Source organism: Aminobacter sp. 01T433 (genome assembly GCF_056398585.1).
Genome location: NZ_JBFTPR010000004.1, coordinates 1 through 55227, shown reverse-complemented (window position 1 = coordinate 55227; position 55227 = coordinate 1). Strand labels below are relative to the sequence as shown.

General features: G+C 62.1%; 57 protein-coding genes and 1 other RNA gene (1 of these 58 only partly in view). 21 read left to right on the top strand and 37 right to left on the bottom strand.

Going from position 1 to position 55227, the window contains the following annotated elements; all coding sequences use genetic code 11:
* Together rsmH and mraZ are read right to left on the bottom strand one after the other, a co-directional pair.
* A protein-coding gene (rsmH, locus tag AC1DLV_RS07635; protein WP_476798964.1) for a 16S rRNA (cytosine(1402)-N(4))-methyltransferase RsmH crosses the window boundary here: on the bottom strand, positions 1 to 440 show its 5' end (the start). 571 nt of this gene lie to the left of the window's left edge; only the first 440 of its 1011 coding nucleotides appear in the window; the start codon lies at positions 438 to 440; its stop codon lies beyond the left edge, outside the window.
* Complete coding sequence (gene mraZ / locus AC1DLV_RS07630) at positions 437 to 895, bottom strand: division/cell wall cluster transcriptional repressor MraZ (RefSeq protein ID WP_476798963.1); 459 nt, start codon at positions 893 to 895, stop codon at positions 437 to 439. The genes rsmH and mraZ overlap by 4 nt, the downstream gene beginning before the upstream one ends.
* Positions 896 to 1286: 391 nt before the next feature.
* Between mraZ and AC1DLV_RS07625 the strand changes: the two genes are divergently transcribed.
* Positions 1287 to 2402, top strand: coding sequence for a cystathionine gamma-lyase (locus tag AC1DLV_RS07625; RefSeq protein ID WP_476798962.1), 1116 nt, complete (start codon positions 1287 to 1289; stop codon positions 2400 to 2402).
* A gap of 4 nt (positions 2403 to 2406) precedes the next feature.
* Here AC1DLV_RS07625 and AC1DLV_RS07620 read toward each other — a convergent pair whose 3' ends face one another.
* The 7 genes from AC1DLV_RS07620 to AC1DLV_RS07590 all read right to left on the bottom strand — a co-directional run bounded on the left by AC1DLV_RS07620 (position 2407) and on the right by AC1DLV_RS07590 (position 5934).
* Positions 2407 to 2607: a type II toxin-antitoxin system RelE/ParE family toxin gene (locus AC1DLV_RS07620; protein ID WP_476798961.1), complete on the bottom strand. Its 201-nt coding sequence runs from the start codon at positions 2605 to 2607 to the stop codon at positions 2407 to 2409.
* Positions 2531 to 2701, bottom strand: coding sequence for a type II toxin-antitoxin system RelE/ParE family toxin (locus AC1DLV_RS07615; protein WP_476798960.1), 171 nt, complete (start codon positions 2699 to 2701; stop codon positions 2531 to 2533). The genes AC1DLV_RS07620 and AC1DLV_RS07615 overlap by 77 nt, the downstream gene beginning before the upstream one ends.
* Before the next feature lie 9 nt (positions 2702 to 2710).
* The gene (locus tag AC1DLV_RS07610; RefSeq protein ID WP_476798959.1) at positions 2711 to 2983 is read right to left on the bottom strand and encodes a type II toxin-antitoxin system ParD family antitoxin; all 273 of its coding nucleotides are present in this window, start codon (positions 2981 to 2983) and stop codon (positions 2711 to 2713) included.
* Positions 2984 to 3130: 147 nt separating this feature from the next.
* Positions 3131 to 3527: RNase P RNA component class A (gene rnpB / locus AC1DLV_RS07605), an RNA gene on the bottom strand.
* A gap of 79 nt (positions 3528 to 3606) precedes the next feature.
* Entirely contained in the window at positions 3607 to 4254 is a 648-nt protein-coding gene (locus AC1DLV_RS07600; protein WP_476798958.1) for a lytic transglycosylase domain-containing protein, read from the bottom strand.
* 199 nt (positions 4255 to 4453) lie between these two features.
* Positions 4454 to 5218 carry a peptidoglycan recognition protein family protein gene (locus AC1DLV_RS07595; protein WP_476798957.1) on the bottom strand — a complete coding sequence of 255 codons (765 nt, stop codon included), beginning with the start codon at positions 5216 to 5218 and terminating at the stop codon, positions 4454 to 4456.
* Entirely contained in the window at positions 5215 to 5934 is a 720-nt protein-coding gene (locus tag AC1DLV_RS07590; RefSeq protein WP_476798956.1) for a TerB family tellurite resistance protein, read from the bottom strand. Before AC1DLV_RS07590 ends, AC1DLV_RS07595 begins: the two co-directional genes overlap by 4 nt.
* 148 nt (positions 5935 to 6082) lie before the next feature.
* On the opposite strand from AC1DLV_RS07590, the gene AC1DLV_RS07585 reads away from it, so the two are divergent.
* A complete protein-coding gene (locus tag AC1DLV_RS07585; protein WP_476798955.1) occupies positions 6083 to 6985 on the top strand; it encodes a DMT family transporter in 903 nt (300 codons plus the stop codon).
* 52 nt (positions 6986 to 7037) lie between these two features.
* Here the strand turns inward: AC1DLV_RS07585 and AC1DLV_RS07580 are convergent, their stop codons facing one another.
* Complete coding sequence (locus AC1DLV_RS07580) at positions 7038 to 7328, bottom strand: hypothetical protein (protein ID WP_476798954.1); 291 nt, start codon at positions 7326 to 7328, stop codon at positions 7038 to 7040.
* Positions 7329 to 7533: 205 nt separating this feature from the next.
* Here AC1DLV_RS07580 and AC1DLV_RS07575 point away from each other — a divergent pair, with 205 nt between their 5' ends.
* Both AC1DLV_RS07575 and AC1DLV_RS07570 read left to right on the top strand, forming a co-directional pair.
* Positions 7534 to 8778 carry a BtaA family protein gene (locus tag AC1DLV_RS07575; RefSeq protein ID WP_476798953.1) on the top strand — a complete coding sequence of 415 codons (1245 nt, stop codon included), beginning with the start codon at positions 7534 to 7536 and terminating at the stop codon, positions 8776 to 8778.
* Complete coding sequence (locus AC1DLV_RS07570) at positions 8778 to 9437, top strand: class I SAM-dependent methyltransferase (protein WP_476798952.1); 660 nt, start codon at positions 8778 to 8780, stop codon at positions 9435 to 9437. Before AC1DLV_RS07575 ends, AC1DLV_RS07570 begins: the two co-directional genes overlap by 1 nt.
* Here the strand turns inward: AC1DLV_RS07570 and AC1DLV_RS07565 are convergent.
* Entirely contained in the window at positions 9430 to 10815 is a 1386-nt protein-coding gene (locus AC1DLV_RS07565) for a serine hydrolase domain-containing protein (RefSeq protein WP_476798951.1), read from the bottom strand. The genes AC1DLV_RS07570 and AC1DLV_RS07565 overlap by 8 nt on opposite strands.
* A gap of 231 nt (positions 10816 to 11046) precedes the next feature.
* Between AC1DLV_RS07565 and AC1DLV_RS07560 the strand changes: the two genes are divergently transcribed.
* Both AC1DLV_RS07560 and AC1DLV_RS07555 read left to right on the top strand, forming a co-directional pair.
* Entirely contained in the window at positions 11047 to 11850 is an 804-nt protein-coding gene (locus AC1DLV_RS07560) for a glycoside hydrolase family 25 protein (protein ID WP_476798950.1), read from the top strand.
* 169 nt (positions 11851 to 12019) lie between these two features.
* The gene (locus AC1DLV_RS07555) at positions 12020 to 13255 is read left to right on the top strand and encodes a lytic murein transglycosylase (protein ID WP_476798949.1); all 1236 of its coding nucleotides are present in this window, start codon (positions 12020 to 12022) and stop codon (positions 13253 to 13255) included.
* A 47-nt stretch (positions 13256 to 13302) separates the two neighbouring features.
* On the opposite strand, the gene AC1DLV_RS07550 is transcribed toward AC1DLV_RS07555, so the two are convergent.
* Together AC1DLV_RS07550 and AC1DLV_RS07545 are read right to left on the bottom strand one after the other, a co-directional pair.
* Positions 13303 to 14172 carry an NAD-dependent epimerase/dehydratase family protein gene (locus AC1DLV_RS07550; RefSeq protein ID WP_476798948.1) on the bottom strand — a complete coding sequence of 290 codons (870 nt, stop codon included), beginning with the start codon at positions 14170 to 14172 and terminating at the stop codon, positions 13303 to 13305.
* A 151-nt stretch (positions 14173 to 14323) separates the two neighbouring features.
* A complete protein-coding gene (locus tag AC1DLV_RS07545) occupies positions 14324 to 15544 on the bottom strand; it encodes an alanine racemase (protein WP_476798947.1) in 1221 nt (406 codons plus the stop codon).
* 160 nt (positions 15545 to 15704) lie between these two features.
* Here AC1DLV_RS07545 and AC1DLV_RS07540 point away from each other — a divergent pair, with 160 nt between their 5' ends.
* Positions 15705 to 16601, top strand: a complete 897-nt coding sequence (locus AC1DLV_RS07540) for a DMT family transporter (RefSeq protein WP_476798946.1) — start codon at positions 15705 to 15707, stop codon at positions 16599 to 16601.
* Positions 16602 to 16962: 361 nt separating this feature from the next.
* Here AC1DLV_RS07540 and metF read toward each other — a convergent pair whose 3' ends face one another.
* On the bottom strand, positions 16963 to 17874 hold the full coding sequence (gene metF / locus AC1DLV_RS07535; RefSeq protein ID WP_476798945.1) for a methylenetetrahydrofolate reductase [NAD(P)H]: 912 nt from the start codon (positions 17872 to 17874) through the stop codon (positions 16963 to 16965).
* Complete coding sequence (locus tag AC1DLV_RS07530; protein ID WP_476783489.1) at positions 17874 to 18884, bottom strand: ArsR/SmtB family transcription factor; 1011 nt, start codon at positions 18882 to 18884, stop codon at positions 17874 to 17876. The genes metF and AC1DLV_RS07530 overlap by 1 nt, the downstream gene beginning before the upstream one ends.
* A gap of 119 nt (positions 18885 to 19003) precedes the next feature.
* Between AC1DLV_RS07530 and tsaA the strand changes: the two genes are divergently transcribed.
* The 3 genes from tsaA to AC1DLV_RS07515 all read left to right on the top strand — a co-directional run bounded on the left by tsaA (position 19004) and on the right by AC1DLV_RS07515 (position 20181).
* Positions 19004 to 19510: a tRNA (N6-threonylcarbamoyladenosine(37)-N6)-methyltransferase TrmO gene (tsaA, locus tag AC1DLV_RS07525; RefSeq protein WP_476799243.1), complete on the top strand. Its 507-nt coding sequence runs from the start codon at positions 19004 to 19006 to the stop codon at positions 19508 to 19510.
* Positions 19510 to 19824 carry a DUF2293 domain-containing protein gene (locus AC1DLV_RS07520; protein WP_476783488.1) on the top strand — a complete coding sequence of 105 codons (315 nt, stop codon included), beginning with the start codon at positions 19510 to 19512 and terminating at the stop codon, positions 19822 to 19824. Before tsaA ends, AC1DLV_RS07520 begins: the two co-directional genes overlap by 1 nt.
* Before the next feature lie 87 nt (positions 19825 to 19911).
* Positions 19912 to 20181: a toxin-antitoxin system YwqK family antitoxin gene (locus AC1DLV_RS07515; protein WP_476798944.1), complete on the top strand. Its 270-nt coding sequence runs from the start codon at positions 19912 to 19914 to the stop codon at positions 20179 to 20181.
* A 4-nt stretch (positions 20182 to 20185) separates the two neighbouring features.
* Here AC1DLV_RS07515 and AC1DLV_RS07510 read toward each other — a convergent pair whose 3' ends face one another.
* From AC1DLV_RS07510 to AC1DLV_RS07490, 5 genes are all read right to left on the bottom strand, one after another.
* On the bottom strand, positions 20186 to 20803 hold the full coding sequence (locus AC1DLV_RS07510; protein ID WP_476798943.1) for an MOSC domain-containing protein: 618 nt from the start codon (positions 20801 to 20803) through the stop codon (positions 20186 to 20188).
* Positions 20804 to 20897: 94 nt separating this feature from the next.
* Positions 20898 to 22019, bottom strand: coding sequence for a beta-ketoacyl-ACP synthase III (locus AC1DLV_RS07505; RefSeq protein ID WP_476798942.1), 1122 nt, complete (start codon positions 22017 to 22019; stop codon positions 20898 to 20900).
* Positions 22020 to 22196: 177 nt separating this feature from the next.
* Positions 22197 to 22964, bottom strand: a complete 768-nt coding sequence (gene tam, locus AC1DLV_RS07500; protein WP_476798941.1) for a trans-aconitate 2-methyltransferase — start codon at positions 22962 to 22964, stop codon at positions 22197 to 22199.
* Positions 22965 to 23030: 66 nt separating this feature from the next.
* The gene (gene ettA / locus AC1DLV_RS07495; protein WP_476798940.1) at positions 23031 to 24680 is read right to left on the bottom strand and encodes an energy-dependent translational throttle protein EttA; all 1650 of its coding nucleotides are present in this window, start codon (positions 24678 to 24680) and stop codon (positions 23031 to 23033) included.
* 141 nt (positions 24681 to 24821) lie between these two features.
* Positions 24822 to 25277 (bottom strand): hypothetical protein, encoded by a 456-nt coding sequence (locus AC1DLV_RS07490; RefSeq protein ID WP_476798939.1) that lies wholly within the window; start codon positions 25275 to 25277, stop codon positions 24822 to 24824.
* Between AC1DLV_RS07490 and AC1DLV_RS07485 the strand changes: the two genes are divergently transcribed.
* Positions 25267 to 26298, top strand: a complete 1032-nt coding sequence (locus tag AC1DLV_RS07485) for a DUF2778 domain-containing protein (protein WP_476798938.1) — start codon at positions 25267 to 25269, stop codon at positions 26296 to 26298. The genes AC1DLV_RS07490 and AC1DLV_RS07485 overlap by 11 nt on opposite strands.
* Positions 26299 to 26442: 144 nt before the next feature.
* On the opposite strand, the gene AC1DLV_RS07480 is transcribed toward AC1DLV_RS07485, so the two are convergent.
* Entirely contained in the window at positions 26443 to 27879 is a 1437-nt protein-coding gene (locus AC1DLV_RS07480; RefSeq protein ID WP_476798937.1) for a DUF1254 domain-containing protein, read from the bottom strand.
* Between the two features lie 278 nt (positions 27880 to 28157).
* Between AC1DLV_RS07480 and AC1DLV_RS07475 the strand changes: the two genes are divergently transcribed.
* Positions 28158 to 29075 carry a cation diffusion facilitator family transporter gene (locus tag AC1DLV_RS07475; RefSeq protein ID WP_476798936.1) on the top strand — a complete coding sequence of 306 codons (918 nt, stop codon included), beginning with the start codon at positions 28158 to 28160 and terminating at the stop codon, positions 29073 to 29075.
* Position 29076: 1 nt separating this feature from the next.
* On the opposite strand, the gene AC1DLV_RS07470 is transcribed toward AC1DLV_RS07475, so the two are convergent.
* On the bottom strand, positions 29077 to 29964 hold the full coding sequence (locus tag AC1DLV_RS07470) for a LysR substrate-binding domain-containing protein (RefSeq protein WP_476798935.1): 888 nt from the start codon (positions 29962 to 29964) through the stop codon (positions 29077 to 29079).
* 295 nt (positions 29965 to 30259) lie between these two features.
* Between AC1DLV_RS07470 and AC1DLV_RS07465 the strand changes: the two genes are divergently transcribed.
* Together AC1DLV_RS07465 and AC1DLV_RS07460 are read left to right on the top strand one after the other, a co-directional pair.
* Positions 30260 to 31309, top strand: coding sequence for an LLM class oxidoreductase (locus AC1DLV_RS07465; RefSeq protein ID WP_476798934.1), 1050 nt, complete (start codon positions 30260 to 30262; stop codon positions 31307 to 31309).
* 17 nt (positions 31310 to 31326) lie between these two features.
* Positions 31327 to 31806, top strand: coding sequence for a flavin reductase family protein (locus AC1DLV_RS07460; RefSeq protein WP_476798933.1), 480 nt, complete (start codon positions 31327 to 31329; stop codon positions 31804 to 31806).
* 53 nt (positions 31807 to 31859) lie between these two features.
* Here AC1DLV_RS07460 and AC1DLV_RS07455 read toward each other — a convergent pair whose 3' ends face one another.
* Both AC1DLV_RS07455 and AC1DLV_RS07450 read right to left on the bottom strand, forming a co-directional pair.
* Positions 31860 to 32621, bottom strand: a complete 762-nt coding sequence (locus AC1DLV_RS07455; RefSeq protein ID WP_476798932.1) for an ABC transporter permease — start codon at positions 32619 to 32621, stop codon at positions 31860 to 31862.
* A complete protein-coding gene (locus AC1DLV_RS07450; protein ID WP_476798931.1) occupies positions 32618 to 33544 on the bottom strand; it encodes an ABC transporter ATP-binding protein in 927 nt (308 codons plus the stop codon). Before AC1DLV_RS07450 ends, AC1DLV_RS07455 begins: the two co-directional genes overlap by 4 nt.
* Before the next feature lie 208 nt (positions 33545 to 33752).
* Here AC1DLV_RS07450 and AC1DLV_RS07445 point away from each other — a divergent pair, with 208 nt between their 5' ends.
* The 6 genes from AC1DLV_RS07445 to AC1DLV_RS07420 all read left to right on the top strand — a co-directional run bounded on the left by AC1DLV_RS07445 (position 33753) and on the right by AC1DLV_RS07420 (position 40462).
* Positions 33753 to 34685, top strand: coding sequence for an alpha/beta fold hydrolase (locus AC1DLV_RS07445; protein ID WP_476798930.1), 933 nt, complete (start codon positions 33753 to 33755; stop codon positions 34683 to 34685).
* An 88-nt stretch (positions 34686 to 34773) separates the two neighbouring features.
* Complete coding sequence (locus AC1DLV_RS07440; RefSeq protein ID WP_476798929.1) at positions 34774 to 35949, top strand: CaiB/BaiF CoA transferase family protein; 1176 nt, start codon at positions 34774 to 34776, stop codon at positions 35947 to 35949.
* Entirely contained in the window at positions 35946 to 37595 is a 1650-nt protein-coding gene (locus AC1DLV_RS07435) for a thiamine pyrophosphate-binding protein (RefSeq protein WP_476798928.1), read from the top strand. Before AC1DLV_RS07440 ends, AC1DLV_RS07435 begins: the two co-directional genes overlap by 4 nt.
* Positions 37596 to 37724: 129 nt before the next feature.
* Positions 37725 to 38441 carry a glycosyltransferase family 2 protein gene (locus AC1DLV_RS07430; RefSeq protein ID WP_476798927.1) on the top strand — a complete coding sequence of 239 codons (717 nt, stop codon included), beginning with the start codon at positions 37725 to 37727 and terminating at the stop codon, positions 38439 to 38441.
* The gene (locus AC1DLV_RS07425; RefSeq protein WP_476798926.1) at positions 38438 to 38767 is read left to right on the top strand and encodes a lipid-A-disaccharide synthase N-terminal domain-containing protein; all 330 of its coding nucleotides are present in this window, start codon (positions 38438 to 38440) and stop codon (positions 38765 to 38767) included. Before AC1DLV_RS07430 ends, AC1DLV_RS07425 begins: the two co-directional genes overlap by 4 nt.
* Positions 38768 to 38773: 6 nt before the next feature.
* Positions 38774 to 40462: an ArnT family glycosyltransferase gene (locus AC1DLV_RS07420; RefSeq protein WP_476798925.1), complete on the top strand. Its 1689-nt coding sequence runs from the start codon at positions 38774 to 38776 to the stop codon at positions 40460 to 40462.
* A gap of 204 nt (positions 40463 to 40666) precedes the next feature.
* Here the strand turns inward: AC1DLV_RS07420 and AC1DLV_RS07415 are convergent, their stop codons facing one another.
* From AC1DLV_RS07415 to aptA, 7 genes are all read right to left on the bottom strand, one after another.
* Positions 40667 to 41641 (bottom strand): ABC transporter substrate-binding protein, encoded by a 975-nt coding sequence (locus AC1DLV_RS07415; protein ID WP_476798924.1) that lies wholly within the window; start codon positions 41639 to 41641, stop codon positions 40667 to 40669.
* 52 nt (positions 41642 to 41693) lie between these two features.
* Positions 41694 to 42827, bottom strand: coding sequence for an ABC transporter permease (locus AC1DLV_RS07410; RefSeq protein ID WP_476798923.1), 1134 nt, complete (start codon positions 42825 to 42827; stop codon positions 41694 to 41696).
* On the bottom strand, positions 42824 to 43702 hold the full coding sequence (locus tag AC1DLV_RS07405; RefSeq protein WP_476798922.1) for an ABC transporter permease: 879 nt from the start codon (positions 43700 to 43702) through the stop codon (positions 42824 to 42826). Before AC1DLV_RS07405 ends, AC1DLV_RS07410 begins: the two co-directional genes overlap by 4 nt.
* A 6-nt stretch (positions 43703 to 43708) precedes the next feature.
* Positions 43709 to 44530, bottom strand: coding sequence for an ABC transporter ATP-binding protein (locus AC1DLV_RS07400; RefSeq protein ID WP_476798921.1), 822 nt, complete (start codon positions 44528 to 44530; stop codon positions 43709 to 43711).
* Positions 44531 to 44747: 217 nt separating this feature from the next.
* Positions 44748 to 46199: a dihydropyrimidinase gene (gene hydA, locus AC1DLV_RS07395; RefSeq protein ID WP_476798920.1), complete on the bottom strand. Its 1452-nt coding sequence runs from the start codon at positions 46197 to 46199 to the stop codon at positions 44748 to 44750.
* 152 nt (positions 46200 to 46351) lie between these two features.
* A complete protein-coding gene (locus tag AC1DLV_RS07390; RefSeq protein WP_476798919.1) occupies positions 46352 to 47602 on the bottom strand; it encodes a Zn-dependent hydrolase in 1251 nt (416 codons plus the stop codon).
* Between the two features lie 173 nt (positions 47603 to 47775).
* Positions 47776 to 49104: an omega-aminotransferase AptA gene (gene aptA / locus AC1DLV_RS07385; protein WP_476798918.1), complete on the bottom strand. Its 1329-nt coding sequence runs from the start codon at positions 49102 to 49104 to the stop codon at positions 47776 to 47778.
* A 239-nt stretch (positions 49105 to 49343) separates the two neighbouring features.
* On the opposite strand from aptA, the gene AC1DLV_RS07380 reads away from it, so the two are divergent.
* Positions 49344 to 49976, top strand: a complete 633-nt coding sequence (locus AC1DLV_RS07380; RefSeq protein WP_476799242.1) for a TetR family transcriptional regulator C-terminal domain-containing protein — start codon at positions 49344 to 49346, stop codon at positions 49974 to 49976.
* Positions 49977 to 49994: 18 nt separating this feature from the next.
* Here AC1DLV_RS07380 and AC1DLV_RS07375 read toward each other — a convergent pair whose 3' ends face one another.
* From AC1DLV_RS07375 to AC1DLV_RS07350, 6 genes are all read right to left on the bottom strand, one after another.
* A complete protein-coding gene (locus tag AC1DLV_RS07375) occupies positions 49995 to 50366 on the bottom strand; it encodes a DoxX family protein (RefSeq protein WP_476798917.1) in 372 nt (123 codons plus the stop codon).
* A gap of 65 nt (positions 50367 to 50431) precedes the next feature.
* Positions 50432 to 50890 (bottom strand): carboxymuconolactone decarboxylase family protein, encoded by a 459-nt coding sequence (locus tag AC1DLV_RS07370; RefSeq protein WP_476798916.1) that lies wholly within the window; start codon positions 50888 to 50890, stop codon positions 50432 to 50434.
* Complete coding sequence (locus tag AC1DLV_RS07365) at positions 50887 to 51420, bottom strand: RrF2 family transcriptional regulator (RefSeq protein WP_476798915.1); 534 nt, start codon at positions 51418 to 51420, stop codon at positions 50887 to 50889. The genes AC1DLV_RS07370 and AC1DLV_RS07365 overlap by 4 nt, the downstream gene beginning before the upstream one ends.
* 153 nt (positions 51421 to 51573) lie before the next feature.
* Complete coding sequence (locus tag AC1DLV_RS07360) at positions 51574 to 51963, bottom strand: nuclear transport factor 2 family protein (protein ID WP_476798914.1); 390 nt, start codon at positions 51961 to 51963, stop codon at positions 51574 to 51576.
* Positions 51964 to 51975: 12 nt separating this feature from the next.
* Entirely contained in the window at positions 51976 to 53289 is a 1314-nt protein-coding gene (gene preA / locus AC1DLV_RS07355; protein ID WP_476798913.1) for an NAD-dependent dihydropyrimidine dehydrogenase subunit PreA, read from the bottom strand.
* 11 nt (positions 53290 to 53300) lie between these two features.
* Positions 53301 to 54653 (bottom strand): NAD(P)-dependent oxidoreductase, encoded by a 1353-nt coding sequence (locus tag AC1DLV_RS07350; protein WP_476798912.1) that lies wholly within the window; start codon positions 54651 to 54653, stop codon positions 53301 to 53303.
* Between the last annotated feature and the right edge of the window lie 574 nt (positions 54654 to 55227).

Genomic DNA, 55227 nt, shown 5'->3' with positions numbered 1-55227 from the left:
GTCTTGAAGCGATTGACGATATCGGCGGCACTGGCGCCAGCCTTGGCCATGCGCATGTCGAGCGGACCGTCGGTACGGAACGAGAAGCCCCGCTCGGCCTGGTCAAGCTGCATGGAGGACACGCCAATGTCGAGCACGACGCCGTCTGCCAGCTCGACATGTTCGTCAAGGCTGGAGAACGGCGCTTGAACCAAGCGCAACTTGCCGCCCGATTGCGCTTCAAGTTCGCGCCCGGCAGCAATGGCGTCCGGATCGCGGTCGATCGCCACCACCGACGCACCAGTTGCCAGGATGGCCTTGGTGTAGCCGCCAGCCCCGAAAGTGCCATCGACGATCACGTCGCCCGGCTGCGGATTGAGCGCAGTCAAGACCTCGGCGAGGAGAACCGGGATGTGGCGGGCCTGGCCGCCCTCATGATCATTGCCGTGAGCCGCCATCATTCCGGTCGCTCCCCAGGCTTCGTCCCCTGCCGAAGCTTCAAGAGCCGCGTCCGGACTTCCGCGCCGTGGGCGCGCAGCCGCTCCGGCTCCCACATCTGAAAAAACTGTCCACGCCCGACAAAGGCCACGTCCGTGGTGATCCCGGTATGCTCGCGCAGGAAATCCGAGACCGAGATGCGCCCGTCCTGGTCGAGCTTCAGGAAGGTGCTGTCGCCATGGATGAAAAAGGACATGTCGTCCGCCGTCTGCAGGAACGGATCTTCTTGCGCGATGCGCTGTTCGTAGCGGTCGAGCAGGTCGAGCCCACCGACATCCAGTGCTGGAACATCGAGCGCCCTCAGCGCATAGAGCTCCGTGTAGCCGCGCTTCTGCAATACGGCACGGAAATGCGCCGGAACGGAGACCCGTCCCTTCGCATCGATCCTGTTGACCGCATTTGACAGAAACCGATCCATCGTCTGATCCGGCCACTTTCGCGGCCGCGCCCCTCATCGTCGTCCGCGCCCCAATGGCCCGGCGCAATCCCAGACTGCCTCCGTCGATCGACAACGCATCGCCACCCGAAGCCGCCGCGGCTACCGGATCAGCGAACGCCTCACCCTCTACTGGAACGAAATCATGGTTACCGATTTGGGATAACATGGGGTGATATGGGCGTCAACGGGAACAGGGTACACTGGGACACCACGACCAGCCTTTTGGGCCCTTTCGCGGCGTCCCGTTTTTTATGATCCATTAAGGCTAACGAAGGGTTATCAACTGGCCCAGCGCGCCCAGCACCCTTGCCCGGGTGCGTCAGTCGCCTTAGCGTCGCTGTGAAGGTCCCTGCCCGGAAAGCCCCCAACCATGACGAACGCATCCAACTCCCGCGCCGCCTCGCTCGCCCACCTGCGCAGTGCCACGCTTTCCGTCGGCGACCCCATCCCCTTGCCCTTGACGATGGCTGCGATTTTTCATGCTCCAGGTGACGCCACCGGCTTCAACCAATATGGCCGTTTCTCCAACCCGACATGGGATGCCGTGGAAGAGATGCTCGGGCATCTGGAAGACGCGCCATGCTTGGCATTTCCGTCCGGCATGGGCGCGATCTCGGCCGTGTTTTTCGCCTTGCTCAAATCGGGCGACCGCATCTTGCTGCCTTCCGACGGCTACCACACCACCAGGATCCTGGCGGACCGCTTCCTCGGCGCGTTCGGCGTGGCTTGCGACGTCAGGCCGACATCATCGTTCCTCGACGGCGGCTTCGACGGCTATCGCCTCGTCTTTGTCGAAAGCCCGTCCAATCCGACGCTCGACATCTGCGATATCACCGCTGTGGCTGAGGCCGTTCACAAGGCCGGCGGCCTGCTTGTCGCCGACAACACCACAATGACGCCCTTTGGCCAGCGCCCGCTCGATCTCGGCGCCGACATCGTCGTTGCCGCCGACACCAAGGCCCCCAACGGCCACTCGGATGTGCTGTTCGGCCATGTCGCCAGCCGCAACGCCGAAATCATGACCGCCGTCGCCGACTGGCGCCAGACCGCCGGCGGCATTCCCGGTCCATTTGAGGCATGGCTCGTCCATCGCGGCCTGGAAACGCTCGAACTGCGTTTCGACCGCATGTGCGCCTCGGCTGAGATCATCGCCCCAAGGCTGAAGGCTCATCCGGCGATCCGCTCGATCCGTTTCCCCGGCCTGGAAGGAGACCCATCGCACAATCTGGCGCGCGCCCAGATGGAACGCTTCGGCTTTCTCATCAGCTTCGTGGTGGCTTCGGAAGACAAGGCGGAGGATTTCATCAACGGTTGCGAGCTGATGCATGCCGCCACATCCTTTGGCGGCGTCCACACTGTTGCCGAACGGCGCACCCGCCGCGGCGATGCCGTACCGCCAGGCTTCGTCAGGCTTTCAGTCGGCTGCGAGCCGGTAGAGGAACTGTGGCAGGCGATCAAGGCGTCGCTGGACAGGATCGTCGCTTGAACGCCTACGAAGCGACGTCCTCGCCGCTGATGCTTCGCTGGCCATGCAGAACGCGGAGGATGACAATGTCGCCGCCTGCAACACGGTAGTAAATAAGGTATTCGCCTTCTCCGAGGACTCTGGCGCCTTCAGCAATGTCGGGACAGGCCTTGCCCAAAATGCGGATACGATAAAAGGCCGTTCCATCGCTGCTCGAAGCGATCAAGCAGACGGTCTGCGGCGCCCTCATTGTAAGCGGCGACGTAGCACCAAATTTCGATCAGGTCTTCTTCGGCCCTGGCAGTTCTCCTGACGCGCACGCCTTGGCCTCAATGACCTGCTTGTGCAAGCCGCTTGCGCGCTTCGGCCTTGAGCTGCTCCATAGTGTCGAACTGCCCCGGCCCGCTGTCGATGCCTTCCTGGATCAGCGCGCGCAGTTCCTCGACGGTGTAGCCAAAAAGATCGCGACGCTCTTTCCACAGTCGCAACGCGTCGCGGATCACTTCGCTTGCGGACGCATATTCACCCGCATCGACCGCACCATCGACGGCGGCGGCGAGTTCGGGCGACAGCGTGATGCTGCGTTTGTCGACATGGCCCATGGCTGCGGCTCCTGTTTGCAAGATGGTACGATCAAATCGCACCATCTTCAAGAATTCAGCAGATGCATCTACAGCCGCGCAATCCCCGCGCCTTGAATCACGACGCGCAAAGATCGCCGCAAGACACTGAAGACATGGGCAAAAGGCAGCGCCAGCTGGCCTATAAGCCGGGTTCTGTATGGCCCCCGCGCCTTGCGGTGCGGGAACGTGGCGACCATTCATCTTGGACGCATGTTGCCATGCGCCTCACGCAACCTACCCGGGCGGTGAGCCGGAAACAGCCCTGAGGGTTGCCCCTCATACCACCCCTATTCGGTTTTGCTCCCGGTGGGGTTTACCGTGCCGCTCCTGTTGCCAGTCGCGCGGTGGGCTCTTACCCCACCCTTTCACCCTTACCGCGGAAACCGCGGCGGTTTGCTTTCTGTGGCACTTTCCCTGGGGTCGCCCCCGCCGGCCATTAACCGGCACCGTGTATCCATGGAGCCCGGACTTTCCTCACCCACTACCTTTCGGCAATTGCAGGTGCGGCCGCCCGGCCAGCTGGCAAGGCGTATAGAATGGTTCGCAAGGCAAAAGGCAAACGAAAACATTCGCCTTCCTGAGGAACCATTCTGTCGCGTGCGTTAACGGCCGATACGAGCCTGCACTTTCTTGCAATAGGCGGCAGACGTCGGGTTCATGCGCTTGGCGCCATGGCCGGCGTTGTATTTGAGGATCGTGCCGCAGGTCGTGCCACCGCTAAGCTCGTGGGCCTTGGCGAGGTACTTCATGCCGAACTTGATGTTGGTCTCGGGATTGAAGAGACCCTTCGCCGAGCCGGAATAGCCCATCATGCGTGCGGTCGCCGGCTTGATCTGCATCAGGCCGATTTCGCCAGCCCGGCCAGTCGTGTTCGGACGATAATTGCTTTCGACGCTGATCACAGCATGGGCAAGCGAAACGGGAACGCCGTATGACGAAGCATAGCGCGCGACGATTTCACCGTAAGGCGCGCTTGTCTTGGTGGCCTTGGCGGCTTTTTCCGCCTGGTCTTTCACTGTCTTGGCGCCCTTGGCGCCGATCGAGGCGGTTTTGAAATCGTCGACGGCAGCTTCCTTCTTGGAGCTGCTGCAGAAGAGGTAGGGGCAATCGTCGGCAGCCTTGTTCATTTTGGCTTTTGTGGTGGCTTCGATGATCGCCTGGGAGGCCCGAACAGCACCCTCTTGGGCGTGAGCGGCAAAAGAAGTCAGGCCGGCGGCTAATGCCACCGCAACAACGGTCAGATTCTTCATATTATCCTTGTTCTCGAATAGGCCGCGCGAAAACAACGCGCAGCATCCCTTCCTGACGCCGGGGGCCCTCTTCGGGGCATTGGCAGGATTTATCCGGCGCCTTGCACAAAGATGCATTTGCAGGGGGAACTGGCGTGAAAAATGACCAGCCAAGTCACAAAGCGTGACAGGTTGTAATCTTGCGAATCAGCCACCTGAGCTAGTCAAGACTTCCCGGAAGCGATGAAAGCAGTCGGCGCAAGGTCGAAAATGTCGAGGCATCCGCCACGCCATTGACGCTGCTCGTGCGGAAATGTCGTTGAAAAGCTTGGATAGTTATCGCTGTCTGGGCATCGAAACGGCCTGTGATCTCGACGCCGTAGCCATAGAGCGCCAGCATCGACTGCAGTTCCTCCACGGCGGGACCGGTATCGCCCGGTTGCAATATCGTGTGCCCATTACGCGGCGTCGGTGCGACCCAATGACCTACGCCGGCTTCATGCAGCATCTTCCAGGAAAACCTCTCGCCTGGGTCAACTTTGCGTCCCAAGGCGACATCCGAGTGCGCCAGAACACGTTCGGGCGACACATCATGGCGCTCGATGATGCCGAGACAGAGCGCAATCACGGCTTCCATCTGGCGCATGGGAAAGGAACGATAACCAAGCGCGTGGCCAGGATTGACGATCTCGATGCCGATGGAGCAGGAATTTATGTCGGTCTGGCCGCGCCAGGAGCTTTTGCCGGCATGCCAGGCGCGGTCGCCTTCGCGCACCATCTGCACGATGCGGCCATCCTCGTGCACCAGATAGTGCGACGAAACTTCGCTCACCGGATTGCACAGCCAGGCTTCGGCGCCCTCGCCCGTTGCCATGCCGGTGTAGTGCAGCACGATCGTGTCGGGCGTCATCCCATCCTTCCGCGGCCCGAAATTGGGCGAAAGCCGTACCTCGGCATGCGGGTGGTCGGGCTGAAAACCGCTCATGCGTGCCGCAATCCCCTTTCGATCATCTCGTAGGCCGCGTTGATGGCAGCGATGCGTGTCGTCGCGATCCTGATAAACTCCTCCGGCAGGCCACGCGCAATCAGCTTATCGGGATGGTTGCTGGCGACAAGCTTGCGATAGTGCTTGCGCACATCTTCAAACGACCTGCCGCGCTCGATGCCGAGCACGCGATAAGGGTCAGCCTCGCCAAGGTCGAGGTGGCGCGCCAGGATCGTCTGGTAGTGGTTTTCCTCGATGCGGAATATCTCGGACACGCGGTGCAGGAAGGTGCTTTCGCGCTGGTGCAGCATCCCGTCCGCCTTGGCGATATGGAACAAACCGTCGAGAATATCCTCGAGCATGCCGCAATTGGCGTGCCCCGAGCCGCACAGCCGCGCCATGCGCTCGGCATAGAACTCGAAGCCGGCGGCATCCTTCTGGGCGATATCGTAGAGGCGCGCCACATCCCGCGCGTGCTCGGGCGGAACGGCAAAAATCTCGTAGAAGGCGCGAACCTCGTCCTGGGACACCACGCCGTCGGCTTTGGCCATCTTGGCCGAAAGCGCGATCATCGCCACCGAAAAGGCAACGCGGCGACGCAGCTCGGCATCGCCTGAAAAGATGGTGCGGACGGCCTCCACGACATCGGCGACGCCGTTTGCCGCCGAAGCCGAGATACGCGCGATGAAGTCGCCGAGACGGTCCCAAATCGACATGGCCGCTTCTTAGGATGAAACATTCGCAAATGCGAGATGACTTTGCGCATAAGGGTAACTTTGTCGGCAACACGTGCATCTGGACCAAAAAACTGGACCAAAGGAAAGTGCACGACGAAAAAGCAAAGTCCCGTTATCGAATTGCGCCATGGACGCGCGCAACACCACCCACCCGGCAAAGACGTTTTCCCGCGAAACCATCGGCCTTGCCCTTGGCACGCTCGGCGTTGTCATCTTCGGCGGCACCTTGCCGGCGACGCGCGTTGCGCTGACGACATTTTCGCCATGGTTCGTAACGAATGGCCGCGCCGCGGTCGCATCGCTTGCCGCCGCACTGCTGCTTTTGATCCTGCGCAAGCGCTTGCCCAGGGACGATGCGCCGGCTTTGTTCCTCGCCGGGCTGCTACTGGTGTTCGGCTTTCCGATCTTCTCCTCCATCGCCATGCAGACCGTGCCAGCCTCGCATGGCGGCGTCGTGCTCGGCGTGCTGCCGCTGGTGACCAGCATCTTCGCAGCATTGATCGGCGGTGAGCGGCCCTCGGTATTCTTCTGGATCTGCGGTGTTGCAGGTGCTGCCCTGGTTGTGGCCTTTGCCATGCGCGACAATGGCATGAGCCTGACAACCGGCGACATGTTCTTGTTCCTCGCCGCTTTGTCCGCGAGCCTGGGTTATGTCGTATCGGGGAAGCTCGCTCGCCACATGCCCGGCTGGGAGGTCATCTGCTGGTCGCTGATCCTGACCGCGCCGATCTCGATCCCCGGAGCGATCTGGAGCTGGCACCCGGAATTCGCAAATGCATCGGGTGCTGCGACTTTCTCGTTCCTGTATCTGAGCTTCGGCTCGATGTTCCTTGGCTTCTTTGCCTGGAATGTCGGGCTTGGCATGGGCGGCATTGCCCGCGTCAGCCAGGTTCAGCTGCTGCAATCCTTCGTCACGCTCGCCATCTCGGCCTTCCTGCTGAAGGAGCATGTCAGCGGCGAAACCGTGCTTTTCGCGCTCGCTGTCATCGCCATCGTCGCATTGGGCCGACGTGCCCGCGTCGCGCGCTGAGCCAAGGAAAAAGGCCGGAGACTGAGCTCCGGCCTTTCCTCCTCCCGCTAACTTACTGCGCCGGGGCCGCTGGCTCTGCCGGCTTCGGCTGCATCGCATCGTGGTTCTGCATGTCGCCGCCCGTGCCTGTTTCAGGCGTCGGCGTAATGCTTTGGGTCGTCGAATTGTCGGTTGCCGGCGGCACGGCCTGAGGCGTTGCTGGCGCAGGGGTGGCTGGCGCCGGCTGCTCGGTAACAGGCGGTTTCACGCTCTCGGTGGTGGTGCTGTCGGTGTTGCTGTCGCTACAGGCGGCAATGCCAAATAGAGCGATGGCAGAAACAGACGCGAGAATGAGCTTTTTCATAACATGTTCCTTTCCAAAACGGCCCGCCAGGCAGGCTGTCGGAGAGAAAATGCATGGGATGCCGAGCGGTTTCATAACGTTCGGAGTCTGGCTGTCACATAGCTGACCGCGCGCCATGTCGCGTCGCCGTCATCGCCGCGTCACCGCGCTGTCACGCCGATGCGCTACCCGCTGCGCCAACAACGAAGCGGGGAATCGCATTTCCATGACCGACGTTTCCGGAGAACTTGTCTTTCGTCGCGGCAAGAAAGTTGGCAAGGCGGTCTATCAAAACCGCGCCCTTTCCAAGCAGGGGCTGTCCGAGCGGCTCTTTGCGCTTTTGTTTTCCGGTCTTGTCTACCCCCAGATCTGGGAAGACCCCGATGTCGACATGGAGGCGATGCAGCTCGCCGAGGGCCACAGGGTCGTCACCATCGCGTCAGGCGGCTGCAACATCCTCGCCTACCTCACCCGCTCGCCTGCCCGCGTTGATGCCGTCGACCTCAACGGCGCGCACATCGCGCTCAACAAGATGAAGCTCGCAGCGGTTCGCCACCTGCCGTCGCAGGCAGATCTGTTTCGGTTCTTCGGCGAAACCAACGTCGAGCACAATTCGCACGCCTATGACCGCTTCATCGCCCCGCATCTCGATCCATCGAGCCGTCACTACTGGGAAAGCCGCAACTGGCGCGGCAAACGCCGTATCTCCACCTTCGACGGCAATTTCTACAAGACCGGCCTGCTCGGCCTGTTCATCGCCGCCGGTCATCGGGTGGCGAAACTCTACGGTGTCGACCCCGCCGCCATCATGGCGACCGGCAGCCAGCACAAGCAGCGCCGCTTCTTCGACGAGAAGATCGCACCCGTCTTCGAACGCCGCATGTTGCGCTTCGTCACCTCGCGCAAATCCTCGCTGTTCGGCCTCGGCATTCCCCCAGCACAATACGACTCGCTTTTGACCTCTGGCGACGGCTCCATGGCCTTCGTGCTCAAGGCTCGCCTCGAAAAGCTCGCTTGCGATTTCCCGCTCAAAAACAACTATTTCGCCTGGCAGGCTTTCGCGCGGCGCTATCCTCAACCGGGCGAAGCTGCCCTGCCCGCCTATCTCGAACAGGCCAACTACGCGACGATCCGCGGCAATATCGGCCGTGTCGGCATCCATCACGCCAATTTCACCGAATTCCTCGCCGGCAAGGACGCCGCAACGACAGACCGCTTCGTCCTGCTCGACGCGCAGGATTGGATGAGCGACGCCCAGCTCAACGCGCTGTGGAGCGAAATCACCCGGACAGCCGCACCTGGCGCCCGCGTCATTTTCCGCACCGCCGCCGAGCCTAGCCTTTTGCCAGGCAGGCTTTCGCCCGCTCTGCTCGACCAGTGGAGCTATGAAGACGCCCAGTCGCGCGATTTCACCGCCCGCGACCGCTCGGCGATCTATGGCGGCTTCCATCTCTATGTGAAGAGGCCCTGATGAGCGCGCCGGAGCTTTTGGCCAGCCATTCCGGGCTGATGGACCGCGTCTACCGGCACCAGCGCCACATCTACGACCTGACGCGCAAATATTACCTGCTCGGCCGCGACCGCATGATCGCGGAGCTCGATCCGCCTGCCGGCGGAACCGTGCTGGAGCTTGGCTGCGGCACAGGGCGCAATTTGATCCTCGCTGCCCGCCGCTTTCCCCAGGCGCATTTCCACGGCCTCGACATCTCCACCGAGATGCTGGCGACGGCCAGGGCCTCGATCGCCAAGGCGGGTTTGTCCGACCGCATCACCGTGGCCCAGGCGGATGCAACCGCATTCGATGCTGAAGCCCTGTTCGGCAAAACCAGCTTCGACCGTGTCTTCATCTCCTATGCGCTGTCGATGATCCCAAGCTGGGAACGCTCGGTTTCGGCCGCGTTGGCAGCGTCCAACGGTTCCGTACACATCGTCGACTTCGGCCAGCAGGAGCGCCTGCCCGGCTGGTTCCGCAGCTTGCTCACAGGCTGGCTGGCGCGTTTCCATGTCACCCCGCGCAAAACCCTTGCCAGCGAAATCGCCCGCCAGGCCCAGGCGGCAGGACAAGGCTTCCACTTCACCGCGCTTTATCGCGGCTACGCCTGGCTTATCGTCATTGGCGGACCTATCTGAGCGCCGCAACCAGTGCCGCAAGCATGGCCTGCGGCTTGTAGTGCAGCTTCGATGGCGTCAGGCCCAGCCTGACGACCACCAGATTGGCCGAAGGCACGATCGCCACCGTCTGCCCGTCATGCCCCTGCATCCAGAACGCGTCAGTCGGCAAATCAAAGCTGGCATCGGGATTTCCACCCGGCGGCGTGCCACCTTCGGGCCCGCGCAGCCAGAGCTGGCCATGGCCGTATGTTCCATTCGATGCAGGCGCCTTTTCGCGCATCCAGCCGACATAGCCTTCCGGCAGGATGCGCGTGCCATTCCACACACCGTCCTGCAGCAGGAACTGGCCGAAGCGCGCCCAGTCATGGCCGGTGGCATAGAGATAGGACGAGCCGGCGAAGGTGCCGCGCGCGTCAGCCTCCAGCACCGCACTGGTCATGCCAAGCGGGCCGAACAGTTTTTGGCGCGGCCAGGCCAGCGCCTTTGCGGGGTCGCCCACCGCATCCTGCCACAGCCGCGACAACAAAACCGTCGTGCCGCTGGAATAGGAAAACACCTTGCCGACCTCATGCGCCAAAGGCTTGGCCGCGGCAAAGCTCGCCATATCAGGCTCGAGATAAAGCATGCGGGTCACATCGGTAACGTCGCCATAATCCTCATTGAATTCGAGCCCGCTCGACATCGCCACCAGGTCGGCAAGGCTGATCGCAGCACGCCCGTCGCTTTTCCAGGGCTCGAACAGCGCGGTCTTGTCGACCGACATCTTGCCCTCGCCGACCAGCGTTCCGATGATCGCTGCCGTCACCGTCTTGGTCATCGACCAGCCGAGCAGTGGGGTTGCAGCGCTGAAACCCTCGCCATAGCGCTCGCCGACAATCCTGCCGTTCTGGACGACGACGATGGCGCGCATGCCTGGCCCAGCCAGCGCCGCATCATCAAGAATGGCGTTGATGGCAGGATCCTGCGACGCCTCTACGCGCTCGCCTTCCGGCCATAGAGCATCGCCATTGGCGGCGGGTGCCGCCGGCACGGCCCCAAGTCCTGCGGCGTTCAGATCGCCGTCCGGCACGTTGGCGCAGCCCATCCCGTCATGAACAACCGCGAGGCCTTTGCCAAAGACGCCAAACAACCCGGCACGCACGGTGCCGGCACTCTGGTCGACATGGACCGACATCAGTTTGAGCAACGGATGCCCCGGCGCCTGGACGTCGTCGGCAAGCACCTGATTGGCGTCGCGGCCGGCAACAAAGACGTTGGAACAAACGATCTTGGCGGCATAGCCGGAGCCGACACGGATCAAATCAGGCGGTGCAAAGTAGAGCCAGACGGAAAGACCGGCAACCGCCAGGACGGCTAGACTAACCAGCCATTTGAGGATTCTGCCCGCTACGCGCATTGCGTCCCCACCCCCGGGATCATGCTTCCGCCATGGAATTGCCGTCATTCCTCACGCAAATCTTTCAGGCTGTCGAGCACGATCAACTGTTTATCAACCATGATCGGCGAAGACTGGGAGGGGATATGCGGTGTCTTGGGGAAACCGCTGATCCATCGACGTAGAATCTGGCCACGGGGCCAACCCCATAACGACAAGCTCTGACCGGCTGTGCTGGTCCAAGGAGAAGTGATGCGCCGCGTTTCGGCTCTTGTGCTGCTCGCCTTCCTCGGCGCCTGCTCGACCGTAGACACCCTGTCCCTTGCCCCCACCGGCAAATCGACAACCATGGCCAGCGTGTCGGTCAAGAACCCACGCTTCAGCGACAGCGATCCGCACCAGTGGGAAAGCGGCGCGCCCTGGACCTACGCGATCCACGGCACCGACGTGTCGAAGTACCAGACCTCGATCGACTGGGCCAAGGCCAAGGGCAGCGGCATTTCCTTCGCCTTCATCAAGGCGACCGAAGGCGGCGACCGCGTCGACGACTATTTCAGCGAGCACTGGCGCGGGACCAAGGCGGCCGGCGTGCCACGCGGCGCATATCATTTCTACTATTTCTGCCGTCCGGCAGCAGAGCAGGCAAGCTGGTACATTAACAATGTGCCAAGGGAAGGCTCTTCGATGCCGCCCATCCTCGACATGGAATGGAACCCGCAGTCGCCGACCTGCAAGCTGCGCCCGCCTCCCGCCACCGTGCGCAGCGAGATGAAGATCTTCCTCGACATCGTCGAGAAGCATTACGGCAAGAAGCCTATCATATACACCTCGATCGACTTCTTCGAAGACAACAACCTGTCTACGTTCCCGGGCTATCATTATTGGCTGCGTTCGGTTGCCGGTCACCCGACCACGAGATACGGCAGCCACCCCTTCACCTTCTGGCAATACACCGGCACGGGTGTCGTGCCGGGCATCAAGGGCGACGCCGACATCAATGTATTCAACGGCACCGAGCAGCACTGGAAGAAGTGGCTCGCCGCCAACACCCAATAGCCCGGACTGCACCGCTGGGCTGCGCATTTCGCATGGCTGATGCGACAAGAAGAGGGGGTGCGGCCCTCGCCCCGTTTCTGTATAGGCGCGGCAAGACATTTGAGCTGGCCGTCCCTGCTTTCGCTGTAGCGAAAGCCTTGACGTGACGGGCCACGCAGGAGAGCTGCCCATGAAACTGCTGAGCAAGGCGCTGGTCGCCGTACTTTTGACCACAGCCGCAATGCCGGCAATCGCGCAGGACACCGCCGCAGTGCCCCAGGGTGCTCCGACAGTCACCTCGGAATGCGGCGACGACTTCGCCACCTGGAAGCAGAACCTTGCCAATGAGGCCCGCGCCGCCGGCGTCGGCGAGCAGGGGCTTGCAGCTTTGGCCAACGCGGCGCTCGACCCGAAGGTGCTGGAACGCGACCGCGCCCAGGGCGTCTTCGCCCAGACCTTCACCCAGTTTTCCGAGCGCATGATCAGCGACTACCGGCTCAAGCACGGTGCCGCCAACCTGCAGAAATATGGCCAGTACTTCACCATCGCCGAACGGGACTACGGCGTGCCCGGACCGGTGATTGCCGCGTTCTGGGGACTGGAGACGGATTTCGGCGCGGTGCAGGGCAATTTCAACTCGCTCAACGCGCTGGTGACGCTGGCGCATGACTGCCGCCGGCCTGACCTGTTCCGCCCGCAGGTGATCCCGCTGATCACCTTGATCGACCGCAACGTCCTGCCCGCCGACGTCAAGGGTGCATGGGCCGGCGAAATCGGCCAGACCCAGATCCTGCCCACCGACTATCTGGCGCGCGGCGTCGATGGCGACGGCGACGGCATTGTCGACCTGCGCAACAGCCCGGCCGACGTCATCTTGACCACCGGCAAGAAGATCCAGTCACGCGGCTGGAAGCGCGGCGAGCCGTGGATCGAGGAAGTCAAGGTTCCCGCCGAAATGGCCTGGGAACAGACCGGCCGCACCAACAAGCAGCCGCTGACCACATGGGCCGACATGGGCGTCACCATGCGCGACGGCAGCCCGCTCAAGGACAATGGGCTGAAAGCGGCGGTCGTCTTGCCGATGGGCCGCAAGGGTCCGGCCTTCCTGACCTACGACAATTACGACGTCTATCTCGAGTGGAACCAGTCGGCGACCTACACGCTGACCGCGGCGAACTTTGCAGCGCGTCTCGCCGGCCAGCCGGCGTTTGATCGCGGCAATCCCGACCCGGGCCTGACAGGCGAAGCCATGAAGCAGCTGCAGCAGAAGCTGGCCGACAAGGGCTACGACGTCGGCGGCATCGACGGCATCTTGGGCACCAACACCCGTGAAGCCATCCGCCAGGAACAGATACGCCTCAAGCTGCCGGTCGATGGCTGGCCAACTGACGAGCTGCTGGCCGATCTTCAGGCGAGCAGCGAGTAGCGATCAGCGAATAGTGCGTGCGACAACGCACCTTCACTATTCACTAGCTAAAACAACGAGGCCGCGTCGTGATGGACCGGCCTCCAGCCGAGTTCGGTCCGCGCCTTGTCTCCGCTCAGGCGCTGGCTGATGGCATAACCCCGCGCCCATTCGCCCAGGCGTTCTGCTGCAAGATCGGCGCTGATGACGCGCCGTTCCGGCCTATCCACCCCCTGCAGCCGCGCCACCTCCTGGACGATCTCGCCGACAGTCAGCCCTGAGATGGCGGAGCCATTGTAGACCGAGCAGGCATCCGCCTTTTCAACGACCCGCAGGTACAGGTGGGCCAGGTCGTCCGCATGGACCAGCGGCCAGACCACATCTTCCGAGCCGATGACCTCGACCGGCCTGCCCTCGCGTATCGCCTCGATGAACGAGGAAAACACCCCGCCATCGGCCGAATAGACCATTGCCGGATGGATGACCGCGCCTTCGACTTCCGGCGCCTGCAGCACGCGTCGCATGTTGTCGATCATCCAGCCGAAGGCCGGCAGCGGCGCGAACGGGCTATCCTCGGTGGCCACGTGCTCGCCGGTGGCACCAAACAGCCAGCAACCGCCGGTATAGACCAGGCGCGGCCGCGTCGGCATCGCACCGAGCACAGGCAACAGCGCATCGAGCAGTGCCGTCTCGACCGGGCCCATGTCGTCGCCGAAATCGGCCGCGGCGTGGATCACGGCGTTCACCGGCGGAAGTCTGCCAACCCATTCACCCGGCGCGCGCAGGTCGCCGAGCAGAGGCTTGGCACCTGCGGCCCTAAGGCGTTCGGCCGATGCTTCGGAACGAGCGAGGCCGATTACCTCATGGCCGCCCTCGGCCAGACGCCTCAAAATATGGCTGCCGATGAATCCGGTGCCGCCGAGAAGGAAAATGTGCATGGGAATGGTCACTTAGCGAGTAGCGAGTAGCGAGTAGCGAGTAGCGAGTAGCGAGTAGCGAGTAGCGTAGATCGGAGCAGCCAAACGGCAATTCAAGCCGCGTCGCCCTGTTCACTACTCACTATTCGCAATTCCCTATTCGCTCCTTGCCTCAATCCGCCATCGTTTCCAGGCTGGCGAAGCCTTGCGGTGCCTCGCCCTCGTCGAACGGCGTCGTTACCTCAACGAATGTGTCGGGATAAAAGCCGTTGAAGCGAGTCCTGAGCGACAGCGAGTAAGCGCCGATATGGCCGATCTCGATCCAGTCGCCGGTGTCGATGGTCTCGGGCAGCCAGAATGGCCTGGACAGGATGTCGACGGAATCGCAGGTCGCCCCGCACACCTTGAAAGGCACGATCTTGCCGACGTCGCCATTGCGCGTGCGGATCGCCGGATCGGGAATGAAGCGCGCCGGCAGCGTGATCTTGCCGGTCCACGAATCCGATAGCGACGCCCAGATGCCGTCATTGATGTAAATGCGCCGGCCCTTGCGCAGCAAAACGCGCACGATCAGCGACAGGCAGCGCGCCACGATCACCCGGCCAGGCTCGGCGACCAAAGGCATATCATTGAAATTATATTCCTTCAGATCGCCGCGAAAGCGCGACATGATCTGCCCGATCGAGGGCATCACCGGCTTCTTGCTGTTGGGATCATGGCCATATTCGGCCGGAAAGCCACCACCGACGTCCAGCCCGGCAAGATCGAAGCTGACGCGGTTGCGAACCCAGTCGACCGACGCAAGCGCCCGCTCGTAGGTGTCGGGGTCCTCGATCTGGGAGCCGACATGAAAGCACAGCCCGACCCTGTAGCCATTGCGGTTCAGCCGTTCGGCCAGCTCGACGGCATAGGCAGGTCCCGCGCCGAATTTCTTCGACAGCTCATAGGCCGCAGAACCCTTGGTCTGCACGCGCACGAACACCGTGATCGCGCCTGGGTCGATGTCGAGCGCGCGCACCACGCGGCTGAGCTTGGTGATCTCGTCTTCATGGTCGACGGCAATCACCCTGATGCCATAGGTCTCGAGCGCCAGCCGGATGTCGGACTGCGCCTTGACCGGGTGCATGTAGATCATCTCGGCGTCGGACGAGACCTCCCGAACTGCCGCGAACTCGCCAGGCGACGCCACGTCGAACATCGTCACCCCGGCCTCGACCAGCGCCTTGAGCACGATCAGTTCGCCATTGGTCTTGACCGCATAGGCGGTCCTGCCGGGAAACATCTCCATGAAGTTCCGGGCATCGGTTTTCAGCACTTCAGGCCGGAAACAATAGACCGGAGCATCGGGACGGAGCGCCAGGGCTGCTTCGCGCGCATTTTCGAATCGCTGCATGCAAGCTCCTCGTTTCGAGCCGGGAATCTAAAGCAAGCCAGCGATGATGCAACCCGCGCGCCATCCAGCGGGCCGCTGCGTCACGTCACCGGAATCGGGTGGCCCTATCGGAGAAGCGCGACTACCGCTTGAATGTGACAGGGCGACGAAGGGAATCAAAATGTCTGCAAGAGACTGGGCCAAGCTTCTGTTGCTGGGCGTCATCTGGGGCGGCTCGTTCTTTTTCGTCCACATAGCGGTGGCCGAAATCGCACCGCTCAAGCTCGTCTTGTTTAGGGTGATGATCGCGGCCTTTGCGCTTCACGTCTATCTGCTGGTGCGCGGCCCCTCCTTCCGCCTGGCTTTGCCGCTCGCCGGAACCTTGTTTGGGCTGGCGCTGCTCAACAACGTCATCCCCTTCTCGCTCATCTTCGCCGGTCAGACCGAGATCGGCGCAGGCCTCGCCTCGGTGCTGAATGCCACGACGCCATTTTGGACCCTGATCGTCGCCAACATGATGACATCAGACGAGAAGCTGAACTGGAACAAGCTCGCCGGCATTGCGCTCGGCATTGGCGGCACTGCCGTCATGATCGGCCCCGGTCTTGTTGCCGGCCTCGGCGGCCCGGTCTGGGCCAAGCTCGCGCTGATCGGCGCAGCGCTGTCTTACGCCTTTGCCCTGATGGTGGCGCGCAGGCTCAAGGGCGTGCCGCCAGCGATCGTCGCCACCGGCCAGCTCACCGCCTCGACCGTGATGATGATCCCCATCGTGCTCATAGCGCACGGCACCGGCGGCCTGTTCACCGCAAGTGCCGGCGTATGGGCGGCGGTTTTCGCACTTGCGCTGTTGTCGACAGCTTTTGCCTATCTGCTGTTTTTTGGGCTGGTCGGGTCTGCTGGCGCCACCAACACCTCGCTGGTCACGCTGATCGTGCCGGCCAGCGCCATCCTGCTTGGCGTGACCTTCCTTGGCGAACGCCTCGAAACCTTCGAACTTGGCGGCATGGCCCTCATCGCGCTCGGGCTTGTGACCATCGACGGTCGCCTTTTCAGGCGTCGCACAGCTGCTGCCGGCTGAAAGTTTGCCACAATTTCTCCACAACCCTTACGGGCGCATTAGGCAAATAATTCCAAAGGCTAAGACGAGAGATTGCGTCGCAATTCTCACAATCTTGTCGCAATGCAGCACATTTTTTTCTTGTGTGTGGCTGAAATGACCCTAAATTCCGCCCTGTGACTTGCGCAGAGGAGGCTATGCATGGGACTGACTAGGTCAATCAATGCACTCATGATTTGCGCCGCATTCACTTTCATCGGCGCGCTCATTGTTGGAGCTCTTCCATAGGCCGCGTAGACGGCGGAAGACGATAGCACCTCTAAGGTGGAAAACTTCGAAAAGGCCGGGATCAAAATCCCGGCCTTTTTGGTTCCAAACCGCCTCAGGCCGCTGCCGAGCTTGGCGCTGCCTGCGAGCGAATGCCGATCATGTGGCATACGGCAAACACCAGGTCCGCCCGGTTCATCGTGTAGAAATGGAAGTCGCCAACGCCGCGCTCGACGAGGTCGTGCACCTGCTCGACCGCTACCGCCGAGGCAATCAGCGCATGCGTCTGCGGGTCCTTTTCGAGCCCGTCGAAACGCTCGGCGAGCCATGCCGGCACATGCGCGCCGCAACGAGAGGCGAAGTTGGCGACCTGCGTGAAGCTGTGGATCGGCAGGATGCCCGGCACGATCGGGATGTAGATGCCGGCCTTGCGCGCGCGCTCGACGTAACGCTCGTAAAGATCGTTGTCGAAGAAGAACTGGGTGATCGCACGCGTCGCGCCATTGTCGACCTTGCGCTTGAGCATGTCGAAATCGGTCGCGAAATCAGGGCTCTCAGGGTGCTTTTCGGGATAGGCCGACACGGAGATGTCGAAATCGCCCTGCCCCTTCAGCGCACCGACAAGCTCGGCACCGTTGGCATAACCGCCGGGATGCGGCTGGTAGGCAGCGCCCACGCCCTCCTTCGGGTCGCCACGCAATGCCACGAAGCGCTTGACACCCATGGCAGCGAATTCGGAAATAACCTGGTCGACCTCGCCGCGGCTGGCATCGACGCAAGTCATGTGCGCGGCCGGCGTCAGCGTCGATTCATCAAGGATACGCTTGACCGTGCGCGCGGTGCGCTCGCGCGTCGTCCCACCCGCACCATAGGTCACCGACACGAATTGCGGATTGAGCGGCTCAAGGCGCTTGATGGTGTCCCACAGCCGCGCTTCCATATCGTCGTTCTTGGGCGGGAAGAACTCGAACGAGACTTTGACGCGCTCGCCGATATTGGAACGCCTGGACAGCTGGTATTGGTTCATCAGGCGGTTTCCCTTGCGGCTTGTATTTCAGGATTGGGGTCGGCAATCAGCAGCCGGCGGTCGCGCGCCAGCCACAGCTTGACGGTGAGGCTCGCTTTGTTCGAGGAGCCGCGCGGTTCAAACTCCTGCGTCTCCTCAAGCTCCAGCCCGGCCTCGGCCAGCCAGTCGGCGATCTGCCGGTCGGCAAAGCCAAGCCGCGCATGCGCATGCTCGGAGCGCAGGAAATCGAGCCCATGGGGCGCAAAATCGACGATCACCAGCCGCCCGGCGGGGCGGAGCAGGCGCGCGGCCTCCTGGATGGCGCGTGCCGGGTCGTCGAGATAGTGCAGCACCTGATGAATGGTCACCAGGTCGAAGGCGTCGCGCTCGACGGGGGGCGAAAAGATGTCGCCCTGGCGCACCTGGGCGTTGGAAATGCCGGCCTTGTCGAGATTGGCACGCGCAACCGCCAGCATCTCGCGCGACTGGTCGATACCGACACCGCGGCGATAGAGCGGCGCAAAGATTTCGAGCAGCCGGCCTGTGCCGGTGCCAAGGTCGAGCATCGACTGGAACGGGCGCTTGCCGAGCAGCTTCAGAAGTGCGGCTTCGACCGCGCGGTCGGCGACATGCAGCGAACGCAACTCGTCCCAACTCGCCGCATTGGCGCTGAAATAGCGCGCGGCGCGCTCCTGGCGCTTGTGCTTAACGTCGTCGAGGCGCTCGAAATCGCGCACCACCTGGCTGTCGGCCTTGTCGATGCCCGACACCAGCCCTTGCACAAAGGCGCGCGCCTGGTCGGCATCCGACAGGCGGAAAAACGCCCAGGAACCCTCTTGATAGCGGTCGATCAGACCGGCCTCGAGCAGCAGCTTGAGATGGCGCGACACGCGCGGCTGCGACTGGCCGAGAATCTCGGTCAGGTCGGAGACCGTCAAATCGCCACGCGAAAGCAGCGTCAAAATGCGAAGGCGGCTGGATTCGGCCGCCGCCTTCAAGGTATCTACCATCGTGTCGAGTGCGACGTGCATCAGCTTCGTTTCTCGCCAAAAGACATAAACATATCTTTATGTGACGAAACGAGTGATTGCAACGCCCAATGTCGCATGCGGGCAAGAAAATGGCGCGACGGTGGGAGGATGCCATGCAGATGTTCGAGCAGCGCGAAGGCGAAGTGGCGCTCACCAACGATCCGGCAGCCATGCCGGGCGACGCCAAGCTTGTCTTCATCGGCAGCATCACCTCGCCGTGGAAGCTGCGCGAGGATTGCCCCAAGAACATGAATGCGGCGCGCGAAAAGGGCGGTGGCGCAACGCTCCAGATCGATGCGCCCTACCGGGCGGGACTTGCCGGTCTTGCCGGCTTCAGCCACGTCGTCATCCTCAGCTGGTTTGAACAGGCGCCGCGGAATCTGATTGTGCAGAAACCGCGCCATGCATCTGACGCCAAAGGTGTTTTCGCGCTGCGCTCGCCTGCCCGGCCCAACCCCATCGGCTTGCATATCGCCGCTATCGTTTCGATCGACATCGAAGCCGGGCGCATCGAACTGGATGCCATCGATGCGATCGACGGCACGCCAGTCATCGATGTCAAACCCTATTTCCCATCCGTCGATGCGTTCCCCGACGCCAGCGGCCCGAACAAGGGCAGCAGCTGATGAACCCACCCACCGGGCGCCGCCGCGCCATAGGCAAGGCGCTGACGCTGCTCTTGCCGCTGGCGCCTTACGCCGACACCGAGGCGATCAGGGCGGATGCGCAGGCCAAACACATGAAGACGCTGCCGCCGTCGATTGCGGTGTGGCTGGCGACCGTCGCCCATATCCGCCACGCCCACACCGACTATGAAAAGCTGCTTTCGGAAGGCTACGACCGCGATTCCGCGCGTTTCTTCATCCTCGACGAGATCAATGCCGTGCTGACACGCTGGCGCGCCACCCGCCTGCTCGATCCCGACGACGAGGACGTCTGAAGCGCCACCAGGCGGCCCCGATTGCCCGACCCGCACAATTCTGGTTTCCTCGAAATGGGCGGGTAATTTGCAGCGAGGAGGCAGCAAATGGCTGAAGGCACCGAACCATATCGTCACTATCACAAGGACGGCAGCCTGTGGGTTGTCGGCCAGACCAGTGGCGGCAAGGCCGATGGCTACTGGGAATGGTTTCGCAAGGACGGCACCAAGCTCCGTTCCGGCCATTTCAGCGGCGGCACCCAGGTCGGCGAGTGGACGACATATGACAAGTCGGGAAAGGTCTACAAGATTACTACTATCAAGGCGACGTCCGCCTCGCGCAGCAGTCCGCTGACCGACGCCGGCCTGCCACGCTGACGCGTCACCCCTGATAGACCCACTGCTCGGGCACGCGCACCGAAACCTCTTCGCCTGAGGTGATCAGGCCTGGTTTCTCGACCCAGGCAACAAGCCCGCGCAGGCGCTTGGCAACTCTCGGAAACAACAGCGAACCGGCATCATGGTCGGCCATGCCGGCATGTTCGGCAACCGAGCGCCCGGCGAGGCGGCACGGCGCGTTCTGCCCGTCGATCTTGATGGTCACCCCACCCTTGAAGAACAGCATCGTGCCCGATGGCAGCATCGACAGCATCGGCACGCCGTCGAGCAGAAGGTTGGCGCCGATCCACTCGGGCTTGATCTCAGCCAGGCCCATGCGGTCGGCGACGATCGCCATTTCGTCGGGCGCGACGATCGAAAGCTGGCGCTCATTGCGCATTTCAGTGCCGCGCGGATACCATGGCTCGCGGCCGCCCGAGCGTCTGGTGTGGCCGGCATGGAAATCGCCGTCGATGCCTTCGAAGCCGAGCGGCAAGGCTTCAACGGCCCGCGTCACGAAATGATCGAACCGCGCGACATAGACGCCCGCCACGCGACCGCTGAGCTTCCTGCCCGGCAAGATCTCGGGTTCGCCATCCCTGCGCATCGTCGGATCGAGCATTTTTCCGCCCTCTGATTTGAGACGGCACCATGCCGATCGATCAAACGGAAATCCAGACAAAAAGCCTGATCTTCCGATCACCAACCGTGATCAGTTAATGCATTTTCACCAAAGCCCCGCCGATCGAATAGCCCGCGCCAAAGGCACAGATCAGCCCGAAATCGCCAGGCTTCATGTCCTCATGGTTTTCCTTGAGGGCGATGATGGCCCCGGCCGCCGCGGTGTTGCCCAGCCGCTCCAGCACCATGGGTGCCGTGTCCTGGTCGGCCTCGTGGCCGAGCGCCAGCTTCAGGATCATCGCGTTCATGCGCGCATTGGCCTGGTGCAGCCAGTAGCGCCTGATATCCGACGGCGTCATGCCATGGTCGGCGAGGAAGGCGGTGATGAAGCGGTGCGCGGCATGCGTCACCTCCTTGAACACCTTGTTGCCGACCTGCTTGATCATGTTGCCCTCCATCTCGACGACAGAGGTGTTCTCCTGGCCGGCGCGCAGCAGGAAGCCGAAATTGGTGCGGATGTTGTTGGAAAACTGCGTCCAGTTGCGCGTATCTACGATCTCGAAGCGCCCCGCCCGCGTCTCCTTCGGCGCAATCGCCTCGACGACCATGGCCACCGACGCATCGCCAAAGATGAAGTGCGTCTGGCGGTCGCGGAAATTGAGATGCCCGGTGATGATCTCGGGCGTGACGATCAGCACACGCTTCTGCCCGCCCGCACGCACCAGATTAAAAGCGACATGCAGTGCTGCCGCTGCTGACGAGCAACCAAGGCTCATGTCGAAGGCGGCACCTTCGATGCCGAGTTCCTTCTGGATCTCGATGGATATGGCCGGATATGGCCGCTGCTGATGCGAGGCAGCGCATATGACCATGTCGATGTCTGCGCCGGTGAGCCCCGCATGAACAAGCGCCTTGCGCGCCGCAACGACGCCGAATTCGGCCTCGACCGAAAGCGCGTCGTCGTGGCGCGGAGGGATGCGCGGCGTCATCCGCTCCGGATCGAGAATGCCGTCGAGCGTGTGGACATGGCGATTTTTGACGCCGGAGGCGTAGACGATGAAATCACTGTCCGACTTCTTGATCAAATCCTGGCCGGCCGCCTGCCGCCGGGCATTCTCGATGTCGACCCAGATATTGAAGCTTTCGACCAACTCATCATTGCTGATCGTGGCTTCAGGAATTTCAACGCCGATACCGCTGATGATGACGCGATTCATGAAACCGTCCGATGCCTGCAATTTCTCGCGAACCCCGCCTCTCCAAAGGCTTCCCCAGATTCGCTGGCGCACAGTCTACGCCAGCCAGAGCGGTTCGAATACGGTGCGCTGGCCGTTATCCGGCGCCGATTGCGAGCAGATTTCGGCGTCCCGGATGCCCCGGAGCGCGGCCTGCCCCTATCTGCGTTGCGCGACCATGAACAGCCTGGGGAAGCGCAGCAGAACCTTGCCGTTCGCCGCAGGCGGGTAGGCCGAAGCGATCTTTGCGGTATAGGCGACAAGATAGGTCTGCCGTTCGTCCGCATCGAGCGGATCGATGAAGGGGCGAAGTCCCGTGCCTTTCACCCATTCGACGATGGCCGCAGCATCTGCCAGCGGGTGATTGTAGACGCTGTGCCAGATGTCCACTCGCGCCGACTGCGGCACAAGCAGGTCATAATAGGAAGAAACAGGCGGCAAGGGCGCACGTGCAACGCCTGCAATCTTGGCGCCGAAATTCATGGCGACAGCGGTTTCACGCATCAGCACATGCGAGGGCTCGCGGATATTGTCGGGCATCTGCACGGCAAGAAAGCCACCTGGTTCAAGCAGTTCGAGCAATCGCTTGAGCACTGCCTGATGATTGGGCAGCCACTGGAAAACGGCATTGGCGAAGATGACATCGACAGGCCCCTCCGGCGTCCAGCTTTCCGCGTCGGCCAGCTGGAAGTCGATATCAGGCAGGCGTTGGCGCGCTTCCGCGATCATGGCCGACGACGTGTCGAAGCCCGAGATTTTTGCCTGAGGCCAGCGGGCGGCGAGGAGCTCGGTCGAATTGCCCGGTCCGCAGCCTATATCCACCACATGCTTCGGCGTATCGATGAGGATTTGCGCCAGAAGATCCCGCGCCGGGCGGGTCCGCTCGTCTTCGAACTTCAGATATTGCGAAGCAGACCAGTCTTTCATGTCGCGAGGTCCCACAGCACGGATGATAGCAAAACGCCCCGCTTTGGGCGGGGCGTTTCAAAGATTTTAGCGCGTCAGGCGCTTGTGGCTCATCCGGTGCGGATTGGCCGCATCGGCGCCAAGGCGACGGATCTTGTCCTTCTCATACTCTTCGAAGTTGCCTTCGAACCACTCGACATGCGCGTCGCCTTCATAGGCGAGCATGTGGGTGGCCATGCGGTCGAGGAACATACGATCGTGCGAGATGATGACGGCGCAGCCGGCATAGGCTTCGAGTGCGTCTTCGAGCGCGCCCAGCGTTTCGGTGTCGAGATCGTTGGTCGGTTCGTCGAGCAGCAGAACGTTGCCGCCGTTCTTCAGCATCTTGGCGAGGTGGACGCGGTTGCGCTGACCACCCGACAAATTGCCGACCTTCTGCTGCTGGTCGCCGCCACGGAAGTTGAACGACGAGCAATAGGCGCGGCTGTTCACTTCGTGCTTGCCAAGCTTGATGACTTCAGCGCCGCCGGAAATCTCTTCCCAGACCGTCTTGGTCGGATCAAGCGCATCGCGGCTTTGGTCGACATAACCGAGCTTGACCGTCTCGCCGACGCGGATGGTGCCGCTATCGGGCGTTTCCTGGCCGGTGATCATCCTGAATAGCGTGGTCTTGCCCGCGCCGTTGGGGCCGATGACGCCGACGATGCCGCCGGGCGGCAGCTTGAAGTTCAGGTTCTCGATCAAAAGCTCGTCGCCGTAGCCCTTGTTTACGCTATCAACCTCGATCACCACGTTGCCGAGGCGTTCGCCGGCCGGGATGACGATCTGCGTGTCGGTAGGACGGCGCTGATCCGCCTTCTCCACCAGTTCCTCATAGGCCTTGATACGCGCCTTGGACTTGGTCTGGCGAGCCTTCGGCGAAGACGCGATCCACTCGCGTTCTCGCCAGATCGCCTTCTGGCGCGAATCGTCTTCGCGGCCTTCCTGGATCAGGCGCTTGGCCTTGGCGTCGAGATACTTGGTGTAGTTGCCCTCGTAGGGAATGCCACGGCCGCGATCGAGTTCGAGGATCCAGCCGGTGACGTTGTCGAGGAAGTAGCGATCGTGGGTGATGATCAGCACCGAGCCGGGATAGTCGCGCAGGTGCTTTTCCAGCCACGCCGTGGTCTCGGCGTCCAGATGGTTGGTCGGTTCGTCGAGCAGCAGAAGGTCAGGCTGTTCGAGCAGCAGGCGGCACAGCGCGATGCGGCGGCGTTCGCCACCCGACAGCTGGGTCACTTCGGAGTCGGCGGGCGGGCACTGCAGCGCGTCCATCGCCATTTCGACCTGCTGTTCCAGGTCCCACAGGTTGAGACGATCCATCTCATCCTGCAGCTTGGCGCCCTCGTCGGCGGTCTCGTCCGAGTAGTTCATCATCAACTCGTTGTAGCGCTCGATGATGGCGGTCTTCTTGGAAACGCCGTCCATGACGTTTTCGAACACGGTCTTGTTCGGGTCGAGATGCGGCTCCTGCGCGAGGTAACCGACGGTCGCGCCCTCGGCCAGCCAGGCCTCGCCCGACCATTCCTTGTCGAGGCCGGCCATGATCTTGAGCACGGTCGACTTGCCGGCGCCGTTCGGGCCCAGGATGCCGATCTTGGCGTCGGGGTAGAACGACAGGTTGAGATTATCCAGCACCTTCTTGGTGCCGTAGGACTTGGTCAGTCCCGACATGTGATAGATGAACTGGCGTGCCACGCGCGCGTATCCTGCTTCTCAAGTGATAGGAGTTGGGCGCTATGTAGGCGATCCCGCCCCAAACGGCAAATGCTTTTGGGAACCGGTCGCGGCGCGCGGGCGGATGCGAGCCAAAGAACCGCATGCGCCCCAATCTGGACATCACATCTGACGCCCCGAATTACCCGACGCCACTGCAAAGCAAAATTTAACCATATTTGTCCATCCTTTGGCTATGTTGATCGAGATGGGGACAATCCGGACATCACGCAGCTGCGGTCGCTCACCGACCTGAGCACCGTTGCGGGGTAACTGGCTTGCTACGCGTTTTATGAGTAAGAACGTTCGCGCGCAGTCCTTGCGCCGCTTGTTGCGCCCACTGCTGATTGCCTCTTTCGGCACGGCCCTTGCCGGCGTGGGCGTATGGTCGATGGCCGGCATGGTCGCGACCAGCAATTCCCGCGCCTTCGCTTCAACCACCTTTTTGCCCAGCCCGCAGCTTGCCTTGGCCGACAAGAAGCAGGCGCGAGCGCCTATTGCCTTTGTCAGCACCAGCAAGGCGCCGAGGCTGACCACGGCTACGGCGAAGCCCGTTGTAACGGCTAGCTTGGCGGCCACCACAGGCAAGTCCGCCCGCCACGTCATAGGCGCTGCCGCCGGCGCGAGCGGCAAATCTGCGCGCTTCGACGCCGTCGTTAAAAAAGCCAGCCTGACGTCACCGAAACTCGCCAGCCTGTTTAGCCACTCCAGTTCCGCCCAGCCGCAGCTTGCCACCGCAACGGCCGAAATACCTACGTCAGAACGGTTTGCCGAAACCGATCAGCACCCCACCGTGCTTGCCTATGCAGACCCCTCCCCGAGCGGAGCCGCCGACACCGCGCTGTCAACCTTGCTGGCGACACCGCCGGAGGAAGACCTCGCGTCGCAGGAGCAAAACCCCGATACGAACGACGCCGCCTTGCCGGACTATGCGGACACGCCTTCGGATGGCCCGATGCCGCAGCTGCGTCCGCGTGGAGCGGAAACAGCGAAAACCGATACCCAGCAGGTCGAAGAGCCAGCAGCACCGGCTGCCGATGAACCCAAGAAGGCCGACCAGCGCGAGGCACCAAAGCAGACGCTGGCTTATGCCAGGCCGAATGTCCCGGAACCGAAAGCCAGCGGCAGCCTCGGCCAGTCGCTGCGCAACCTGTTTGGCGGCGGCGGATCAAGGGCGGGGAATGGCGTCGCCGTCTACGACATCAGCGCGGCCAAGGTCTACATGCCCGATGGCAGCGTACTCGAGGCCCATTCCGGCGTCGGCAACATGGCCGACGATCCGCGCTACGTGAACGTCAAGATGAACGGGCCGACCCCGCCGCACACCTATAACCTCAAGATGCGCGAAAGCCGATTCCACGGCGTCGAGGCAATCCGCATGCTGCCGGTTGACGGCAAGAACAAATACGGCCGCGATGGCTTCCTCACTCACAGCTACCTGCTGCGTGGCAGGCAGGCGGAGTCGCATGGCTGCGTCGCCTTCAAGGACTACCAGCGCTTCCTCACCGCCTTCAAACAGGGCAAGGTCAGGCAGATCGTAGTGGTGCCAAGCGGCGGACGCGAAAGCATCCGCCTTGCCTCCAACGGCAAGAGCGCCTGACAGGCACGCTCCTCTCCCCGGTCGTCGTCTGCTGTAGATTGTCTGCGCAGGTTTGACAGCCGGCTTTGGCTTCGCACCATGTGGTGTAAGTCATCGGGAGATGGCGGATCGCGCCGCCTCCCGATACTCAGTGCACCGTTTAGCCTAGACTTTCTTCACTGGCGGAATGACCCATGACCCGTCCAGGATCGATGGGGGACTGTCATCCGGCCAGTAGAGCCGCATCATCAGGATGAACTTGCCCTCAGGTGCCGGGAGCCAGTTTGATTCCTTGTCGGCGCCAGGCGTCTTGTGTTGGATGTAGATATCGGTCGAGCCGTCCGGGTTGGTCTTCAGATCTTGCCTGGCGCTGATCGAGTATCGATTGATTGGATTGTCGACGAAGAAGTATTTTTCATTGTACATCGTAATCGACCAGAAGCCGCGGACTGGCGGGAGCTGGCCCTTGGCAAAAGTCAAGACGTAGTTGTTCGACCCGTCATAGGAGCGCGAGAACAGTCCGTCGCTCGATTTCAACGAAGTCGGATAAATCGCGTCTTGGGGGCGGTTGGCTCCAAGCCCTATCGCCGTGATGAGCGCACGCTGTACATACTCGGTGCCGTAGATGCCGGTTTTGGTCGTATAACCCCAGCCGTTGATATCTCGGATATCGCCATCGCTGAACTTGAAGTGCAGCATGATGCGCCCGAACCCAATTTCGGGAATCCGCTTGATGAAGTGAGCGTCAAGCCTGCTCTTGTCAAAACCCTTCCCGGGGACAATGCCGATCTGCGCCATTTTCTCGACCATCGCCGCGTCGGCAGGCGTTGGCGGATTTGTCTTCAGCAATTCGCTTAGCAGCGTGAAGTACTCGACCGCGTCCATTCGATTGACCTGATCGCGGACAGCGGTCTTCATGTCTATATTGGGGTCGACCTTGCCGGGCGGCGGTGTCCAGTCTTTGCCGTAGCTGCTCAGCGGCACGAGCTTGCATTGATCCTGCAACGCGTGAACCGCCTTGTAGTCTTCCGGGGTGCCGGTGCAATAGATGCGTCCGAGTATCCATACCATGCTAGTCGGCGACTTGTATTCGGTGACGCCTTCCGGCAGCTTCCCCTCCCAGCCGGGGCCGGTAATGGCGTAGGCTTGGGCTCCGTCCCCGGTCGTTCGCTTGCCGGGCACCTGAAAGACCGTTGTCCATCCATCGAGCATCGGGAACAGGAAGTAGCGGTCTTTCATGTCGGGGAAAGAAAAGACCCACGGCTCCTCGCCGACGTCGACAAAAGCCGTCGTGTAAAGAGTATCCGCGTTGGGTGCGGTAACGTCGGTGAATGAAGCGTCTGGATATTCACGCAACTTGATGATGTGGCCCATCGGGGCCTTGGTACCCTCCGCCTTGGACACGTTGGTGACCACGCGACGCGTCATCTCCATGGTCACAAGTGGGTAGCCGTAGATGTAGGCTTCGACTGCGAGCCAGAAGTCGCTCGATCCGTCAAAAGGATCGACGATTGGACTATCAAGAGCGTTGGCAGGCGAAAATGAGCTTGCGGCAAGCAGACTAAGACCGCCGATCGACACGGCGCGGCGTGTGACGTCCATGTAGCCTCCTTAAGGGACCCTCTCCCCCGACGGTGGCCGGAGGTCCATCAATTGCAGCCCCTGGTTGGTTCGAAAGCAGTAACACACCTCACGTTGGACCACTAGAACGCCGGAAACAGCCAAAAGAGCTACCCATAGTTACCCTTTAGCCGCATCTTAAAGCTTGGCCAGGGCACAATCCGGCAAATGCCTCCCGAACGCTAGCCGACGATGCTGCCATGCTTCCATCTTGCGCCCAGGCGGTGGACATCCGCACCCGGCTATTTCATAGCTGAGGCATGTTCAACGAAACCAACGTCCTTCGAAACTCCATCGCCGTGACGTTCATTGTCGCGCTTTTTGGCATCATCTTCGGCATTTTGAGCGGTTCGTTCTCGATCGCCTTCGACGGCGCCTACTCGCTTGCCGATGCGACAATGACGATCCTGGCGCTGATCGTCGCGCGCCTCATCACCAGCAATGCCACCCACAACCGTCGGCTCCACAAGCGTTTTTCGGTCGGCTTCTGGCATCTGGAGCCCATCGTCCTTGGGTTGAACGGCATCGTCTTGATGAGCGTTTCGGTCTACGCGCTGATCAATGCCATCGCCAACCTGCTGGCGGGCGGTCACCAGCTCGAATTCGACTACGCCATCGTCTATGCGGCTGTGACCCTCGCCGCCTGCCTGACCATGGCATTCATCGGCAGCCGCGCGAACAAGACGATCCAGTCCGATTTCGTTACCCTCGACGTCACCGCCTGGCTGATGTCGGGAGGCATCACCGCAGCATTGCTGGTTGCCTTCGTCGGCGGCAGCTTGGTCGAAGGCACAGAGCTTGCCTGGATAGCGCCCTATGTCGATCCCGCAGTGCTGGCGCTGGTCTGCCTGATCATCATCCCCATGCCCATACGCACCGTCCGCCAGGCTTTTTCGGACATTTTGCTGATCACACCGGAAACGCTGAAGGCACATGTCGACGAGGTCGCCCGCGCAACCGTCGCGAAACACGGCTTTGTTTCTTATCGCGCTTATGTCGCAAAAGTCGGCCGCTTGATGCAGGTCGAGCTCTATTTCATCGTGCCGCCAGGCCTGCCCGCGAAATCCATCGAGGAATGGGACCGGCTGCGCGACGAGATCGGCGACGCCCTTGGCGATGAAGGTCCCGACCGCTGGCTGACGATCGCCTTCACCGCCGACAAGGAATGGGCGGAGTAGCTCAGCCTGTTTGCGCCTCTTCCATGAGCCAGGCAACGAAGCGCGCGATTGCGGGCCGCTCGGCGACATGCGGCAAGGTGACGGCATAATAGGCGAAAGCGGTCGGCCATGGCCGTTCGATGGCGACAGCGAGGCGGCCAGAGGCGATCTCTTCCCTCGCATAGATGTCGCGAATGAGCGCCATGCCTTGCCCTGCTTCGGCGGCGCGAATGAGCAGAAAATCATCGTCGAATGAAGGCCCGCGCTCGATACGCGCGTCGCCTTCGATCCCCATTGCCTTGAGCCAGAGCCGCCAGTCAGCCCTGTCTGAATCCTGCAGAAGGGGATAGGCAAGACAATCGCCGGGTTCCTTGATACGCGGTCCGCCGGCAAGCAGCGCCGGGCTCGCCACCGGTATCAGTTCGGGCGCCATCAGGTGGATGGCATCGAGGCCCGGATAATCTCCAAGGCCGTGGCGGATGGCGACATCCACCCTTCCCTTGCGCAGATCCACCAGCACGGATGATGCCTCGACCCGAACCTCGATCTCAGGATGCCGGGAGGTGAACCGGCCGAGACGCGGAACGAGCCAGGATGCCGCGAAAGACGGCACGGTACAGACGGTGACGGACTGGGCCGCATTTCTGGCCTCGAGCAGGTCTAGGCCATTTTCGATCTGGTCGAAGGCGCGCAGGACCGCCGGATGGACGCTTGCGCCGGCCTGTGTGAGGGCTACGCCGTATCGTGTTCGTGAAAACAGCGGCGCGCCAGTGCGCTCCTCAAGCAATCGCAATTGTTGGCTGACGGCACCTGAAGTCACCCCCATCGCTTCAGCGGCGCGCTTGATACTGCCGTGGCGACCGGTTTCGGCAAAGGCCCGCAGCGCCAGCAAAGGAAGAACTCGACCCATGGGAACGCCCAACTTAGAATTGAAGCTAGCTAACTTCTACGAAGAATGGTTTCCGTGGTCGACTATCATTCTTTTCGCTGCTCTTCCAGTAATTGTGACGGCCAATCAGAGCGACGCGCCTGCAATCGTCGCATCAAGAGTTTAGCTAGCCTATCCTATAGAGTGAGAACTCATCGTTTCCCTCACATGTCCCGATTTCGTAGCGTGCGGCCAAGTTAGCGCTTCAAGGCGCGGCCCACCCTGCCGGGTCTTCCGCCCGGTCGCAGGCAGACCCACGACAAGGAAATTTTCGCCAATGAACATTGCCGTCTCACGAACAGATGGTTCGATCACCACCTCCGGCGCATCCTATGAAGCCTTCGCCGGTCACCCCGGCTATCGGCGCATGTTCGCTCCGAACCAGCTGACCGTCGGCATCTTTCTGCCTTTGCGCTTCTATCAGGGCGACATGTCTGTACTGGAAGGTCAGGCCGAACTGGTCGAGCAAATCGACCGCCGCCGCTTCGCAAGCATCTGGGTTCGTGACGTGCCGCTGTTTGATCCGGGTTTTGGCGATGCCGGCCAGCTTTTTGACCCCTTCACCTATCTTTCCTATCTGGCGGCGCGGACGCAAAAAGTCGCGTTGGCTACCGGAAGCGCCATATTTTCGCTCCGCCATCCCATAGATCTCGCCAAGGCCGCGACCACGATCGACCGCCTCTCCGGTGGGCGTCTTGTGCTGGGAATAGCGTCAGGCGACCGACCGGCCGAGTTTCCGGCCTATGGCCTGGACATGAACGATCGAGCCAAGCGATTTGCCGAGGCGGTTAGCTATTTCCGGCAACTCATTGCACCCGGCCGCCCATCCATCAATTCCACGCTCGGCACGATGACGGGCATCGATTTCCTGCCCAAGCCGTCTGTGGGTCGCATCCCGCTGATCGTCACCGGATCCAGTCGACAGACACCGGCATGGGTTGCCGAACACGCCGACGGCTGGCTGACTTACCCGCAGCCCACACACATACCGGAAGGCCCAAGGCGGCTGGCGCAGAACATTCGGGCCTGGCGCGACCAGATTCCGGACGGTGGTTTTCGGCCCCATATGACCAACGAATGGCTCGATCTTTCCGATGACCCCGACTTCCCCCGCACCCCGATGCGTGGCGGGTTCGTATTGAAGACCGGCCGCAAGGGGCTCATCGACCTGCTGGGCGAATGGCGCGAGGCCGGCGTCAACCACGCAGCCCTTGGGATGCAGTTTGCCGGCCGCCCGGCTGCAGAGATCATCCAGGAACTTGCCGAAGAGGTATTGCCGCACTTCCCGTCGCTGGAGGGGCCCTCGCCGCTTGTCGCAAATTGGTAAGCATCGTGGAGCCTGGCTTGCTGTCGCCAGACACCCTCAAATCGGCCTTCGCACAGATACCGACATCCGTTGCAGTCATTACGACAGGCAGCGGATCGGAACGCTACGGCGCAACAGTTGGTACACTAAGCGCGCTGTCCCTTGGCCCACCGATGCTGATGTTCGCGATGAAACAGACCTCCAACCTTCTGCGGCGGCTGGAGGTCGGAACCCCTATCGGTGTCAACGTTCTCGCCACCCACCAGCACGACATTGCGCGCCGCTTCGCCACGCCAGGGATAGACCGGTTCGGCGACACTCGGTGGTGCGAGGAACACGGGCTTCCCCGCATCGATGAGACGCTGGTATGGATGGCGGCCAGCGTCCGCGACCAGTTGCAACTTGGGGATCACACGCTGGTCACGGCAATCATCGAACACGCCGAGACGGAAGACCATGCACCGCTGCTCTACTGGCGTCGTGGCCTTTCCAGTATCTCGAACGATGCCGGCGTTTAGTGCCGGCTAGGCGTTCCGGCGGCTGCATCGACAAGTTGGGCGTGCAGCCGCCGCTACGCTTTGATGCGCCAGCCGGTCCTGAAGATCCACCAGACGGCAATCAGGCAGGCTGCGAGGAACACCAGCGTCATGCCGAGGCTGATGCCGACATTGACGTCCGATATGCCAAAGAAGCTCCAACGGAAGCCGCTGACCAGGTAGACCACCGGGTTGAACAGCGACACTGTGCGCCAGAACGGCGGCAGCATGTCGATGGAATAGAAGCTGCCGCCCAGGAAGGTCAGCGGAGTGACGATCAAAAGCGGCACCAGCTGCAGCTGCTCGAAACTGCCGGCCCAGATGCCGATGATGAAGCCGAACAGGCTGAAGGTGACGGCCGTCAGCACGAGGAACAACAGCATCCATCCAGGGTGCTGGATCTCCAGCGGCACGAACAAGGCAGCCGTGGCGAGGATGATCAGGCCGAGGATGATCGACTTCGACGCCGCCGCCCCGACATAGGATATGACGATCTCCAGATACGAAACCGGCGCCGACAAAAGCTCATAGATCGTGCCGACGAATTTCGGGAAATAGATGCCGAAGGACGCGTTGGATATGCTCTGGGTGAGCAGAGACAGCATGATCAGCCCGGGCACGATGAAGGCGCCGTAGCTGATGCCATTGATCTCGCTGATGCGCGAACCAATGGCAGCGCCGAAGACGACGAAATAAAGCGAAGTCGAGATGACGGGCGAAACGATGCTTTGCAGCAGCGTGCGCCAGGTACGCGCCATTTCAAACAGATAGATTGCGCGGATCGCGTAGAAATTCATCGCCGTTCACTCACCAGATTGACGAAAATCTCTTCGAGCGAACTCTGCTTGGTCTGCAGGTCCCTGAAGCGGATTCCGGCGTCGTTGAGATCCTTGAGCAGGGCGGTGATGCCCGTCCGCTCGCCTTGGGTGTCGTAGGTGTAGACGAGCTCATGCCCGTCCTCGGACAGGTCGAGCCCATGCCCCCCCAGCTCGGGCGGCAGATGTTCCAACGGGTGCTGCAGCTGGAGCGTCAGCTGCTTGCGGCCCAGCTTGCGCATCAGCTCGGCCTTTTCCTCGACCAGGATGATCTCGCCATGGCTGATGACGCCGACCCGGTCGGCCATCTGCTCGGCTTCTTCGATGTAGTGCGTGGTCAGGATGATGGTGACGCCGGTTTCGCGCAGCAGGCGCACAACCTCCCACATGTCGCGCCTGAGCTCGACATCGACACCGGCTGTCGGCTCGTCGAGGAACAGGATCTGCGGTTCGTGCGACAACGCCTTGGCGATCATGACGCGGCGCTTCATGCCGCCCGACAAAGTGATGATCTTGTTGTCCTTCTTGTCCCACAGCGACAGGTCTTTGAGGATCTTTTCGATGTGGGCGGGGTTCGCCGGCTTGCCAAACAGGCCACGGCTGAAGCTGACCGTCGCCCAGACCGTCTCAAAGGCGTCGGTCGTCAGTTCCTGCGGCACCAGACCGATGCGCGAGCGCGCCGCGCGGAAGTCGGTGACGATGTCGTGCCCGTCAGCCAGCACTTTGCCTTCGGATGGGTTGACGATACCGCAGATGATGCTGATCAGCGTCGTCTTGCCCGCCCCGTTCGGGCCGAGCAGCGCGAAGATCTCGCCGCGGCGAATATCGAGGTTGATGTTCTTAAGCGCCGAAAAGCCCGACGCATAAGTCTTGGAAAGATTTGAAACGGAAATAATCGGTTGCATGACGACCGTGCGGGAAAATGAGGAAAATTCGAAGAGAAGGCGTCGGGAACTGAAATTCCGGCGCAGGGGTTAGCGGAATATATGGACTGTCATCCTGCGAACAAGACCGGCCTTGCCATCTCCTGACATCTTGCGCTTGTGGGCTGAGCCTGACCGCCCTTGACGCATGCTCCGTCCTCACTCAACAGTCGCCCTTCGAGGGGACACGATGCCATTTGATATCTGCAGCAAGCTCGCGTCTCCGACCGGAGCAATACTCAATCTTCACGTCAGGGATGCCGTCGCCCCTGCCCGCGCCGTGGTGCAGATCAATCACGGGCTTGCCGAGCATGCCGCGCGCTACAGCCGCTTCGCCGACTTTCTCGCCGCGCGTGGCTATCACGTCTATGCACATGATCATCGTGGCCATGGCGCGACGTCAGCACCTGGCGCTCCGCTCGGGCGGTTCGCCCAAAAGGATGGCGTCGAGCACATACTTGCCGATGTCGGGGCGGTGCACGACCGCATCGCCGAACAGCATCCCGGCCTGCCCGTCGTCATCTTCGGCCATTCGATGGGCGGGCTGATCGCGCTCAACTTCACGCTCCGCCACTCCGAGCGCATTGCCGCCGCAGCCATCTGGAACGCCAATTTCTCGGCCGGCATGCTCGGTCGGCTTGCCCAGGCGATCCTTGCCTTCGAGCGTTTCCGTTTGGGTTCAGATGTACCGTCGCGCATGCTGCCGAAACTGACCTTTGCTGACTGGGCAAAGAAAATTCCCAACGCCCGCACGGCGTTCGACTGGCTGTCGCGCGACCCGGCAGAGGTAGACCTCTATGTCGCCGACCCGCTCTGCGGCTGGGACGCTTCGGTATCGATGTGGATCGACATCTTCGACCTTGTCTTCGCTGGTGCCGACGACCGCAACTTCGCTGCCGTGCGCAAGGACCTGCCGTTCAATCTGGTGGGCGGCGAGCGCGATCCGGCCACCGATGGCGGCAAGGCGGTCGAAGCGCTTGCTTTGCGCATGCGCCGGATGGGTTTTTCGAATCTCGTTTCAAAGGTTTACGAAGAAACCCGCCACGAAAGCCTGAACGAGATCAACCGCGAGCCGATCATGGCCGATTTCGCCGACTGGCTGGACCGCACAATTCCCCGCTGACAGAGGTAACTGGCCCATCGCAACGTGGTGGCGGGATATCCGGACTCCTGATAGAGCGTGGCCCACTTGAAATGAATTCTGGTGCCTCATGAGCAATCCGCCCCTTCACGGCGTCCGCGTCATCGAACTCGCCCGCATCCTCGCCGGCCCCTGGGCCGGACAATTGCTGGCCGATCTCGGCGCCGATGTCATCAAGGTGGAGAACCCTGATGGCGGCGACGACACGCGCAAATGGGGTCCGCCCTTCGTCACCGGCCATGACGGCGAAAACCTCTCGGCCGCCTATTACCACTCCTGCAATCGCGGCAAACGCTCCATCGCAATTGATTTCTCGACATCAGAAGGTGCGGAAATCGTGCGCAAGCTTGTTGCTGACGCCGACGTTCTGATCGAAAACTTCAAGCTCGGCGGGCTCAAGAAATACGGCCTCGACTATGAGAGTCTCAAGAAGATCAATCCCAAGCTGGTCTATTGCTCGATCACCGGCTTCGGCCAGGACGGGCCTTATGCGGCCCGCGCCGGCTACGACTTCATCGTCCAGGGCATGTCCGGCCTGATGTCGATCACCGGGCCTGCCGGCGGAGAGCCGCAGAAGGTCGGCGTCGCCGTCACCGACATCTTCACCGGTCTCTATTCCGTCATCGCCATCCAGGCAGCGCTTCGCCACGCCGAAGCCACTGGCCAGGGCCAGCATGTCGACATGGCCTTGTTCGACGCCCAGATGTCGGTGCTCGCCAACCAGAACCTGAATTATCTGGTCTCTGGCAATTCGCCTGTGCAGATGGGCAACGCCCATCCCAACATCTCGCCCTACGAGGTTTTGCCGGTCAGCGACGGGCATTTCATCCTGGCGGTCGGCAATGACGGCCAGTTCCAGAAGTTCTGCGCCATCGTCGGGCTCGAAGCCATCGCCACCGACCCGCTCTTCGCCACCAATTCGGCGCGCGTCACCAATCGTGTCGCGCTGCGCGAAAAGATCGTCGCTGCACTCGCAGCCTTCGACCGCGAGACGCTGCTCGCCAGGCTCGAAGCATCAGGCGTGCCGGCAAGCCCGATCAACACCATCGGCCAGGCATTCGCCGACCCGCAGGCGATCGCGCGCGGCATGCGCATGGATCTCGACGACGGCCACGGCAACAAGCTGCCGTCGGTCCGCGCGCCGATGGTCATGTCCGAGACCCCGCTTGCCTATGACCGCCCGTCGCCGCGACTGGGCGAACACACCGCAGAAATCCTTGCCGAACTGGAGAAAAATGCGAAATGAAGACCGGCGGAAAACTGATCGTCGATGCGCTTGAGGCCAATGGCGTCGACCGCATGTATTGCGTGCCGGGCGAATCCTATCTCGCGGTGCTTGATGCGCTGCATGATTCAAAGATCCGCAGCATCGTTTGCCGCCAGGAAGGTGGTGCCGCGATGATGGCCGATTGCTATGGCCGCCTCACCGGCAGGCCGGGCATCTGCTTCGTCACCCGCGGCCCAGGCGCCACCAACGCCTCTGCCGGCGTTCACATCGCCATGCAGGACTCGATCCCGATGATCCTGTTCATCGGCCAGGTGGCGAGCCACGCCAAGGAGCGCGAGGCCTTCCAGGAAGTCGACTACCGTGCCTTCTTCGGCGATATCGCCAAATGGGTCGTCGAGATCGATGACGCATCCCGCATTCCCGAACTGGTCACCCGCGCCTTCTCCGTCGCCATGTCTGGCCGCCCTGGCCCGGTTGTCGTGTCGCTGCCCGAGGACATGCTGACAAGCCTAGTGGACGCTCCGGTCGCCCTGCCTGCCACCCCGGTTGAAACCCGTCCCGGCGAAGAAGAGCTTTCGAAGCTCGAGGCCCTGCTCAACAGCGCCAAGCGTCCCTTCGTCATCTTAGGCGGCACCCGATGGAATGCCGAGGCCGTCGAGCGGATCAAGAAGATTTCGGAAGCCTGGGCGCTGCCCGTTGGCGTCTCCTTCCGTCGCCAGATGCTGTTCGACCACCTGCACGAAAACTACGCCGGCGACGTCGGCATTGGCCCGAACCCCAAGCTCGCCAACGCGATCAAGGAGGCCGACCTCGTTCTGCTCGTCGGTGGCCGCTTCGGCGAAATGCCGTCTTCCGACTACACGCTGATCAAGAGCCCCTATCCCGACCAGACGCTGGTCCATGTCCACGCCGACGCCGACGAGCTCGGCCGCGTTTACCGCCCGACATTGGCCATCAATGCCTCGCCCTCGGCCTTTGTCGAGGCCTTCGCCAAGCGCAAGCCCGCCGGCAAGCCAGCCTGGGCCGAGGCCACCAAGGCGCTGCACGCCGCCTATCTCGAATGGTCGACGCCGCCGCTCACCGGTCCCGGTGCCGTCCAGATGGGCCCGATCATGAACTGGCTGGAAAAGGTCCTGCCGGAAGACGCGATCCTCACCAACGGTGCCGGCAACTACGCCACCTGGGTGCACCGCTTCCACCGCTTCCGCCGCTTCGCCACCCAAGGCGCACCGACCTCCGGCTCGATGGGCTATGGCACGCCGGCCGCGGTCGCTGCCAAGGGCCTGTTCCCGGAACGCGAGGTCATTGCCTTCGCAGGCGACGGCTGCTTCTTGATGAACGGCCAGGAGTTCGCCACCGCCGTGCAATACGGCCTGCCGATCATCGTGATCGTCGTCAACAACGGCATCTACGGCACCATCCGCATGCACCAGGAGCGCGAATATCCCGGCCGCGTCGAGGCGACCGACCTCAAGAACCCGGATTTCGCAGCCCTCGCCCGCGCCTATGGCGGCCATGGCGAGACGGTGCGCGAAACCGACGAGTTCGCGCCTGCTTTCGAACGCGCGCGCGCCAGCGGCAAGCCGACGATCATCGAGATCAAGCTCGACCCGGAAGCGATCACGCCGACGCGCACGCTGAGCGACATCAGGGACAAGCGCTAACCCTTGCCCTGGGACAAGCGCTGACCCTTGCTCTGGGGAAAGCGCAAGGGTCGTGGCAAATGCGCGTCTTTGATGCTATTGAGGCCGCGCATTCAACCATCCTGACGTAACATTTCCCCAGGCAAGCTGATGATTTCAATCGTCATTCCGTGCAAGAACGAGGCAGAAAACCTGCCCATACTGGTCGGCGAAGTTCATGCCGCCATGGCCGGCCGCGACTACGAAGTGATCGTCGTCGACGACGGTTCGACCGACCGCACGCCTGACGTGCTCGCCGAACTCGCCCGCTCCGCTGGTCGCCTGCGCCACGTCAGGCACGACCGTTCGGCCGGCCAAAGTGCGGCTGTCCGCTCCGGCGTTTTCGCTGCCAAGGGCGAGATCGTCGTGACCATGGACGGCGACGGCCAGAACGATCCGGCCTATCTGCCCAAGCTCGCCGACGCGCTGATCGCCGCCGGCCCTGCGATCGGCATCGCTGCAGGCCAGCGCCTCAAGCGCACCGACACCAAGCTGAAGCAGCTGTCTTCGCGCTTCGCCAATGGCCTGCGCGAAATGATCCTGCGCGACGGCACCCGCGACTCAGGCTGCGGCCTCAAGGCGCTGCATACCGACCTGTTCCGCCAGCTGCCATTCTTCGACGGCTGGCATCGCTATCTGCCTGCCCTTTCGCTGCGCGAAGGCCGCGGCGTCGTTCATGTCGATGTTGTCGACCGCTCGCGGCGCCACGGCAAATCCAACTATGGCATCCTGGATCGCGGTCTGCGCGGCATCCTCGATCTGTCAGGCGTGTGGTGGCTGCGCCGCCGCCGCAAGGTTGTGCCAACGGTCACGGAGCTTGGCCAATGAACCTCATCTCGGAACTCGGCACCTGGCTGCACGACGTATTCGTCGCCCAGTTCGACGGCTGGATCCTGCTCGGCTTCGTCGCGCAAGGTCTCTTCACCATGCGCTTCGTCGTCCAGTGGCTCGCCTCCGAGCGCGCCAAGCGTTCGGTCGTGCCGGTTGCCTTCTGGTTCTTCTCGCTCGGCGGCGGCACGCTCCTGCTGATCTACGCCATTCAGCGCCAGGACCCGGTCTTCATCGCCGGCCAGGGGCTCGGCCTGTTCATCTACATCCGCAATCTCTGGCTGATCGCCAATGAGCGGCGTCTGGCCATGTCCAAGACGGACTGACCACGCATGACGACTTCCGGAATCAAAACCTCCGAAACGCCCTCCAAGGCGTTGTCGCCGCTCACATATCTGCTTTTGGCACTGCTCGCTTTGTTCGCCTTCGCGCCCGGCATTTCCACCTTGCCGCCAACCGATCGCGACGAGTCGCGCTTTGTCCAGGCAACCAAGCAGATGGTCGAGAGCGGCGACTATGTCGACATCCGCTTCCAGGACGTGCCACGCTACAAGAAGCCTGCCGGCATCTACTGGCTGCAGTCGACAGCCGTGCTGTTGAGCGGCCAGGGCAGCGAAGCCCCCATCTGGGTCTATCGGCTGATATCGGTGCTCGCCGGCACCTTCTCGGTCCTGGCGCTCGCCTTCATCGGCGACCGCATGTTCGGCCGAACCGCAGGCCTCATCGCCGGCCTCGGCCTGATGGGCATCCTGATGCTGGGTGTCGAGGCGCGCATTGCCAAGACCGATGCGACGCTGCTCGCTACCGCCCTGCTCGCCCAAGGCGCGCTTGCCACGATCTATCTTGGCCACAAGGCCGGCAAGCCCCAGGGCCGCGCTCACTGGCTGTTCTGGGCGGCTCAGGGTCTGTCGATCCTGATCAAGGGCCCGGTCATTCCTTTCATGAGCGTGCTGACGATCGCCGCTATTGCCATCTTCGACCGTGACCGCTCCTGGCTGCGTAAGCTGAAGCCCCTCAGCGGCCTCCTGCTGACGCTGCTGGTCGCAGCGCCATGGCTGATCCTGATCACGCTCAAGACCGGCAGCGCCTTTTGGCAGGAATCGGTCGGCAAGGACCTTTTGAGCAAGGTCGGTTCCGGCCAGGAATCGCACGGCTTCCCGCCCGGCTATTATTTCCTCACCTATTCGCTGTTCATGTGGCCCTTTGCGCTGGTGGCGCTCGAAGGCGGGCTGAAGGCGCTCAAGCGCTTCCGCCAGGATCCGCGCCTGCTGTTTTGTCTCGCCTGGTACCTGCCCTACTGGATCGCCATTGAGTTGATCCCGACCAAGCTGCCGCATTATGCCTTGCCGGCCTATCCGGCGATGATCCTGCTGATGGCCTGGGTGTTGACCGACAAGTCGGCCGACAGCATCGAGCTGTCGCGCTGGCAGTTCTGGATACGCCGTGCCTGCGCCTTCGGCATGTTCGGCATCAGCATCGGCCTGGCCGCCATTGCGCTTGGCATCACGCCCTATTTCCTTGGCTATTTCTCCTGGTGGGGAATGCTCGCCGCGTTGCTGGTCCTGATATCAGCCAGATATGGCATTGGCGCGCCCGATGACATGGATCCGGTCAAGCGCGTAGCCTTTGCCGCTGCCGCCGCCGCGGCGGTTTTCGGCCTGCTCACCTGGAAGATCTTGCCGCCGCTCAAGCCGTTGTGGCTCAGCCCCGAGATCGCCGAACGCTTCGAACAATTGAAGCCCTGCCCGACCTCGCAGTTGGTGTCCGCCGGCTATGGCGAGCCGAGCTTGGTCTTTCTCGCCGGCACGCAGACCCAACTCACCGACGGCAAGGGGGCGGCGGACGCGTTGGTTGCCGATCCGGCCTGCGCCATTGCGGTGATTGCCGAAGCCGAGAGCAAGGCCTTCCTCACAGCCATTCCAGGCGGCGCGGCAGCGCTCAAGGAGCGTGGGCGCATTGAAGGCATGAACTATTCCAAGGGCGAACCGCGCACGCTCACCTTCTACACGCTGGCCAAATAGGGGCGGTTGCCCGCCCCATGCCGCCAGATGGGCAGCGCCTTTCCGTATTGCGTAGGACCGCCCTCATCCGCCTGCCGGCACCTTCTCCCCGTGAAGAACGGGGAGAAGGGACAAGCGGCTACGTCGACGCCCCCTCTCCCCGTTCTTCACGGGGAGAGGGTAAGGGTGAGGGGCAGCTTCCAGCTTAGTGCCTGTCGCCAACGCTTACTTGATCGCCTTGTCGGTGATCGTTGACGTCCAGGCCCCGGTAGGCTCCTTGGTGATGATCTTCTGCGCCAGAAGCGCTTCGGCCGTGCGCTTGTAGGCCGCTTCGATCAGCTTGCCGTCGGCATTGTCGATCAGCTTGGCCACTTCACCCATCATGCGCTTCTGATGGTTTTCGTCCTGGCCGCCATTGTCGACGACGATGCCGGCTGCCTCATCGGGATTGTCGACGGCATATTTCCAGCCCTTCATCGAGGCGCGCACGAAGCGAACCATCTTGTCTTCGAAGGCCGGGTCCTTGAGCTTGTCTTCGAGCGCGTAGAGACCATCTTCGAGCAAGTCGTTGCCCATGGCGGTGTAGTTGAACACCGTCAGCTCTTCCGGCTTGAAGCCGGCGTCGATCAACTGCCAGTACTCGTTGTAGGTCATGACCGAGATGCAGTCGGCCTGCTTCTGGATCAGCGGCTGCACGTCGAAGCTCTGCTTGAGCACGGTAACGCCATCCTTGCCGCCTTCGGTCGACAGGCCAAGCTTGTTCATCCAGGCGAAGAACGGATACTCGTTGCCGAAGAACCAGACGCCCAGCGTCTTGCCCTTGAAGTCGGCTTCGGTCTTCACCGAACCATCCTTCGGGCAAACCAGCTCCATGCCGGCCTTCTTGTAGGGCTGCGCGATATTGACCAGGCCGACGCCCTTTTCGCGGGCTGCAAGCGCGCCGCCCATCCAGTCGACGATGACGTCGGCGCCACCGCCGGCAATCACCTGCTCAGGCGCAATGTCAGGGCCGCCCGGCTTGATCTCGACGTCGAGCCCTTCGTCCGTATAGAAGCCCTTCTCCTTGGCCACGTAATAGCCGGCGAACTGCGACTGCGTCACCCATTTGAGCTGCAAGGCGACCTTGTCGGCGGCAAGTGCTGCCTGCGCTGTGGCCAGCGACATCGCCCCCGCCATCAACGATACCATCAGTCTTTTCATCTTCTTTTTTTCCCTCTGAAGTTGGACCGCGGCCCCGCCCAAGGAGCTCAGGTCACGCCCGCCCACCACGGACGGACGGATGCCAGAAAGTGGTGACCCTCTCGATGAAGGCGACCACACCATAGAAGACGGAACCGGCCAGAGCCGCAACAGCGATCTCCGCCCAGACCATGTCGACATTCATGCGTCCGATCTCGGTCGAGATGCGGAAGCCCATGCCGACGATCGGCGTGCCGAAGAATTCGGCGACGATGGCGCCGATCAGCGCCAGCGTGGAGTTGATCTTCAACGCGTTGAAGATGAAGGGAGCGGCGGCCGGCAGCCGCAGCTTGAACAGCGTCTGCCAGTAGTTCGACGCATAGGTGCGCATCAGGTCGCGCTCCATATGGCCCGAAGCCGCAAGGCCGGCGACCGTGTTCACCAGCATCGGGAAGAAGGTCATGATGATGACTACGGCGGCTTTCGACTGCCACTCGAAACCGAACCAGATCACCATGATCGGAGCGACGCCGATGATCGGCAGCGCCGACACCATGTTGCCGATGGGCAAGAGGCCCTTGCGCAGGAACGGCACGCGATCGGCCAGGATCGCCACCACGAAACCCGAGGCGCAGCCGACGATGTAGCCAAACAGCACCGCCTTGAAGATCGTCTGGCGGACGTCGGCCAAAAGGATCGGCAGCGAATTGCCGATGCGCGCGGCAATGGCACTCGGCGGCGGCAGCAGGATGAACGGAACCCCCGCCCCCCGAGTCACCGCTTCCCACAGGATCAGGATCCAAGCCCCAAAGATCGCCGGGATCAGCAAACGCAGCATTGTCTTGGCCTGCTTCGACACCGGGCGGACGGTTGAAAGGACGCTAACGCAGCGCCAGGCGAGCAGCCATGCGGCGGCGAGCAGCAGGAAGAACGGCATGCGCGCCATGCCTTCGTTGCCCGATATAGCCGCAATCAGCAGCCAGGCAGCCCCATGCGCGCCAATGAAAAGCACGGCAGCGCTGGCCATGCCGGAAAACATGGCGAAGGAGGCCACGGCAGGCAACGCGATGAGACCGATGACAAGCGACGTTGCGCCTCTCGACATCGGCGCTCCGGCATCGCTCGCCAGCATCGGCATCGTGGCCATGGCGACAGCGCACAGCACGAGGGCCAGCAAGACCTGCCAGGATGCTTTGGTGAAATTCATGCCGGCCGTCCTCCCATCGAGCGTTCGACAAGCTTGCCGACAAATCCAACCAGCACCACCAGCATCGCGGCCACCACCGAGCCGGCGACAAGAGCCGCCCACATGTCGATGGTCTGGCTGTAATAGGAGCCGGCAAGCAGCTTGGCGCCAATGCCGGCGACAGCGCCTGTCGGCAACTCGCCAACGATGGCGCCGACAAGGCTTGCCGCGACCGCCACCTTCATCGAGGCAAACAGGAACGGCACCGAGGCCGGCACGCGCAGCTTCCAGAAGGTCTGCGATGCACTCGCATTATAGGTGTGCATCAGGTCGAGGTGCATGAGATCGGGCGAACGCAGGCCCTTCACCATGCCGACCGCGACCGGGAAGAACGACAGATAGGTCGAGATCAGTGCCTTGGGGATCAGCCCGGTGATGCCGATGGCCGCCAAAACGACGATGATCATCGGTGCCACCGCAAGGATCGGGATCGTCTGCGAGGCGATGATCCAGGGCATCAGGGAGCGGTCGAGTGCGATGACATGGACGATGCCGACGGCGATCAGGATGCCGAGTGCTGTGCCGAAAGTGAAGCCGAGCAGCGTCGACGACAGCGTCACCCACGAATGATAGACGAGGCTGCGCGCGCTGGTGACCTTCCTCATGAAGGTGTTTTCAAAGAAATTCTGCGCCACCTGGTGCGGCGCCGGCATCGTCGGCTTGGGCTGCGATAGCGTCTTGCCAATGAATTCCATGGTGCTTGGCGTCAGTCCCGCCCGCCGGTCCAGATCGCGCTGGAACGGCGCGTTCATGAACACGGCAAACGCATACCAGGCGACGACGATGACCAGCAGGATGGTGATGACGGGAACGACCCGGTCTCTGAGGCGATCCATCGCGGCTCAATCCTCGTAGGAGTGGCCGGCGCGCAGCCCGTCGCGGACACGCGCTGCGATCGCCAGGAATTCCGGACTCTCGCGGATGTCGAGCGGCCGCTCGGTGGGCAGCGTCGACTCGATCACGTCGGTCACACGCCCCGGCCGCGGCGACATGACGACGATGCGCGTCGACAGGTAGACCGCCTCGGGGATCGAATGGGTGACGAAGCAGATCGTCTTGTTGGTCTGCCGCCACAGCCTGAGCAATTGCTCGTTGAGATGGTCGCGCACGATCTCGTCGAGCGCACCGAACGGCTCGTCCATCAGCAAAAGGTCGGCATCGAAGGCGAGCGCGCGCGCGATCGAAGCCCGCTGCTGCATGCCGCCCGACAGCTGCCAGGGATATTTCTTCTCGAATCCGGTGAGATTGACCAGATCCATGGTGCGCTTGATGCGCGCCTGCTGCTCGGCCTTGGGCAGACCGATGATCTCGAGCGGCAGCCCGACATTGCTCTCGATCGTGCGCCACGGAAACAGTGCCGCCGCCTGGAAGACATAGCCATAGGCACGCGCCTGGCGCGCCTGTTCGGGCATCATGCCGTTGATCGAGATCGTGCCTTCCGTCGGCTGCTCGAGATCAGCGATCACCCTAAGGAACGTCGTCTTGCCGCAGCCCGAAGGCCCGATGAAGGAGACGAACTCGCCCTTGTTGATCGTCAGATTGACGTCTGAAAGCGCCCGCACCGGGCCGTCATTGGTCTGGAAGGTCAGCCCCAGCTTTCTGGCTTCGACGACGGCGTTCTGATTGACGCTTGTCGCCGTGGCTTGATTGACTGTCATGAGCATTGCCCGACTTTACCCCACATCATGCCATCCTCTCCGAAGATGAGGCAGGCGTCCACTTGATCGGGATGTTTTTCCAGGCGTGCGCGACCAGTCATCTTCGGCACCACCTTGCGACCACCATACGCGGCCACCATCCCTGCTCGGTACTTTGGAAATCGCCCGCGTGTATCAGCGGGTCGTTGCGGCCACCGCAAAACCGGCAGCGGCCGCAAGTCTCTCAGACCCCGGTCGCCGGGATGCCTGTGCGTTCGACCTTGCGCGGTGCGGTGATCTCTTTCCACTTCGACAGCGCCCGGTTGACCGGTGCGTGCGGCTCGCGCGCCACGAATTCGCCGTGTCCCGGCTTCGCCTGGACCTCGGCTTCCTGGATGGCGAGCTCGCCACGCGTGAAGACGAAGCGCGGCAGGCCGGTCACCTCGATGCCCTCGAAGACGTTGTAGTCGATGACAGACTGCTGGCTCTTCGCAGCGATCGTCTTCTTGCGCTTGGGATCCCACACCACGATGTCGGCGTCGGCGCCCTCAACGATCGCACCCTTCTTGGGATACATGTTGAGGATCTTGGCGATATTGGTCGAGGTCACCGCGACGAACTCGTTCATCGTCAGCCGGCCGGTGTTCACTCCCTTGGTCCACAGCACCGGCATGCGGTCTTCGAGGCCGCCGGTGCCATTGGGGATCTTGGTGAAATTGCCGACGCCGTTGCGCTTCTGCTCAGTGGTGAACGAGCAATGGTCGGTCGCCACCACCTGCAGCGATCCCGCCTGCAGGCCCGCCCACAGCGAATCCTGATGCAGCTTGTTGCGGAAGGGCGGGCTCATCACCCGGCGCGCGGCATGGTCCCAGTCCTTATTGAAATATTCGGTCTCGTCGAGCACCAGGTGCTGGATCAGCGGCTCGCCATAAACGCGCATGCCCTTCTGTCGGGCCCGGCGGATCGCCTCATGTGCCTGCTCGCAGGAGGTGTGCACGACATAGAGCGGCGAACCCACCATGTCGGCGATCATGATGGCGCGGTTGGTCGCCTCGCCTTCCACCTCGGGCGGGCGCGAATAGGCATGTGCCTCGGGGCCGTTGTTGCCGGCGGCAAGCAGCTTGGCCGACAGCTGGGCAACGACGTCGCCATTTTCGGCATGCACCAAAGGCAGCGCGCCAAGCTCGGCGCAGCGCTGGAACGACGAATACATCTCGTCGTCGTCGACCATCAGCGCGCCCTTGTAGGCCATGAAGTGCTTGAACGAGGTGATGCCCTTGTCGACAACCTGGGCCATCTCGTTGAACACCTGCTCGCCCCACCAGGTGATCGCCATGTGGAACGAATAATCGGAGCAGGCCTTGGTGGTCTTGTTGTCCCACATCTGCAGCGCTTCGAGCAGCGACTGGCCAGGCGCCGGCAGGCAGAAATCGACGACCATCGTGGTGCCGCCCGAAAGGGCCGCGCGCGTGCCTGTCTCGAAGTCGTCAGCTGAGTAAGTGCCCATGAAGGGCATTTCGAGATGAGTGTGCGGATCGATGCCGCCGGGCATGATGTAGCAGCCGGTGGCGTCGAACTCGTGATCGGCATGCAAATTCTCGCCAATGGCGACGATCTTGCCATGCTGGATCAGCACGTCGGCCTTCCACGTCCGGTCGGCCGTGACGATGGTGCCGTTTCGGATGACTTTGGTCATTATGCTCAGTTCCCCAATTCTAGCCGCGCTTCTTTTTGAGCGCTTCGGCCGTGTTTCAGATCATGTTAGGACTGCCCCTTGGTCGAACAGCGCCAAACGCCTCTCCCCGAGATGGGGAGAGGTCGAATGCGCAAGGGTATGAGCCCAAAAACTCACTCCACGATCCCTGCCGTTTCCAGGACCGCATGGAACAGCACGTCGCAGCCGGCGGCGGCCCATTCGGGATAGATTTCCTCGTCTTCATTGTGGCTGAGCCCGTCGACGCAGGGGCAAAACACCATAGCCGTCGGCGCCACGCGGTTGATCCAGCAGGCGTCGTGGCCGGCGCCAGAGACGATGTCGCGATGGCTGTAGCCAAGCCGGTCAGCGGCGTCGCGTACGGCCTTGACGCAATCCTTGTCGAAGGTGACCGGGTCGAAATGGCCGACCTGTTCGATCTCGAAGGAGATATCGAGCGCCTCGCAGATCGTCGCCACGCCCTCGCGGATGCGCCCGTCCATGGCGTCGAGCACTTCTTTCTCGGGCGAGCGGATGTCGATGGTGAAGACGGTGCGCCCGGCGATGATGTTGCGCGAGTTGGGATAGACCTCCATGTGGCCAACGGCACCGACCGCGTCGGGCTGATAGTCCATGGCGATCTCGTGCACCAGCTCGGTCACCCGCGCCATGCCGAGACCGGCGTTGCGGCGCTTGTACATCGGCGTCGAGCCGGTATGGGCTTCCATGCCGGTCAACGTCACCTGCAGCCATTTCAAGCCCTGGCCATGAGTGACGACGCCGATTTCAATTTCTTCATCTTCGAGGATCGGCCCCTGCTCGATGTGCAGCTCGAAGAAAGCCTTCATCTTGCGCGCGCCGACCTTTTCGGTGCCCTTCCAGCCGATGCGCTCCAGCTCGTCGCCGAAACGCTTGCCGTGCGCGTCCGTGCGGGCATAGGCGAAGTCCTGCTCGAGCATGCCGGCGAACACGCCCGATGCCAGCATGGCCGGCGCAAAGCGCGTGCCTTCTTCATTGGTCCAGTTGGTGACCACGATCGGATGTTTGGTCTTGATGCCAAGGTCGTTGAGCGAGCGGATCACTTCCAAGCCGCCGAGCACGCCAAGCACGCCGTCGAACTTACCGCCGGTGGGCTGCGTGTCGAGATGGCTGCCGACATAAACTGGCAGCGCTTCGGGGTCGGTGCCTTCGCGGCGGGCAAACATCGTGCCCATCTCGTCGATGCCCATGTCGAGCCCGGCAGCGTCGCACCAGCTCTTGAAGAGCTTGCGGCCCTCGCCGTCTTCATCGGTCAGGGTCTGGCGATTGTTGCCGCCGGCAATGCCGGGGCCGATCTTCGCCATTTCCATCAGCGAATCCCACAAACGCTCTGAATTGATTCGCAGATTCTCGCCTGGGGCGGCCATGTGGTAGTCCTCTCATTCCTTGTTATGCCCGGAAACGCCAGCGGTTCCCGACGCCGCATCTCCTTCGTCCGGCTTTCGCCGAAGAGCCCCGCGCAACATGGTGCGGGACTCCCTTATTCGTTGGAGCGGAACCCGGAGAGCATGCTTGCTCTTCCGGATCAAGCTCTAGGTCGTCAGTCGATCATCCTCAACACTTCACGGACGTGATCAATCAACTCGTTGATCTGGCCCTTGGTGATGATCAGCGGTGGCGACAGCGCGATGATGTCGCCGGTGGTCCTAATCAGCGCGCCGCGCTCGAACGCCTTGACGAAGGCAGAGAACGCACGCTTGCTCGGGCTGCCGGCAATCGGCTGCAGCTCGATCGCGCCGATCAGGCCGATGTTGCGGATGTCGATGACATGCGGTTCGCCCTTGAGCGAATGCAGCGCATCCTCCCAATAAGACGCAAGCTCCGCACCGCGGGTCAGCAAGCCCTCTTCCTTGTAGGTGTCGAGCGTTGCGAGTGCCGCAGCCGATGCGATCGGGTTGCCCGAATAGGTGTAGCCGTGGAAGAACTCGATCAGGTGTTCCGGCCCGGTCATGAAGGCGTCGTGGATTTCCTTCTTCACGAACACCGCACCCATCGGAATGACGCCGTTGGACACACCCTTTGCAGCGGTGATGATGTCAGGGACGACGCCGAAATAATCCGATGCGAACGGCGTGCCGAGACGGCCGAAACCGGTGATGACCTCGTCGAAGATCAACAGGATGCCGTGCTTGGTGCAGATTTCGCGCAGCCTCTGGAGATAACCCTTCGGCGGGATCAGCACGCCGGTCGAACCGGCAACCGGCTCGACGATGACGGCGGCGATGGTCGATGCGTCATGCAGCGTGACGATGCGCTCCAGCTCGTCGGCAAGCTCGGCGCCATATTCCGGTTCGCCCTTGGTGAAGGCGTTCTTGGCCGGCAGATGCGTATGCGGCATGTGGTCGACGCCGCCCAAAAGCGTGCCGAACATCTTGCGGTTGGTGACGATGCCGCCGACCGAGATGCCGCCGAAATTGACGCCGTGATAGCCGCGTTCGCGCCCGATCAGGCGGGTACGTGCGCCCTCGCCCTTCACGCGCTGATAGGCGATCGCCATCTTGAGCGCGGTTTCGACCGATTCCGAACCGGAATTGGTGAAGAAGACGTGGTCCATGCCCTTGGGCGCGATGTCGACGAGGCGGTTCGCCAGTTCGAAGACGATTGGGTGGCCCATCTGGAACGCCGGGGCGTAGTCGAGCTCGGCGGCCTGGCGCTGGATCGCCTCGGTGATCTTGGGCCGGCAGTGGCCGGCATTGACGCACCAAAGACCTGCGGTGCCATCCAGAATCTTGCGGCCGTCGCTGGCCGTGTAATGCATGTCCTTGGCCGCAACCATCATGCGCGGCGCCTGCTTGAACTGCCTGTTTGAGGTAAACGGCATCCAGAATGCGCTGAGATCGTTGGGCGTAACTTTTAGCCTGTCCGACATGACCAAGCTTTCCTTTCTTCCCCTGTTTCAGTACGGCCAACGCTTGGTCATCGGTGCGTTTTTGTGTTACGCAATTTTTTGACCGATTGGACAAACGTTAGCACCGCCGCTTCGGCGGTCAAGGGATTACTACCGGAAATGCGGCTTCACAGACGCGCTCCACAGGTCGGCAAGAACTGGTCCAGCGGATTGGTCCAGAGAGTGCTGTCGCCCTCCCTCGAATGTGGGACGTCATGACCATGGAAGGTTCGGCACCGCGCGCCCGCACCCGCATCCAGCAAGAGAAGCGCGAGGTCATCCTCGAAGCGGCACTCGAGGTGTTTTCCACCAACGGCTTTCGCGGTTCGACCATCGACCAGATCGCCGAAGCGGCGGGCATGTCGAAACCCAACCTGCTTTATTATTTCCGCCGCAAGGAAGACATCCATGAGACGCTGATGCACCGGCTGCTCGACACCTGGCTCGCGCCGCTCAAAGAGCTCGACGACATCGGCGACCCGATGACCGAGCTCAGGAGCTACATCAGGCGCAAGCTGGAGATGGCGCGCGATTTCCCCAGGGAAAGCCGGCTTTTCGCCAACGAGATCCTGCAGGGCGCCCCGCGCATCATGGCGATGCTCGAAGGCGAATTGAAAACGCTGGTCGACGAGAAGGTCGAGGTCATCCGGGGCTGGATGCGCTCGGGCAAGGTCGCCAAGGCCGACCCCTGGCACCTCATCTTCGCGATCTGGGCGACGACCCAGCATTATGCCGATTTCGACGTCCAGGTCCGCGCCGTGCTGGGCCCCGACCGTGGCGGCGAAGGCCGTTTCGAGGACGCGGCCCGCTTCCTCGAACAGCTTTTTGTTGAAGGGCTTAGGCCGAAAACCTGAATCGGTTTCTTCGCCTGTTTACTGCCCCGCCGCGATCACCAGCAAAAAGCTGCCTGCCAAGGCAACATTGCTGACGACGCCATTGATGCGCGCCGCCCGTTCGGGGCCCGAGTGGTCCCAGAAATTGTTGAACATGACGGTCGCAACAAGCAGGAACGCGATCAGCGCGGCTGCGGCAAATGCAGTCCAGGGACCGGCAATCAGCAGCAGTCCGGCCACGATCTGAAGCGCGATGCCGGCCCACAGGAACAGCTTTGCCTGCGGCACGCCGCGCGTGGTCATCATGCCGGCGAGAAAATTTGCGTTGGCGATATTGCGCAGGCCAGCGAAAACAAAGGCTCCGCCAAGCAGCAGGCGACCCACAAATGCCAGTGTCGAAATGTCGAACATAAAAATCTCCCTGGGCGATCGCCCTCTGGCGATCGCTGCAAAATGTCTTTTCTCGGTTTGGTGGATCAGGCGGCCTTGGCTTCGGCGACCGAATGAACGGCGTGGAATGTCACGCAAAGGCGGTTCCAGGTGTTGATCATGCCGAGCGCCATGGTGAGCTTGACCAGCTCTTCCCCGGAGAAGTGCTTTTGCGTTTCGGCATAGAGTTCGGCCGGAACGCCGGCATCGGCAATATTCGTGACCGCTTCCGTCCAGGCAAAGGCCATGCGCTCGCGCTCGGTGAAAAGCGGAGATTCCTTCCACGCCGCGACGAGCCAGAGACGCTGTTCCGTCTCGCCGTCCTGCTTGGCCTCGCGACTATGCATGTCGACGCAATAAGAGCAGCCGTTGATCTGCGACGCGCGCAACTTGATCAGGTGCAGCAGGCTGTGTTCAAGCCCGCATTCGTTGATTGCGGTGGTGAGCGAGACCAGATGCTTCGTCAGTTCGGGGGCCGCGGTATAGAAATTCAGCCTGGGTTTCATGGCATCTTCCTTTCGTTGATGGTCTTTGCCTTGGCGTTTTGCGGCCGCTGGTTGAGCGCCACGAAGGCGCAGCTGGCGGCGACGATGCGCTGGTCGGTGTTGGCGGTGAAGTCGGCGACGATGTCGGACAGCCGCGTGCCGGCAAGTGCGGTGCGATAGGCCCGCTCCGCATTGAGCATGGCAACGTTGATGCCGCAGGGCTTCACATAGGCCGAGGCGTCGAGCGCGTAGCTGCCCTTCTGCCTGATCTCGCCGCAGCGGAATGCCGGCTCCCTGCCCTCGATGGCCAACACGATGTCGAGCAGTGAGATCTGCTCGGGTAGCTTCGCAAGGCGGTAGCCACCATTCGGACCGGGCACCGATTCCAGCACCTTGGCGGCAGTCAACGCCTTGAGATGTTTGAGCAGATAGCTCGGCGAAAGCCCGAATGCCTCGGCCATCACAGTGCCCGGCATGGTGCCGTCACCATCGACGCCCGCCAGCATCGCCGCACAATGGATCGCCGCCTCCACGCCATCGCCAAGCTTCATCACCGCCACCTCTCAATCTTGGATAAGAGTTATCATGGATATATTCTATCCACAATAAGAGCAGAATGAATTTCCTTGGTGACGATGCCGATCTGTTGAGAAACTCGCTCAGTCTGCCTGCTGCCACAGCTCGACGGGGGTTGCCTTCGGGATCTAGGTGCCGACCCCTTCTTGCTTACGCGCAGGTGCCACATGGCTGAGCACGCACTTCCAGCCGGTTCCGTGCCGAACAAACACATCGGTCGTCCATTCGTCCGCGGAGAACGGCTGACCGCTGAAATGACCGCTGTTGACCACGTGGGCGGTGTAGACCGCTGTCTCGCCGTAGAATTCGACGCGTGGGTCGCCTACGGTGCGCATCATGTCGTGGGTCAGATCGCCCGACCGTACCATGGCGAGAAACCCCGCCTTTCCAGTTGCGCCATCTTGGCCGACGATGACCCAATCATCAGCCATGAAGCTGCCCATGGCGGTGGCGTCGTTCGAAACGATCGCCGCCGCCCAGGCAAGAGCGAGTTCGACAATCTCGCTCCTGTCGTCCATGGCTTGCCGCCCCTACTCCGCCGCGACCTTGGCCATCGGGTTGTTGGGATGCGTCGTCCAGTTGGCATAGTTGGGCGAAACCGGCTTGCCGGTGCGCTTGTCCATGGCACCAACGGCCAGCGGCTCCATGGTGATGCAGTTCTCGACCGGGCAAACGTTGACGCAAAGATTGCAGCCGACGCACTCTTCCTCGATCACCTCGAAATGCCTGACGCCGTCGACCATGCTGGTGATCGCCTGATGCGAGGTGTCCTCGCAGGCGATGTGGCAACGGCCGCACTTGATGCAGGCATCCTGGTCGATATGCGCCTTGGCGACGTAGTTGAGGTTGAGATACTGCCAGTCGGTGACGTTGGGCGTGGCGCGGCCGACGATGTCGTCGAGCGACTTGTGGCCCTTCTCGTCCATCCAGTTTTCAAGGCCGGCTATCATCTCCTGCACGATCTTGAAGCCATAGGTCATCGCCGCCGTGCAGACCTGCACGTTGCCGGCACCGAGCGCCATGAACTCGGCAGCGTCCCGCCAGGTGGTGATGCCGCCGATGCCCGAGATCGGCAGTCCAGCCGTTTCCGGGTCACGCGCGATCTCGGCCACCATGTTCATGGCAATCGGCTTCACCGCCGGGCCGCAATAGCCGCCGTGCGAGCCCTTACCGTCAATGGTCGGCTGCGGCGCGAAGCTGTCGAGATCGACACCGGTGATCGAATTGATGGTGTTGATCAGCGAGACGGCGTCGGTGCCGCCGGCAAGTGCCGCCCGCGCTGGCTTGCGCACATCGGTGATGTTGGGGGTCAGCTTGGTGATAACAGGCATGCGGGTGTTTTGCTTGCACCAGCGCACGACCATTTCGATGTATTCCGGCACCTGGCCAACGGCCGCACCCATGCCGCGTTCCGACATGCCGTGCGGGCAGCCGAAATTGAGTTCGATGCCGTCGGCGCCGGTCTCTTCGACCACCGGCAGGATCGCCTTCCAGGCGTGCTCTTCGCACGGCACCATCAGCGACACCACCATGGCGCGGTCGGGCCACTCCATCTTGACCTGCTTGATCTCGCGCAGATTGGTCTGCAGATCGCGGTCGGTGATCAGTTCGATATTGTTGAGGCCGAGCAGGCGGCGATCAGCGCCCCAGATCGCGCCGTAGCGCGGGCCGTTGACGTTGACGACCGGCGGGCCTTCCTCACCGAGCGTCTTCCACACGACGCCGCCCCAGCCGGCCTTGAAGGCGCGGATGACGTTGTAGGCCTTGTCGGTGGGTGGCGCAGACGCCAGCCAGAACGGATTGGGCGACTTGATGCCGACGAAGTTGTTGCGAATGTCTGCCATCTTGTCCTCCCTTAGCCGATTAGGGCGCGGTTGATGGATTCAGCCGCGTCGCGCCCTTGCGCCACAGCCGAAACGGTCAGGTCGTCGCCTCCGGCGATGCAGTCGCCACCGGCCCAGACCTTCTTGAGCGACGTGCGCCCTTCCTCATCGACCTTGATGCGACCGCCTTCCATGGCAATGGAGGCGCCGCTGCCGTTGAGGGCTGCCGGCTCGAAGCTCTGGCCGATCGCCTTGAACACCTGATCGGCGGCGAGCGTGACGATTTCGCCGGTGCCCGCGAGCCTGTCGCCCTTCATGGCGGTGTATTCGAGCTCGATGGCAACCACCTTGCCGCCGTCCGATACGACCTGCCTGGGCTGCAGCCAGTGCCGAATGACGACGCCATTGGCGGCTGCGAGATCCTGCTCGAAGCCCGAGGCATTCATGTGCTCCTGGCCACGGCGATAGCAGATCGTCACCTCTTCGGCACCGAGCAGCTTGGACTGCACGGCGGCGTCGACCGCCGTCATACCGCCACCGATGACAACGACACGGCGTCCGACCGGCAGGCCGGCGAGGTCGCTCGACTGGCGCAGGACCGAGATGAAATCGACCGCGTTGGAGACACCCTCGGCGTCCTCGCCTTCGGCGCGCAGCGCATTGACGCCGGCAAGGCCAAGGCCGAGGAACACGGCGTCGTAAGAAGCGGTCAGGTCGGCGAGATGATAGTCGCGGCCGAGCGCCTTGCCGTTTTCGATTGATATGCCGCCGATCGCGGTGACGTAGTCGACTTCGGCCTGGGCGAAATCATCGGTGCTCTTGTAGGCGGCGATGCCGTATTCGTTGAGGCCGCCGGCCTTGGACCGGGCTTCCAGAATGGTCACCTCATGGCCGTGGCGTGCGAGCCTGTGGGCGGCCGCGAGACCGGCTGGCCCGGCGCCGACAACGGCGATCTTCTTGCCGGTCGGGGCGGCGCGGCTGTAGAACTGCTTGCCCTGCTCCATCGCCACATCGGTGGCGTAGCGCTGCAGGCGGCCGATCTGCACCGGCTTGCCTTCGGCAACCTCGCGGACGCAGACCTCTTCGCACAATGTCTCGGTCGGGCAGACGCGGGCGCACATGCCGCCAAGGATGTTCTGGTCGAAGATGGTCTTGGCCGAGCCGAGCGGATTGCCGGTCGATATCTGACGGATGAACATCGGGATGTCGATCGATGTCGGACACGCCGTCATGCATGGCGCATCGTAGCAAAAGTAGCAGCGATCGGACTCGACCAGCGCCTCGTGATTGTCGAGAGGCGGGTGCAAATCGGAGAAATTCTCGGCGTATTGAGCTGACTCAAGGCGACCGCCGACGATGCCTTCCTTGAAAAGACCTTCTGCCATTCCAGTTCCCCAGTTTATTCTAATTTTGAGGAAGCCTAGCACGTTCCAAATTTTTATCAATTGGTCAATTTTTTGGGTAAGTATTTGAAATCGCTCGATAAATATATGATTATTTTGGTCAGGATTTAGACGATTCTGGGAGGATGCTTCCGTTGGGGGAGACGGCGCCACTTGGAGCCCCTGTAAGCGGGTTTGGCTGCACCCTACGTTGCCCCCCTCTGGCCCTGAGCTTGTCGAAGGGCCAGAGGGGGGGCGCGAAGAAATGTGGCCTCCGCCGCCTTGGCGTGTTTTTCCATCGCCACGCTCGCTTTCGCGCCTGGCCATTGTCAAAGAGCACTCCCTTGCAGGAGGTAGTTCGGGAAGCGGGGCGCGAGGCCGTGCCTTCCGATTGATAATATGTGGCGCGACATTCGCGCTCCGCTCGATGTTCTTGCCCCGCTCAGTCGCCTCGGCTTTCACCGTCAGCCGCCGCAAGGCCCGGGCTTGGGGGCTCATCACCCAGCAGGAGAACCGACCTCCCACCAGCCCGGCACCGGCGCTTCCCCCCGAGCCCGGTGCGCACCGGGGTCCCGTG

Coding starts and splice junctions, on each gene's coding strand:
- mraZ (WP_476798963.1), bottom strand. CDS start 895: ATGGATCGGTTTCTGTCAAATGCGGTCAACAGGATCGATGCGAAGGGA.
- AC1DLV_RS07365 (WP_476798915.1), bottom strand. CDS start 51,420: ATGAAGCTTGGCGATGGCGTGGAGGCGGCGATCCATTGTGCGGCGATG.
- AC1DLV_RS07505 (WP_476798942.1), bottom strand. CDS start 22,019: ATGAATCGCGTCATCATCAGCGGTATCGGCGTTGAAATTCCTGAAGCC.
- AC1DLV_RS07450 (WP_476798931.1), bottom strand. CDS start 33,544: ATGCAACCGATTATTTCCGTTTCAAATCTTTCCAAGACTTATGCGTCG.
- AC1DLV_RS07475 (WP_476798936.1), top strand. CDS start 28,158: ATGTTCAACGAAACCAACGTCCTTCGAAACTCCATCGCCGTGACGTTC.
- AC1DLV_RS07595 (WP_476798957.1), bottom strand. CDS start 5,218: ATGAGCGGTTTTCAGCCCGACCACCCGCATGCCGAGGTACGGCTTTCG.
- AC1DLV_RS07540 (WP_476798946.1), top strand. CDS start 15,705: ATGTCTGCAAGAGACTGGGCCAAGCTTCTGTTGCTGGGCGTCATCTGG.
- AC1DLV_RS07415 (WP_476798924.1), bottom strand. CDS start 41,641: ATGAAAAGACTGATGGTATCGTTGATGGCGGGGGCGATGTCGCTGGCC.
- AC1DLV_RS07560 (WP_476798950.1), top strand. CDS start 11,047: ATGCGCCGCGTTTCGGCTCTTGTGCTGCTCGCCTTCCTCGGCGCCTGC.
- metF (WP_476798945.1), bottom strand. CDS start 17,874: ATGAACCAATACCAGCTGTCCAGGCGTTCCAATATCGGCGAGCGCGTC.
- AC1DLV_RS07400 (WP_476798921.1), bottom strand. CDS start 44,530: ATGCTCATGACAGTCAATCAAGCCACGGCGACAAGCGTCAATCAGAAC.
- AC1DLV_RS07545 (WP_476798947.1), bottom strand. CDS start 15,544: ATGCAGCGATTCGAAAATGCGCGCGAAGCAGCCCTGGCGCTCCGTCCC.
- AC1DLV_RS07405 (WP_476798922.1), bottom strand. CDS start 43,702: ATGGATCGCCTCAGAGACCGGGTCGTTCCCGTCATCACCATCCTGCTG.
- AC1DLV_RS07610 (WP_476798959.1), bottom strand. CDS start 2,983: ATGGGCCATGTCGACAAACGCAGCATCACGCTGTCGCCCGAACTCGCC.
- hydA (WP_476798920.1), bottom strand. CDS start 46,199: ATGACCAAAGTCATCCGAAACGGCACCATCGTCACGGCCGACCGGACG.
- AC1DLV_RS07590 (WP_476798956.1), bottom strand. CDS start 5,934: ATGTCGATTTGGGACCGTCTCGGCGACTTCATCGCGCGTATCTCGGCT.
- aptA (WP_476798918.1), bottom strand. CDS start 49,104: ATGTCGGACAGGCTAAAAGTTACGCCCAACGATCTCAGCGCATTCTGG.
- AC1DLV_RS07360 (WP_476798914.1), bottom strand. CDS start 51,963: ATGGACGACAGGAGCGAGATTGTCGAACTCGCTCTTGCCTGGGCGGCG.
- preA (WP_476798913.1), bottom strand. CDS start 53,289: ATGGCAGACATTCGCAACAACTTCGTCGGCATCAAGTCGCCCAATCCG.
- tsaA (WP_476799243.1), top strand. CDS start 19,004: ATGTTCGAGCAGCGCGAAGGCGAAGTGGCGCTCACCAACGATCCGGCA.
- AC1DLV_RS07555 (WP_476798949.1), top strand. CDS start 12,020: ATGAAACTGCTGAGCAAGGCGCTGGTCGCCGTACTTTTGACCACAGCC.
- AC1DLV_RS07625 (WP_476798962.1), top strand. CDS start 1,287: ATGACGAACGCATCCAACTCCCGCGCCGCCTCGCTCGCCCACCTGCGC.
- AC1DLV_RS07410 (WP_476798923.1), bottom strand. CDS start 42,827: ATGAATTTCACCAAAGCATCCTGGCAGGTCTTGCTGGCCCTCGTGCTG.
- AC1DLV_RS07350 (WP_476798912.1), bottom strand. CDS start 54,653: ATGGCAGAAGGTCTTTTCAAGGAAGGCATCGTCGGCGGTCGCCTTGAG.
- AC1DLV_RS07585 (WP_476798955.1), top strand. CDS start 6,083: ATGGACGCGCGCAACACCACCCACCCGGCAAAGACGTTTTCCCGCGAA.
- AC1DLV_RS07425 (WP_476798926.1), top strand. CDS start 38,438: ATGAACCTCATCTCGGAACTCGGCACCTGGCTGCACGACGTATTCGTC.
- AC1DLV_RS07550 (WP_476798948.1), bottom strand. CDS start 14,172: ATGCACATTTTCCTTCTCGGCGGCACCGGATTCATCGGCAGCCATATT.
- AC1DLV_RS07580 (WP_476798954.1), bottom strand. CDS start 7,328: ATGAAAAAGCTCATTCTCGCGTCTGTTTCTGCCATCGCTCTATTTGGC.
- AC1DLV_RS07420 (WP_476798925.1), top strand. CDS start 38,774: ATGACGACTTCCGGAATCAAAACCTCCGAAACGCCCTCCAAGGCGTTG.
- AC1DLV_RS07375 (WP_476798917.1), bottom strand. CDS start 50,366: ATGTTCGACATTTCGACACTGGCATTTGTGGGTCGCCTGCTGCTTGGC.
- AC1DLV_RS07575 (WP_476798953.1), top strand. CDS start 7,534: ATGACCGACGTTTCCGGAGAACTTGTCTTTCGTCGCGGCAAGAAAGTT.
- AC1DLV_RS07570 (WP_476798952.1), top strand. CDS start 8,778: ATGAGCGCGCCGGAGCTTTTGGCCAGCCATTCCGGGCTGATGGACCGC.
- AC1DLV_RS07380 (WP_476799242.1), top strand. CDS start 49,344: ATGGAAGGTTCGGCACCGCGCGCCCGCACCCGCATCCAGCAAGAGAAG.
- AC1DLV_RS07470 (WP_476798935.1), bottom strand. CDS start 29,964: ATGGGTCGAGTTCTTCCTTTGCTGGCGCTGCGGGCCTTTGCCGAAACC.
- AC1DLV_RS07440 (WP_476798929.1), top strand. CDS start 34,774: ATGAGCAATCCGCCCCTTCACGGCGTCCGCGTCATCGAACTCGCCCGC.
- AC1DLV_RS07445 (WP_476798930.1), top strand. CDS start 33,753: ATGCCATTTGATATCTGCAGCAAGCTCGCGTCTCCGACCGGAGCAATA.
- AC1DLV_RS07480 (WP_476798937.1), bottom strand. CDS start 27,879: ATGGACGTCACACGCCGCGCCGTGTCGATCGGCGGTCTTAGTCTGCTT.
- AC1DLV_RS07510 (WP_476798943.1), bottom strand. CDS start 20,803: ATGCTCGATCCGACGATGCGCAGGGATGGCGAACCCGAGATCTTGCCG.
- AC1DLV_RS07430 (WP_476798927.1), top strand. CDS start 37,725: ATGATTTCAATCGTCATTCCGTGCAAGAACGAGGCAGAAAACCTGCCC.
- AC1DLV_RS07455 (WP_476798932.1), bottom strand. CDS start 32,621: ATGAATTTCTACGCGATCCGCGCAATCTATCTGTTTGAAATGGCGCGT.
- AC1DLV_RS07520 (WP_476783488.1), top strand. CDS start 19,510: ATGAACCCACCCACCGGGCGCCGCCGCGCCATAGGCAAGGCGCTGACG.
- AC1DLV_RS07565 (WP_476798951.1), bottom strand. CDS start 10,815: ATGCGCGTAGCGGGCAGAATCCTCAAATGGCTGGTTAGTCTAGCCGTC.
- AC1DLV_RS07600 (WP_476798958.1), bottom strand. CDS start 4,254: ATGAAGAATCTGACCGTTGTTGCGGTGGCATTAGCCGCCGGCCTGACT.
- AC1DLV_RS07465 (WP_476798934.1), top strand. CDS start 30,260: ATGAACATTGCCGTCTCACGAACAGATGGTTCGATCACCACCTCCGGC.
- AC1DLV_RS07370 (WP_476798916.1), bottom strand. CDS start 50,890: ATGAAACCCAGGCTGAATTTCTATACCGCGGCCCCCGAACTGACGAAG.
- AC1DLV_RS07515 (WP_476798944.1), top strand. CDS start 19,912: ATGGCTGAAGGCACCGAACCATATCGTCACTATCACAAGGACGGCAGC.
- AC1DLV_RS07390 (WP_476798919.1), bottom strand. CDS start 47,602: ATGGCCGCCCCAGGCGAGAATCTGCGAATCAATTCAGAGCGTTTGTGG.
- AC1DLV_RS07435 (WP_476798928.1), top strand. CDS start 35,946: ATGAAGACCGGCGGAAAACTGATCGTCGATGCGCTTGAGGCCAATGGC.
- tam (WP_476798941.1), bottom strand. CDS start 22,964: ATGAAAGACTGGTCTGCTTCGCAATATCTGAAGTTCGAAGACGAGCGG.
- AC1DLV_RS07530 (WP_476783489.1), bottom strand. CDS start 18,884: ATGCACGTCGCACTCGACACGATGGTAGATACCTTGAAGGCGGCGGCC.